This window comes from Bradyrhizobium sp. UFLA06-24, assembly GCF_054967145.1.
Window position 1 is genome coordinate 123,482 of the sequence record NZ_JADFUE010000005.1, and the last position, 57,671, is coordinate 181,152.

Annotated in this window: 49 protein-coding genes and 1 pseudogene (2 of these 50 running past the window's edge); 19 read left to right on the forward strand and 31 right to left on the reverse strand. The window is 63.6% G+C overall.

Translation table 11 applies throughout. The features are described 5' to 3' along the window. Positions 1–1,063, reverse strand: partial view of an MlaE family ABC transporter permease gene (locus tag IF809_RS07050; protein WP_462837190.1) — the 5' portion only. The gene continues 71 nt to the left of window position 1, outside the view; only the first 1,063 of its 1,134 coding nucleotides appear in the window; its start codon is at positions 1,061–1,063; its stop codon lies beyond the left edge, outside the window. A gap of 134 nt (positions 1,064–1,197) precedes the next feature. Between IF809_RS07050 and dgcA the strand changes: the two genes are divergently transcribed. Beyond that, positions 1,198–2,193, forward strand: coding sequence for an N-acetyl-D-Glu racemase DgcA (gene dgcA, locus IF809_RS07055; protein ID WP_453983014.1), 996 nt, complete (start codon positions 1,198–1,200; stop codon positions 2,191–2,193). Here the strand turns inward: dgcA and IF809_RS07060 are convergent. Further along, positions 2,163–3,359 carry an MFS transporter gene (locus IF809_RS07060; RefSeq protein WP_462837191.1) on the reverse strand — a complete coding sequence of 399 codons (1,197 nt, stop codon included), beginning with the start codon at positions 3,357–3,359 and terminating at the stop codon, positions 2,163–2,165. The genes dgcA and IF809_RS07060 overlap by 31 nt on opposite strands. A gap of 75 nt (positions 3,360–3,434) precedes the next feature. On the opposite strand from IF809_RS07060, the gene IF809_RS07065 reads away from it, so the two are divergent. Together IF809_RS07065 and IF809_RS07070 are read left to right on the forward strand one after the other, a co-directional pair. After that, positions 3,435–4,808 carry a hypothetical protein gene (locus IF809_RS07065; protein WP_462837192.1) on the forward strand — a complete coding sequence of 458 codons (1,374 nt, stop codon included), beginning with the start codon at positions 3,435–3,437 and terminating at the stop codon, positions 4,806–4,808. Between the two features lie 294 nt (positions 4,809–5,102). Next, complete coding sequence (locus tag IF809_RS07070; protein WP_462837193.1) at positions 5,103–6,839, forward strand: caspase family protein; 1,737 nt, start codon at positions 5,103–5,105, stop codon at positions 6,837–6,839. A gap of 284 nt (positions 6,840–7,123) precedes the next feature. Here the strand turns inward: IF809_RS07070 and IF809_RS07075 are convergent, their stop codons facing one another. The 4 genes from IF809_RS07075 to thiD all read right to left on the reverse strand — a co-directional run bounded on the left by IF809_RS07075 (position 7,124) and on the right by thiD (position 11,033). Further along, positions 7,124–8,107, reverse strand: coding sequence for a threonine/serine dehydratase (locus IF809_RS07075; protein ID WP_453983010.1), 984 nt, complete (start codon positions 8,105–8,107; stop codon positions 7,124–7,126). Between the two features lie 65 nt (positions 8,108–8,172). Next, positions 8,173–9,216, reverse strand: coding sequence for a glycosyltransferase family 4 protein (locus IF809_RS07080; RefSeq protein ID WP_462837194.1), 1,044 nt, complete (start codon positions 9,214–9,216; stop codon positions 8,173–8,175). Further along, positions 9,216–10,028, reverse strand: coding sequence for a UDP-2,3-diacylglucosamine diphosphatase (locus IF809_RS07085; RefSeq protein ID WP_128965359.1), 813 nt, complete (start codon positions 10,026–10,028; stop codon positions 9,216–9,218). The genes IF809_RS07080 and IF809_RS07085 overlap by 1 nt, the downstream gene beginning before the upstream one ends. 204 nt (positions 10,029–10,232) lie before the next feature. After that, positions 10,233–11,033 (reverse strand): bifunctional hydroxymethylpyrimidine kinase/phosphomethylpyrimidine kinase, encoded by an 801-nt coding sequence (gene thiD / locus IF809_RS07090; protein ID WP_453983008.1) that lies wholly within the window; start codon positions 11,031–11,033, stop codon positions 10,233–10,235. A 312-nt stretch (positions 11,034–11,345) separates the two neighbouring features. On the opposite strand from thiD, the gene IF809_RS07095 reads away from it, so the two are divergent. Both IF809_RS07095 and IF809_RS07100 read left to right on the forward strand, forming a co-directional pair. After that, positions 11,346–13,328: a PAS domain S-box protein gene (locus IF809_RS07095; protein WP_462837195.1), complete on the forward strand. Its 1,983-nt coding sequence runs from the start codon at positions 11,346–11,348 to the stop codon at positions 13,326–13,328. 83 nt (positions 13,329–13,411) lie between these two features. Then, on the forward strand, positions 13,412–13,657 hold the full coding sequence (locus IF809_RS07100; protein WP_018317369.1) for an Lrp/AsnC ligand binding domain-containing protein: 246 nt from the start codon (positions 13,412–13,414) through the stop codon (positions 13,655–13,657). On the opposite strand, the gene IF809_RS07105 is transcribed toward IF809_RS07100, so the two are convergent. Beyond that, positions 13,654–14,580, reverse strand: coding sequence for a c-type cytochrome (locus IF809_RS07105; protein ID WP_462837196.1), 927 nt, complete (start codon positions 14,578–14,580; stop codon positions 13,654–13,656). The two genes, IF809_RS07100 and IF809_RS07105, sit on opposite strands and share 4 nt — an antisense overlap. Positions 14,581–14,735: 155 nt before the next feature. Between IF809_RS07105 and IF809_RS07110 the strand changes: the two genes are divergently transcribed. Then, positions 14,736–15,155: a CHRD domain-containing protein gene (locus IF809_RS07110; protein ID WP_128965356.1), complete on the forward strand. Its 420-nt coding sequence runs from the start codon at positions 14,736–14,738 to the stop codon at positions 15,153–15,155. A gap of 75 nt (positions 15,156–15,230) precedes the next feature. Here IF809_RS07110 and IF809_RS07115 read toward each other — a convergent pair whose 3' ends face one another. The 6 genes from IF809_RS07115 to IF809_RS07140 form a co-directional block, all read right to left on the reverse strand. Beyond that, a complete protein-coding gene (locus tag IF809_RS07115; protein WP_462837197.1) occupies positions 15,231–16,514 on the reverse strand; it encodes a cystathionine gamma-synthase family protein in 1,284 nt (427 codons plus the stop codon). A gap of 242 nt (positions 16,515–16,756) precedes the next feature. Further along, on the reverse strand, positions 16,757–17,206 hold the full coding sequence (locus IF809_RS07120) for a cytochrome c (RefSeq protein ID WP_128965354.1): 450 nt from the start codon (positions 17,204–17,206) through the stop codon (positions 16,757–16,759). A 94-nt stretch (positions 17,207–17,300) separates the two neighbouring features. Continuing rightward, positions 17,301–19,610, reverse strand: a complete 2,310-nt coding sequence (locus IF809_RS07125; protein ID WP_462837198.1) for a xanthine dehydrogenase family protein molybdopterin-binding subunit — start codon at positions 19,608–19,610, stop codon at positions 17,301–17,303. Between the two features lie 313 nt (positions 19,611–19,923). Continuing rightward, positions 19,924–20,307 carry a YjiS-like domain-containing protein gene (locus IF809_RS07130; protein ID WP_462837199.1) on the reverse strand — a complete coding sequence of 128 codons (384 nt, stop codon included), beginning with the start codon at positions 20,305–20,307 and terminating at the stop codon, positions 19,924–19,926. A 310-nt stretch (positions 20,308–20,617) separates the two neighbouring features. Then, on the reverse strand, positions 20,618–21,067 hold the full coding sequence (locus IF809_RS07135) for a c-type cytochrome (RefSeq protein ID WP_128965351.1): 450 nt from the start codon (positions 21,065–21,067) through the stop codon (positions 20,618–20,620). 145 nt (positions 21,068–21,212) lie between these two features. Further along, positions 21,213–22,193 carry an AraC family transcriptional regulator gene (locus IF809_RS07140; protein WP_453996856.1) on the reverse strand — a complete coding sequence of 327 codons (981 nt, stop codon included), beginning with the start codon at positions 22,191–22,193 and terminating at the stop codon, positions 21,213–21,215. A gap of 445 nt (positions 22,194–22,638) precedes the next feature. Between IF809_RS07140 and IF809_RS07145 the strand changes: the two genes are divergently transcribed. Next, a complete protein-coding gene (locus IF809_RS07145) occupies positions 22,639–22,818 on the forward strand; it encodes a hypothetical protein (protein ID WP_462837200.1) in 180 nt (59 codons plus the stop codon). Positions 22,819–23,774: 956 nt separating this feature from the next. On the opposite strand, the gene IF809_RS07150 is transcribed toward IF809_RS07145, so the two are convergent. Further along, entirely contained in the window at positions 23,775–24,230 is a 456-nt protein-coding gene (locus IF809_RS07150) for a DoxX family protein (protein WP_462837201.1), read from the reverse strand. Between the two features lie 368 nt (positions 24,231–24,598). Between IF809_RS07150 and IF809_RS07155 the strand changes: the two genes are divergently transcribed. Continuing rightward, a complete protein-coding gene (locus IF809_RS07155; RefSeq protein ID WP_462837202.1) occupies positions 24,599–25,705 on the forward strand; it encodes an acyltransferase family protein in 1,107 nt (368 codons plus the stop codon). A 9-nt stretch (positions 25,706–25,714) separates the two neighbouring features. Here the strand turns inward: IF809_RS07155 and murJ are convergent, their stop codons facing one another. From murJ to IF809_RS07175, 4 genes are all read right to left on the reverse strand, one after another. After that, positions 25,715–27,241 carry a murein biosynthesis integral membrane protein MurJ gene (murJ, locus tag IF809_RS07160; protein ID WP_462837203.1) on the reverse strand — a complete coding sequence of 509 codons (1,527 nt, stop codon included), beginning with the start codon at positions 27,239–27,241 and terminating at the stop codon, positions 25,715–25,717. A 213-nt stretch (positions 27,242–27,454) separates the two neighbouring features. Then, entirely contained in the window at positions 27,455–28,642 is a 1,188-nt protein-coding gene (locus IF809_RS07165; RefSeq protein ID WP_462837204.1) for a DegT/DnrJ/EryC1/StrS family aminotransferase, read from the reverse strand. An 8-nt stretch (positions 28,643–28,650) separates the two neighbouring features. Beyond that, the gene (locus tag IF809_RS07170) at positions 28,651–29,655 is read right to left on the reverse strand and encodes a Gfo/Idh/MocA family protein (RefSeq protein ID WP_462837205.1); all 1,005 of its coding nucleotides are present in this window, start codon (positions 29,653–29,655) and stop codon (positions 28,651–28,653) included. Between the two features lie 181 nt (positions 29,656–29,836). Next, the gene (locus IF809_RS07175; protein ID WP_462837206.1) at positions 29,837–31,249 is read right to left on the reverse strand and encodes a mannose-1-phosphate guanylyltransferase/mannose-6-phosphate isomerase; all 1,413 of its coding nucleotides are present in this window, start codon (positions 31,247–31,249) and stop codon (positions 29,837–29,839) included. Positions 31,250–31,545: 296 nt separating this feature from the next. On the opposite strand from IF809_RS07175, the gene IF809_RS07180 reads away from it, so the two are divergent. Next, positions 31,546–32,505 (forward strand): lysylphosphatidylglycerol synthase transmembrane domain-containing protein, encoded by a 960-nt coding sequence (locus IF809_RS07180; protein WP_462837207.1) that lies wholly within the window; start codon positions 31,546–31,548, stop codon positions 32,503–32,505. Between the two features lie 23 nt (positions 32,506–32,528). Beyond that, positions 32,529–33,509: an MraY family glycosyltransferase gene (locus tag IF809_RS07185; protein WP_462837228.1), complete on the forward strand. Its 981-nt coding sequence runs from the start codon at positions 32,529–32,531 to the stop codon at positions 33,507–33,509. A 795-nt stretch (positions 33,510–34,304) separates the two neighbouring features. On the opposite strand, the gene IF809_RS07190 is transcribed toward IF809_RS07185, so the two are convergent. The 4 genes from IF809_RS07190 to rfaD all read right to left on the reverse strand — a co-directional run bounded on the left by IF809_RS07190 (position 34,305) and on the right by rfaD (position 40,074). Beyond that, positions 34,305–36,218, reverse strand: coding sequence for an SDR family NAD(P)-dependent oxidoreductase (locus IF809_RS07190; protein WP_453996845.1), 1,914 nt, complete (start codon positions 36,216–36,218; stop codon positions 34,305–34,307). An 84-nt stretch (positions 36,219–36,302) separates the two neighbouring features. Continuing rightward, positions 36,303–37,589 (reverse strand): O-antigen ligase family protein, encoded by a 1,287-nt coding sequence (locus tag IF809_RS07195; RefSeq protein ID WP_462837229.1) that lies wholly within the window; start codon positions 37,587–37,589, stop codon positions 36,303–36,305. A gap of 8 nt (positions 37,590–37,597) precedes the next feature. Further along, positions 37,598–39,082 (reverse strand): D-glycero-beta-D-manno-heptose-7-phosphate kinase, encoded by a 1,485-nt coding sequence (rfaE1, locus tag IF809_RS07200; protein ID WP_462837208.1) that lies wholly within the window; start codon positions 39,080–39,082, stop codon positions 37,598–37,600. Positions 39,083–39,093: 11 nt separating this feature from the next. Further along, complete coding sequence (gene rfaD / locus IF809_RS07205; RefSeq protein WP_462837209.1) at positions 39,094–40,074, reverse strand: ADP-glyceromanno-heptose 6-epimerase; 981 nt, start codon at positions 40,072–40,074, stop codon at positions 39,094–39,096. Between the two features lie 159 nt (positions 40,075–40,233). Between rfaD and waaF the strand changes: the two genes are divergently transcribed. The 4 genes from waaF to IF809_RS07225 all read left to right on the forward strand — a co-directional run bounded on the left by waaF (position 40,234) and on the right by IF809_RS07225 (position 42,407). Continuing rightward, entirely contained in the window at positions 40,234–41,298 is a 1,065-nt protein-coding gene (gene waaF / locus IF809_RS07210; protein WP_462837210.1) for a lipopolysaccharide heptosyltransferase II, read from the forward strand. After that, entirely contained in the window at positions 41,291–41,821 is a 531-nt protein-coding gene (locus tag IF809_RS07215) for a D-glycero-alpha-D-manno-heptose-1,7-bisphosphate 7-phosphatase (protein WP_462837211.1), read from the forward strand. The genes waaF and IF809_RS07215 overlap by 8 nt, the downstream gene beginning before the upstream one ends. A gap of 95 nt (positions 41,822–41,916) precedes the next feature. Further along, positions 41,917–42,096 (forward strand): hypothetical protein, encoded by a 180-nt coding sequence (locus tag IF809_RS07220; protein WP_453996835.1) that lies wholly within the window; start codon positions 41,917–41,919, stop codon positions 42,094–42,096. Positions 42,097–42,161: 65 nt separating this feature from the next. Further along, positions 42,162–42,407, forward strand: a complete 246-nt coding sequence (locus IF809_RS07225; RefSeq protein WP_453996833.1) for a PilZ domain-containing protein — start codon at positions 42,162–42,164, stop codon at positions 42,405–42,407. A 236-nt stretch (positions 42,408–42,643) separates the two neighbouring features. On the opposite strand, the gene IF809_RS07230 is transcribed toward IF809_RS07225, so the two are convergent. After that, positions 42,644–43,681 (reverse strand): glycosyltransferase family 4 protein, encoded by a 1,038-nt coding sequence (locus tag IF809_RS07230; RefSeq protein ID WP_462837212.1) that lies wholly within the window; start codon positions 43,679–43,681, stop codon positions 42,644–42,646. 124 nt (positions 43,682–43,805) lie between these two features. On the opposite strand from IF809_RS07230, the gene galE reads away from it, so the two are divergent. From galE to IF809_RS07245, 3 genes are all read left to right on the forward strand, one after another. Next, the gene (gene galE, locus IF809_RS07235; RefSeq protein ID WP_453996829.1) at positions 43,806–44,819 is read left to right on the forward strand and encodes a UDP-glucose 4-epimerase GalE; all 1,014 of its coding nucleotides are present in this window, start codon (positions 43,806–43,808) and stop codon (positions 44,817–44,819) included. A 119-nt stretch (positions 44,820–44,938) separates the two neighbouring features. After that, positions 44,939–46,741, forward strand: coding sequence for an ABC transporter ATP-binding protein (locus tag IF809_RS07240; protein WP_462837213.1), 1,803 nt, complete (start codon positions 44,939–44,941; stop codon positions 46,739–46,741). Between the two features lie 36 nt (positions 46,742–46,777). Beyond that, on the forward strand, positions 46,778–47,479 hold the full coding sequence (locus tag IF809_RS07245) for a fumarylacetoacetate hydrolase family protein (protein ID WP_453982972.1): 702 nt from the start codon (positions 46,778–46,780) through the stop codon (positions 47,477–47,479). Between the two features lie 65 nt (positions 47,480–47,544). Here IF809_RS07245 and IF809_RS07250 read toward each other — a convergent pair whose 3' ends face one another. The 5 genes from IF809_RS07250 to IF809_RS07270 all read right to left on the reverse strand — a co-directional run bounded on the left by IF809_RS07250 (position 47,545) and on the right by IF809_RS07270 (position 51,816). Then, complete coding sequence (locus IF809_RS07250) at positions 47,545–48,885, reverse strand: MFS transporter (RefSeq protein ID WP_462837214.1); 1,341 nt, start codon at positions 48,883–48,885, stop codon at positions 47,545–47,547. A gap of 150 nt (positions 48,886–49,035) precedes the next feature. Beyond that, entirely contained in the window at positions 49,036–49,494 is a 459-nt protein-coding gene (locus IF809_RS07255; protein WP_462837215.1) for a YybH family protein, read from the reverse strand. Between the two features lie 32 nt (positions 49,495–49,526). Further along, the gene (locus tag IF809_RS07260) at positions 49,527–50,456 is read right to left on the reverse strand and encodes an aspartyl/asparaginyl beta-hydroxylase domain-containing protein (protein WP_453996819.1); all 930 of its coding nucleotides are present in this window, start codon (positions 50,454–50,456) and stop codon (positions 49,527–49,529) included. Between the two features lie 144 nt (positions 50,457–50,600). Further along, positions 50,601–50,756 (reverse strand): hypothetical protein, encoded by a 156-nt coding sequence (locus IF809_RS07265; RefSeq protein WP_164938570.1) that lies wholly within the window; start codon positions 50,754–50,756, stop codon positions 50,601–50,603. 136 nt (positions 50,757–50,892) lie between these two features. Beyond that, entirely contained in the window at positions 50,893–51,816 is a 924-nt protein-coding gene (locus IF809_RS07270) for a LysR family transcriptional regulator (protein ID WP_462837216.1), read from the reverse strand. A 203-nt stretch (positions 51,817–52,019) separates the two neighbouring features. Here IF809_RS07270 and IF809_RS07275 point away from each other — a divergent pair, with 203 nt between their 5' ends. Beyond that, the gene (locus IF809_RS07275) at positions 52,020–52,730 is read left to right on the forward strand and encodes an SDR family NAD(P)-dependent oxidoreductase (protein ID WP_462837217.1); all 711 of its coding nucleotides are present in this window, start codon (positions 52,020–52,022) and stop codon (positions 52,728–52,730) included. 36 nt (positions 52,731–52,766) lie between these two features. Continuing rightward, positions 52,767–53,988: pseudogene (locus IF809_RS07280) on the forward strand (MFS transporter). A gap of 20 nt (positions 53,989–54,008) precedes the next feature. On the opposite strand, the gene IF809_RS07285 reads toward IF809_RS07280, so the two are convergent. The 3 genes in view from IF809_RS07285 to ahcY are tightly spaced (at most 52 nt apart) and all read right to left on the reverse strand, a layout consistent with a single transcriptional unit that may run on beyond the window. Then, positions 54,009–55,481 (reverse strand): flavin-containing monooxygenase, encoded by a 1,473-nt coding sequence (locus tag IF809_RS07285; RefSeq protein WP_462837218.1) that lies wholly within the window; start codon positions 55,479–55,481, stop codon positions 54,009–54,011. A gap of 45 nt (positions 55,482–55,526) precedes the next feature. After that, entirely contained in the window at positions 55,527–56,870 is a 1,344-nt protein-coding gene (locus IF809_RS07290) for a glycosyltransferase family 87 protein (RefSeq protein WP_462837219.1), read from the reverse strand. A 52-nt stretch (positions 56,871–56,922) separates the two neighbouring features. After that, positions 56,923–57,671, reverse strand: partial view of an adenosylhomocysteinase gene (gene ahcY, locus IF809_RS07295; protein WP_453982963.1) — the 3' portion only. The gene runs 673 nt beyond the window's last position; 749 of the gene's 1,422 nt are visible here — the last part of the coding sequence; its start codon lies beyond the right edge, outside the window; it ends in the stop codon at positions 56,923–56,925.

Here is a 57,671-nt window from a genome sequence, read left to right on the forward strand (position 1 = left end):
CCACCGACGCAGTGGTGTGCTGGCCCAGCGATTCCGCGCTGCCCTGCACGGCGAGGCCTTCGACGCAGGCGACGATGCCGATCACCGCGGCCATGACGGGCGCCTTGACGATGCCGACGATGAAATGATCGATCGAGATGGCGTCGCGCAAGCGCAAAAGAAAAGCCTCCGGATCGACGCCGCCATAGAGCCAGGCGACCAGCCCCCCGCCATAGAGCGCCGCCATGGCGCCCAGGAAGGCGAGGATCGGCAGCGCCAGCACCAGCGCCAGCATGCGCGGCAGTACCAGCACCTCGATCGGGTCGAAGCCCATGGTGCGCAGCGCGTCGATCTCCTCGCGCATCTTCATCGAGCCGAGCTCGGCGGTGTAGGCGCTGCCCGAGCGGCCCGCCACCATGATGGCGACTAGCAACACGCCGATCTCGCGCAGCACCAAGACGCCGAGCATGTCGACGACGAAGATGTCGGCACCAAAGCGGCGGAAGTGGAAAATGCCCTGCTGCGCGATGATGCAGCCGATCAGGAAGGTGATCAGCACGATGATCGGCACCGCGCGCCAGCAAACCTGCTCCATGTGATGCACGGTCGAGGTCAGGCGGAACGAGCGTGGATGGATCAGCACCCGGCCGCCCGCGGCGAGCACCGCACCTAACATGTCGACGAGGCCGGCGACCGTACCGGCGAGGCCCGCGACGGTCCGGCCGATCTGCTCCAGCATGCCGGTGATGGTGATCGTCGAGGTCTCGACCACCGGCGTCGCCCTGACACGGCGCACTTCGTCGACGAGGCTCGAATAATTCGCCGACAGCCCGGCGATCTGCGCCTCGACGGACCCTTGCGTCAGGCTGCGTCGCAGCCGTTCGATCAGCCAGGCGCCGAAGGTGTCGAGCTTGGCGACCTCGGACACGTCGATGAAGATGCTCTGGGGACCGCCGGCGAGCTTCTCGGCATCGGCCACCATCCGCTCCAGCGCGGGCGCGAAGCTCGCGGTCCAGGTTCCGGTGGCACAGAGAGCCAGCGCATTGCCCTTGGCAATCCGTTCCAGCTTGGGATCGCCGCTCAAGATGTCCGCTCCCGACCCGGGGCGGAGGAAATCAGATAGTTGCGCACACGCCCTTACCCGGAAAAGGTATCCCCAACTGGTTAATGTTAGTTGCTACAGGTAACCAGCAGGTTCAGATTTCGCCAGAGTTCAAAATGACTTCCAGCAATGTTCCCGTCCTCACGGTGCGAATCGAGCGGTTTCCGATCGCCGGCAGTTTCACAATCAGCCGGGGCGCCAAGACCGAAGCCGTGACCGTTGTGGCCGAGTTAAGCCAAAACAGCCTGACCGGCCGCGGCGAATGCGTGCCCTATCCCCGCTATGGCGAGACGCCCGAGGCGACGCTGGCCGCGATCGAGGCCATGCAGGGGGCTGTCGCGGACGGGCTGACGCGGCAGGCTCTCCAGGCCGCTATGCCGCCTGGCGCTGCCCGCAATGCCCTAGATTGTGCTCTGATCGATCTCGAGGCCAAGGCGACCGGCCGGCGGGCCTGGAGCCTGCTCGACCGCCCCATGCCCGGCGAGCGCACCACCGCCTACACGATCTCGCTGGGCACGGCGGAGGCGATGGCGGCGGCGACCGCCAGGGCGGCGCACCGGCCGCTGCTCAAGATCAAGCTCGGCGGGGACGGCGATCCGGAGCGGATCGCGGCCGTGCGCAGGGCGGCCCCGGAGTCCGAGCTCATCGTGGACGCCAACGAGGCCTGGACCGAGGCCAATCTGGAACAGAACCTCGCCGCCTGCGCCGCCGTCGGCGTCACCCTGGTCGAGCAACCGCTACCATCAGGCAAAGACGAGGCGCTGGCGCGCATCAGGCGGCCGCTCACCGTCTGCGCCGACGAGAGCGTGCATGACCGCAATTCCCTTGCGCCGCTCCGCGACCGCTACGACGCCGTCAACATCAAGCTCGACAAGACCGGCGGCCTCACCGAGGCGCTGGCCATGGCCGATGCCGCCCAAGCGCTCGGCTTCGAGATCATGATTGGCTGCATGGTCGCGACTTCGCTGTCGATGGCGCCTGCAATGCTGGTGACGCCGCAGGCGCGCTTCGTCGATCTAGACGGCCCCTTGCTGCTGGCGCGCGACCGCGATCACGGGCTACGTTATGACGAGAGCCTGGTCTATCCGCCGGAGGCCTCGCTCTGGGGATGAGCCGTGAGCCAGTGCCGGGCTAACCAGATCACCAGCGCGCCGGCCGCGGCCATCGCTGCCATCACGTAATACAGGTTGTCGCCGATGCGGGCGTAGATCGCGCCCGAGGCGATCGAGGTCACCGCGCCCAATAATCCGCTGCATGCGGCGAGATAGCCCTGCCCGCGCGCGATCTGATGCGACGGCACGCGCTGCACCAGCAGATTCATGGTGCCGATGACAGTCATCCCGAACGTGAGGCCGTGACCGAGCTGTGCGATCGCAAGCAGCGCCAGTGGCGGCTCGTTGGCCGTGACGATCCAGCGCAGCACGGCGCTCAAGCCCCCGATCGCCATCAGCGATGACGGATGCAGCGAAAAGCGCGGCGACAGCGCAAAGACGATGATCTCGGCGATCACGCCCAGCGTCCACAGCCCCGCGATCGTCAGCCCACTGATGCCATGGAGCTGCCAATTGATGGCCGAGAACGTGTAATAAGCGACATGGCTGCCCTGGATCAGCGCAGCCGACGCAATCACCGCCCAGAAGCCACCATCGCGCAGCAGCGCCTTGCCGGCATGTGTCTCCGTCGTCTTCCGCCTGACCTCGTCGAGCGGCTGCAGCAGCAGGCCGGCGAGGACTGCAACGACGGCCCAGGCGACGATGATCCAGATCAGCTCGCGCGCTGCGATGATGTCGACGAGATAGCCGCAAGCGAGCGAGCCGGCGGCGAACGCCGCCGAGCCCCATAGCCGCAAGGGCCCATAGTCGAGCCCGTAGCGCGCGACGCCGCGCAGCGCATAGGCATCGGTGAGCGGCGTCGTCGGCGTCCACATGATGCAGGTGAGCGCGTAGATCACAAACAGCGCCAGCGGCCGATGCTGCAGGCCGACAGCCGCAAAGCCGATCGCGGTGGCCAGCACCGAGATCATCATGCCGGCGCGAATCGCATGTTGTCTTTCGGCAAAGGCGGTGATCTGCGGCAGCGTGGTGAAGCGCGTCAGCGCCGGCAGCGCGTTGATGAGGCCGATCCAGGACGCGTCGATGCCGACCGCCTTGAGCCAGACCGGGAAGAACGGCAGATGCGTGCCTGATACCGCGAACACCGCCGAATAGAACAGCGCAAGGCTCACGGCGAATCGCCGCTTGACTGATGCTGGTGTGGAGATTTGTGATTCGGACGGCATCAAACCAATTGCGATTCGGTCGATATCGTGGTGATCGTTACAGTAACGCGCGGTGATTTGCGCGACGAGATTGTCATGGCCAACGAAGCATTCGCCCTTTCGCCCATGTCTGCCCGCGCGGCCGAGCCGAACGAGCAGGATTACGACGCGATCCGCGAAGCCTTCATGGAGACCGCGCGCGGCCGCTGGTTCCTCGGCGAATACGCCAAGCGCAACCGCAATGCCGACACCCGCATGGTGCTCGACGCTGTCGCGAAAATCGAAGAAAGCCTTGCGGCACAGCGACAACCTGTTGTCGAGGACCGCCTGCCCGAAGCGCTGGTCGCGATCCGCCGCGCCGTCGAGGAGGCAGAAAGCGCCGCCGGCAAAGCCTTCGATCCCGCCGCGATCGCGGCGAGCCTTGCGCCTGTTACGCGCGGCGTTCGCATCATCAAGGAGATCTCCTGGCGCTGGCGCGAGATCGGCGCCGACGGACGGATCTGCGACCTCATTGATTCGCAGCTCGCCTCGATCGAAGCTGCCTGCGCCCAGACGTCGACCATCGACCCGCGCGCCGACCTCAAGGCCGCCTTTGATCTGCTCAGGGATCGTCTCGAGCAGACCGAGGCCGGCGGCGGCGCTGCGCCGCAGAGCTCGGCCCGTCCTGCTCCGGTGCCTGCGCAGGAAGCTCCGCCGGTCGCGGAAGCGCCTGAGGCCGAGGCGCCAGCGGCGATCGCCAGCGACACTCCCGTGGCTTTTACGGAGATGCCGGAGATCGCCGCGCCCGAGCCTGAGCCCGAGGCGGCCGTTGAGACGAGCGGCGGCACTGGGGAGGCGATGAACGTTGCGAACGCACCGGAGATCGCCGAAAGCCACACCGCCATCGAAAAGAATGTTGCTGCCGTCGAGGAAGGCCTCGCCGAGCCCGAAGCCGTCGCCGAGATCACCGACGAATTCTCGCTCGATGCCGCCGCGGAAGCCGAGGACGAAGCCATCCTCGAGGCCATCGCGCTGGAGATGGCCGCGCCCGATCCGGAGTTCGACGCGATCGTCGAGCCCGCGGAAATGGAAGCCGCCAGTCCTGCGCCGATGCCGGAAACGATGGCCGCTGACATCGCGGAGCCGGTCGCCATGGAAGCGCCGGTCGTGCCCCATGTCGAAGAGCCTGATGTCGACGAGCCGGTGACTGAGGCCCCGATCGCGATGGAATCGCTCGCGCGCCTGACGGATGCCATCGCGGAAGCAGCCGCCGAAGTGATGGAGCAGCCGGCCGCTGCCATGGCGGCCGCTGCATCACTCGACGCAGTACCCAGCGCAATTCTGCCGACGCCGTCACCCCTGCCCGCGCCCTCGCTCGGCGCCACCATCCTGGCCAGCGGCATCCTGCAACGACCCCGCCCCGCCGCCAACGATGCGCTCGCCCCGATCCGCCGCATGACCCAAGCCGAGAAGATCGCGTTCTTCTCGTAAGGGCGATCTCTTGTGTCCCTGACGCGCTGCAGCATGCAACGCTGCCGCGCAGAGCCGGGAACCCACGCCACACGAATGCTTTCGGAGACATGGGCCCGGCACAGCAGCGCACCGCTAAAGAGCGCTGCGCTGCGTCCGGGGCACGGAGAGCGACATGTGACGCATATCCGCCCCTCGCGTGACCTGGATCACGCACTTCCGCATGGTGACCGGGATCACGGACCCCGGACTCGAACGCGACCTAGGTTCCTTGCAACCAATCTCGCATCGAGATGAGTGCCAAAGGAGCACGCCATGGTCCGCCTGAAATCCGTCCTGATGACAGCTGGTCTGCTGGGAAGCCTGTTCGGCTTCGCCTGCGGCCCGGTTTCCGCGCAAGTCGCCCCTGTCGAACCCGCCCCGACCGCGCTGCAAGGCCCGGAGCAGCGGGTCGCGCTGGTGATCGGCAATTCGAACTACCAGAACGCGCCGCAGCTCGCGAATCCCGACAATGACGCGCAGTCGATGGCGCAATTCCTCAACTCGGCCGGCTTCGAGGTGATCTCGGCGACGGACCTCGGCCAGAACGACATGCTGCGCGTGGTGCAGGATTTCTCGGCCAAGGTGTCCGCGCGCGGCCCGAACACGGTGGCGATGGTCTACTACGCCGGCCACGGCGTACAGCTCGCCGGCGAGAACTATCTCGTTCCCGTCGATGCGAAGGTCTCGAACCAGACCGAGCTCGTCAACGACTCCGTCCGCCTGGTCGATGTGATGTCGACGCTGGAGACGATCCCGAGCCGGATGCGTATCGTCATCCTCGATGCCTGCCGCAACAACCCGTTCCCGAAGGTGAACGACGCCGGTCGGGGCCTTGCCATCGTCGATGCGCCGAACGGCTCGATCGTCGGCTATTCGACCGCGCCGGGCGCCGAGGCGCTCGACGGCACGGGCGGCCACAGCCCCTACACGCAGGCGTTCCTGAACATCGCGCGCGAGCCCAACGTGCCGATCGAGCAGCTGTTCAAGCGCGTGCGTCTCGCCGTGAACCAGAGCACCAGCGGCGCGCAAGTTCCCTGGGAGAGCTCTTCCCTCACCTCAGACTTCACCTTCTTCGGCGACACGGTCGTTGCCGCCAACCGCGCACCGGTGCATGCGCCGGTGGTGCAGATGGCCTCGAACCTGCCGAGCCGTTCGGCGCGCCAAGCCTATGATTACGTACTGTCGGAGGGCCGGCCCGAGTACTATCAGGAGTTCATCGCGATGTACCCGCACGACCCGCTGTGCGATCACATCCGCTGGCTGCTCGCGAACCTGCTGATCTCGCAGGCCTGGCATGAAGCCGTGTTGTTGAACTCGCCGTTCGGCTACAAGGCCTTCTACGACAAGTACAACAGCAGCCCCTATGCGCAAGTCGCACTGAAGCTCGAGGCGCAGCCGAAGCTGATCCCCCTGATGCAGGCGACGAAGTTCCTGGCTCCGCAGAGCATTGCCCCGACCCTGAAGATCGGCAATCTCGGCGCGCCCAAATACATGCCGCTGATGCAGCACGGCAATGGCGGGATGCAGGCGAACGCCAACCTGCCGATCGTGCAGAAGTCGGTCGATGGCAACGTCGTCGGCAAGCTCGGCAATGGCACGCCGTCGCAAATCCCTGGCAAGATCGTCACCCTGCCCGCGCCCAGTAACACGACGAGCACTGGCGGCATCGGCAAGATCACGACGCTGCCGGTGAGCACCACGACGCCGACCACGGGCAAAGCCAACACCGGCACGGCGGGTAAGGTCGTGAGCATGCCCGTGACAACAGGCAAGGGCGGCTCGACCCTCGATGTGAAGCCAGTGAACGTTCAGACGCAGACTAATCCGATCCACATCAACAACGGCGTGAAGCTCAACAACAATCCGGTCAACAAGGTCCAGGTGCAGAACACCCGTCCGCAGTTCAGCACCATCAACCGGATCAACAATGGCGGCGGAAACAATTTCCGCCAGTCGATGAACCAGGCGCCGATGATGGGCGGCGGCAATCACCGCGGGTTCATGCACTGATGTCCTGTAGATAGTGCGCTCCCTCCCCCGATTGCGGGGGAGGATTGGGGAGAGGAGTGTCTCCGCAATGGGACAATCCCCAAGAGGACAGAGCCCCCAACCGACGCTTCGCCGCAGCCGAGGCTTTGCCTCGGTGTTTTAAAGAGAACGGCCGCCGGGGCGGCCGACGCCTCCCCCGCAAGCGGAGAGGTTGCAACGAGCAAGCGGCGAGTTTTTGAACCCACGACACAAAAGGGACAGAGCGGCGGCGCTCTGTCCATTCATCGTGTCAAAAGCTTGAGAACTCAGGCCACCAGCTCGGCGAACAGATCCGCATCGACATTGCCGCCTGACAGCACGATGACGACGTTCTTGCCGGCGACATCGAGACGCCCCGCCAGCAACGCCGCAAGACCCACCGCGCCGCCGGGCTCGACGACGAGCTTCAGCTCGCGATAGGCAAAGGCCACCGCTGCGCCGACTTCCTTGTCCGAGGCCGTGACGCCGCGCGCGAGCAGCTTGCTGTTGATCGCAAAGGTCATCTCGCCCGGGATCAGCGCCATCAAGGCATCGCAGATGGTGCGGCCTGCCGGCGGATGCGGCTCGCGATGGCCGACACTTAGCGACAGGCCGTGATCGTCGAACGCCTCGGGCTCGGCCACCACGATCTGGGCTTGCGGATAACGCGCCTTTACGGCCGTGGCGACGCCCGCGATCAGTCCGCCGCCGGAAGCGGGCGCGACCACGATGTCGGGAGCAAGGCCAAGCGATGCCATGTCCTGTGCGATCTCGCGGCCGGCGGTGCCCTGGCCTGCGATCACGAACGGATCGTCATAGGGCCGGACCAATGTCGCGCCGCGCTTCTCGGCGATGCCACGCGAGATCGCCTCGCGATCGTCCTTGTCACGATCGTACAGCACGACCTCGGCGCCATAGGATTTGGTGCGCTCGCGCTTGGACAGCGGGGCGTCCGCCGGCATCACGATGGTCGCCTGCATGTCCAGGATCTTCGCCGCCGCCGCCACGCCCTGGGCGTGGTTGCCGGAGGAGAACGCGACGACGCCGCCGGCGCGCTTGTCCTGCGGGATCGAGAACACCTTGTTGAAGGCACCACGGAACTTGAACGAGCCGGTGCGCTGGAGCATCTCCGGCTTCAGGAAGACGTTGGCGCCAACGCGCTCGTTGAGCACTGGAAAGGACAACAGCGGGGTGCGGACGGCGAAGGGCGCGAGCACGCGCGCTGCGGCGTCGATATCGGCGGGGCCGACCGGAAGGGGCTGTTCGGACATGGCGCGATGTTATCGCGGCGGGAGCGGACCGGGCAAGACACCTGCGCGCGAGGATTTCTCTCCAATCAGGCCACGAAGCGCGGCTGTTCCGCCCCTTTCCGGCCCGGCAGCACCGCATCAACAGCCAAAATGCTGTCGACAAAGGCCCGCGCCGAAGCCTCCCAGGTGTATTCGGCGGCGAATTCGACGCAGGCCTGCCGCGAGATGTCGAGCGCGGCAAAGCAGGCACTGCGCAGGTCCTCCTCCAGCGCGCCGACCGGCGCATCGCCGATGACGTCGCGCGGCCCCTTCACCGGAAAGGCGGCAACCGGCAGGCCGCTCGCCAGCGCCTCGAGCAGGACCAGGCCGAACGTGTCGGTCCTGCTCGGAAACACGAAGACGTCGGCCGCGGCATAGATATCGGCCAGTTCCTCGCCGTGCTTCTCGCCCAGGAAGATGGCGTCGGGATAGGCCTCTTCCAGCGCGTTGCGCGCCGGGCCATCGCCGACGATCACTTTGGTACCGGGCAGATCAAGGTCGAGGAACGCCTCCAGGTTCTTCTCCACTGCGACGCGGCCGACCGAGAGGAACACCGGGGCCGGCAGGCAGAGGTCGACGGCGCGGGGGTGGAACAGATGGGTGTCGACACCGCGCGGCCACAGCACGACGTTCTCGAACCCTCGCTCGCCGAGCTCGCGGGCCAGCGCCGGCGTTGCCGCCATCACGGCACGGCTCGGGCTGTGGAAACGGCGGAGCGCGCGCCAGATCAGCGAGCCCGGAACCGGCACGCGGGCGCGGACATATTCGGGAAAGCGGGTATGGAAGCTGGTCGTGAACGGCAGCTTGCGCTGCCGGCAATAGCGGCGGACCATCAGGCCGATCGGGCCTTCCGTCGCAATATGAATGCTATCGGGCTGCGCCTCCGCGATCAATTTCGCGATGCGCGCCGGGCGCGGCATCGCGAGCCGCACGTCGCGGTAGCTCGGCATTGCGAAGGTGCGGAACGAATTAGGCGTGAGAAAACAGAACTTCACATCGAGCGCGGTGGCCGCGTCCGCAAGCTTGGTCAGGGTCCGAACGACGCCATTGACTTGCGGATGCCAGGCGTCGGTCGCGACCAGGATGCGCATCAGGCCGCCTTTGCGGCCACTTGCGCGACCGGCGCGGGCTTTTGCAAGTGATCGGCCCAGGTGATGATCTCGAACTGGCCGTCCTCGTGCTCGACGATTGCCGTGCAGCTTTCCACCCAGTCACCGCAGTTCATGTAGCGGATACCGGCCTCGTCACGGATTACGGCGTAGTGGATGTGCCCGCAGATCACGCCGTCGGCCTCATGGCGGCGCGCCTCGGCGGCAAGGGCCTCCTCGAAGGCGCCGATATAGTTGACCGCCTTCTTGACCTTCTGCTTGGCCCATTGCGACAGCGACCAGTAGCGCACGCCGAACATGCGGCGGAAGAAGTTGACCAGCCGGTTCATCCGGATCGCGAAATCGTAGGCCCTGTCGCCGAGATGGGCGAGCCAACGCGCGTTCTGCACCACGAGATCGAAGATATCGCCGTGGATGACGAGATAGCGCTTGCCGTCCGCGCCGGTGTGGACGGTGTTCTCGACGACGTCGATGCCGCCGAAATGCGTGCCGTAATATTTCCGCAGGAACTCGTCGTGATTGCCCGGGATGTAAATGACCTTGGCGCCCTTGCGCGCCTTGCGCAGGAGCTTCTGCACCAGATCGTTGTGCGATTGCGGCCAGTACCAGCCGGATTTCAGCGCCCAGCCGTCAACGATGTCGCCGACGAGATAGATCGTATCGGCGTCGTGGTAGCGCAGGAAGTCTAGCAGAAGGTCGGCTTGCGAGCCGCGGGCTCCGAGATGGACGTCGGAGATGAACAACGTGCGAAAGCGCCGCTCCGGGCTCTCGTCACTCACATCGTAACTTCCCATGCGACAGCCTGTAACAATGTCCCGTGACAGGGGGATGACGATTGAACCTTTGAGGCACCCTCAAATACGAATCAGACCTTGCCTCGCCCTCCCCGCGATTATCAGCCGCATGCGACAATCAGGCGACATCAGGCCGCCCTGGTTCTCCGCAAAATGCCGGAAAACCGTGGCCACGCCGGTGAATGGAGCGCCGCGACGGCGATCTCAGTAGAACTTGTGGAAATGATGGATCGGCCCGTGGCCATGACCGACGCTGAAGCGGTCGGCGGCCGCAATGGCCGCGCTGATCCAGCCCTTGGCGTTGCGTACGGCCGTCTCGAGATCTTCGCCCTTGGCAAGACCCGCGGCGACGGCCGAGGACAGCGAGCAGCCGGTGCCGTGGGTGTTGCGGGTCGCCACGCGCGGCGCGGCGAGTGCGATCAGGCGATCGGTGCTGACGAGATAGTCGATGCTCTCACGGCCCTCGCCGTGCCCGCCCTTGATCAGGACCGCGCGGCAGCCAAGACCGAGTAACCGACGCCCCTGACGTTCGATGTCGGCCTCGCTTCGCGCGAGCGGCTCGTCGAGCAGAGCGGCGGCCTCAGGCAGATTGGGCGTGATCACCGATGCAAGCGGCATCAGCTTCGTGCGCAAGGCTTCGACGGCTTCCGCGGCCAGCAGGCGATCGCCCGATGTTGCCACCATCACCGGATCTAGCACGACGTGGCGAGGCTTCCAGCGCGACAGCGCGGCAACGATCGCCTCGATCGTGCCGGCCTGCGCCACCATGCCGATCTTCACCGCGCCGACGGCCAGATCGGCGAACACTGCATCGATCTGCGCGGTGACGAAATCGGCAGGCACGGCGTGGATCCCGGCGACGCCTTCGGTGTTCTGCGCCGTCAGCGCCGTGATAGCGGACGCGCCGTAGACGCCGAGCGCGGCGAAGGTCTTCAGATCGGCCTGGATGCCGGCGCCGCCGCTCGAATCGGAGCCGGCGATGGTGAGCGCCACGGGCGCCGTCATCGCAGCATACGCTTGCTTGAACAATACTCGGCCATGCTCTGTCCTGACCTGCCTGTCCTAGCGCGCTCGCAAGGCTCCGGCAAGGCACACTGGCAAGGCACACCGGCAAGCCGGACCTGCGGGGGCGCGGCCGAATCAGGCGAAGGGGAAGCGTTGCCGGCTTGTCGTCCCGCAAGCGTGCATAACGGGCGACATCATGACCTCGGTATCACCCGGCCTTGGCACGCAACTCCAGATGGTGAAACGTTGGCCGATTCGCAGGCAACGCGATGTTGCGGGCCGCCCCGGCCTGCAACCCTCTCGGACTGTATCATGTGGGCCTTTTTCCAACGCCTCCTCGACACGTCGATGTTCTCGCCGCATGGCATCTGCCTGCTGTGGGAACCCGAGCTGATCTGGCTTCACGTCGTCTCCGATGCCAGCATCGCGATTGCGTATTTCTCGATCCCGTTTGCGCTCGCGATCCTCGTCACCAAGCGGCGTGACCTCAAATTTGGCTGGGTCTTTTGGGCATTCGCGGCCTTCATCATGGCCTGCGGGCTGACGCATGTGCTGTCGATCTACACGCTCTGGGTGCCGATCTACGGCATCGAGGGCCTTGTCAAGGCGGCGACCGCGATCGCGTCGATCTTCACCGCGGCCGCACTCTGGCCGCTGTTGCCGAAGATCCTGACGATCCCCTCCCCGTTCGAGCTGCAGAAGGTCCAGGCCGCGCTCGAGGAGGAGGAGACCAAGCGCCGCGACGCGACGCAGCTGCTCAAGCAGGTGGAAGAGGCACAGCGCGCAATGCGCGAAAGCGTGGCGCGTCTCACCGCGGTCGTCGAGACCGCGGTCGACGGCGTCATCCTGTTCGATGCGCAGAACCGCATCCTGCTGTTCAACCCGGCCTGCGAGCGGTTGTTCGGCTATCAGGCCAGAGAGGTGATCAACAGGAACGTCAGGGTGCTGATGCCAGGCGGAGCCGGCGCCGGGTCCGACGGCCCGGTCCCCGGCTTCGCGACCGGCGGCGAGACGACCGGCCTGCGCAAGGACGGATCGACTTTTCCGATGGACCTGTCGGTCGGCCAGGCCATGCAGGACGGCGAGCTCATCTTCGTCGGCATCATCCACGATCTGACCGCGCGCAAGCTGACCGAGCAGCAACTCCAGCAGGCGCAGAAGATGGAAACCGTCGGCCAGCTCTCCGGCGGAATCGCGCACGACTTCAACAACCTGCTAACCGTGATCATCGGCAATGCCGAGCATCTCGGCGAGCAGCTCAAGGCCCGGCCGGATCTGCGCCAGTTCGCCGACGATATCTGCCAGTCCGGTGAACGAGGCGCGGAGCTGACGCAGCGGCTGCTCGCCTTCAGCCGCCGGCAGCTGTTGCGGCCGCAGACGATCGATTGCCGCGAGCTCATCTTGTCCATGCTCAAGCTGTTCAAGCGCACCCTGCGCGAGAATATCGAGATCAGCACCGCCTTCGGGCCCGGCACGATCAAGGCTTTTGCCGACCGCTCCCAGCTGGAATCGGCCGTACTAAACCTGGCGCTGAATGCGCAGGACGCGATGCCGTCAGGCGGCCGTCTGACGCTGAGCACCGAGCTCGCCGCGATCGACGAGGACTATCGCGCCCTGCACCCGGAAGTCGCGTCCGGCGCCTACGCGCTGATATCGGTCACGGACGACGGTGACGGCATGACGCCTGAGGTGATCGAGCACGCCTTCGAGCCGTTCTTCACCACCAAAGAGGTCGGCAAGGGTTCTGGGCTCGGGCTCAGCATGGTCTATGGCTTCGCCAAGCAATCCGACGGCCATGTCTCGATCTATAGCGAGCAAGGCCTGGGGACGACCGTCCGGATCTATCTGCCGCGCGCCGGCGGCGGACAGCCGCTAGTCGACGTACTGGAGAGCGAAGAGGCCGCACCGCGCGGCCATGAGACCATCCTGATCGCCGAGGACGATCCGTTCGTGCGCTCATCGGTGATCCTCCGGGTGGAGGCGCTCGGCTACAATGTCCTCGCCGCCGTCAACGGTCAGGAGGCCTTGCAGCGGCTGCGCGCCGACCCCGGCATTGACCTGCTGTTCACCGATATTGTCATGCCCGGCGGGATGAGCGGCTGGGAGCTCGCCGATCAGGCCTGGCGTATCAGGCCCGCCCTGCCGGTCCTGTTCACCTCAGGCTATGCGCTGGAGACCCTGGTCGAGCAAGGTCGCGCACAGCCCCATTCGGTCGTCCTGACCAAGCCCTATCGCAAGGCCGAGCTTGCCCAGCGGCTCAGGGACGCATTTGCCGCGACGTCCGTGACCTCCTAGGACAGGACTGGTATCTGGCGGCTTGCTAAATCAGGCCGGTTTTGGCCTATTAGCCGGCAAGAGATGCCTTCGGAGTGACTGCAATGGTTCCTTTCTTCGTCCAGATCAAATGCAAGCTCGGCCAGTCCTACACGGTGGCCAACGCGCTTGCCGAAGCCGAGATCGCCTCCGAGATCTATTCCACCGCCGGCCAATACGATCTGCTGGTGAAGTTCTATGTCGACAAGGACACCGACATCGGCCACTTCGTCAACGAGAAGGTGCAGGTGCTGCCGGGCATCCAGGACACGCTCACGATCATCACCTTCAAGGCGTTCGGGGCGAGCTAGCTGGGCGGAGTCGCGCGCTTGGGCGGCGTCGGCCCGTCGACCGGCGCCAGCGACTTCAGATAGGCGGCCATCGCAGCACGATCCTCTGGCCTCAGCTGCGCGAGGTTCTTGATGACCGGCCGCATCGCGCCCGATGCGCTGTCGCCCTCGGGCATGTCGCCGGTCTCGAGGAAGTCGGCGATATCTTTCTCGCTCCAGTCACCGATGCCCTTCTGCGTGATGTTGGGGACCCAGCCGTCGCCTTCCGGATTGGGACCGCCGGCGAACCGCTGCGCGGCGATGACGCCGCCGAGAAAATTGCGCGGACTGTGGCACTCGGCGCAATGGCCGAAGCCGTTCACCAGATAGCGACCGCGATTCCATTGCGCCGAACGCTTTGCGTCCGGCACAAACGGCCCGACATCCATGAACAGCAATTTCCAGATGCCGACATTGCGGCGGATGTTGAAGGGAAACGGCAGGTCGTGGTCGCGCACCCGCCCCGACACCGCCGGCAGCGTCTTCAAATAGGCGAAGAGATCGCGGACATCATCGACTTTGGCGATGTGGTAGGAAGTGTAGGGAAACGCCGGGAAATAGTGCGTGCCGTCGGGCGAAATGCCGCGCGTCACTGCATTGATGAACTCGGCCTCGCTCCAGCGGCCGATGCCGTCGGTCGGATCAGGCGAAATGTTCGGGGCATAGAACGTGCCGAACGGCGAGCCGAGCGCGAGGCCTCCCCCGAGCTTCAGGCGATCGGGCTGGTTGGGCACGGCATGGCAGGACGAACAGCCGCCGGCGTTGAACAGCTCCTGCCCGTTGGCAAGGTCCGGTCCGCGCGTCGGTGCCGGCAAGGCCAGCGCGGGCGGCGCGGTCAGCCACCAATAGACGGCAAAGGCTGCGACAGCAGCAATCAAAATGACAAAAATTGTTCGTCGCAGCATTGCGGGATCCCGTTGAACTCAAGCCGTTTTACGGATCATCCCACAGCGGCTCCAGCCACGAATAATTTAGATGGTGTGATTGTAATCCGGGAATAAAGTCGGAGCCGCACTGTTTGCAAGTTTGACTGCAATCAGGCGTCAACAGGGAGAGACTCATGAACAAAGCGCTTTTTGCCACGCTGGCCCTCGGGGCTGCCGTCGCATTCGCAAGCCCGGCCAGCGCGGAGAAGCTGAAGGCGACGCTGGACGGCAAGTCCGAAGTCCCCGCCACCACCAGCAGCGGCACCGGCAAGGCCGATCTCGACTATGATGCTGCCACCAAGAAGCTCTCCTGGAAGCTGACCTATTCCGGCCTCTCCGGCCCCGCGACCGCGGCCCATTTCCACGGCCCCGCCGAGGCCGGCAAGAACGCAGGCGTCGCGATCCCGATTCCCGGCGCGGCCAACAGCCCGGTCGAAGGCTCGGCGACGCTGACCGACGCGCAGGCCTCTGATCTCCTCGCCGGCAAGCTCTACGTCAACATTCACACCGCGGCCAACCCGGGGGGCGAAATCCGCGGCCAGGTGACGAAGTAAGTTCACGGCGGCCTCTTATACGACGGCCGGGCGCAGCAATGCGTCCGGCCTTTTCGATTCCGGATTGAAGCGCGTTCACGCCGCGCTCAACGCCTGCTCGAGATCGGCGATCAGATCCGACGGATTCTCGATGCCGATCGACAGGCGGATGGTGCAATCGAGCACGCCGATCTTGCGGCGGATATCGGCGGGGACGCCGGAATGGGTCATCGTGGCGGGCAGGCTGGCCAGCGACTCCGTTCCGCCAAGGCTGACCGCGAGCTTGAAGATCTGCAACGCATTGAGGAATTTCTCCGCCGCGGCCTGGCCGCCGACGATGTCGAAGGAGAACGTCGATCCAGCGCCGAGGCATTGCCGCGCGAACACGCGCCCCGAGGGCGAGGTTTCCTCGTGATGGCCGAGATAGTGCACCTTCGCCACCTTGGCATGATCGCGCAGGAAATTCGCAACCAATTGCGCGTTGCTGTTGGCCTTCTCCATGCGCAGGCTCAAGGTCTCGAGCGAGCGGTTGATCATCCAGCAGGAATGTGGATCGAGCTGGGTGCCGATGGCGCCGCGCAGCGCCTTGATGCCCTTCATGACCGCCCTCGTGCCGAGCGCTGCGCCCGCGATCAGGTCGGAATGACCGCCGACATATTTGGTCAGCGAGTACAGCGAGATGTCGGCGCCGTGCTCGATCGGCCGCTGAAACACCGGGCCGAGCAGCGTGTTGTCGCAGGCGATGATCGGCGTGTGGCCCTGCGTCTTGCCGATGCCGTCGGCGACGCGGCGCATCAGCGCGATGTCGACGAGGCCATTGGTCGGGTTGGCCGGGGTCTCGACCAGGATCATCGAGACCCGGCCCTTGCGCATCGCCTCCTCGGCGGCCTGGTTGACCGTGGCTTCGTCGACGCCGTCGGCAAAGCCGACCGCGCCGATCGAGAAGCGCGAGAGCGTGTTCGTCAGCAGCGTCTCCGTGCCGCCATAGAGCGGCTGGGAGTGCAGGATGACGTCGCCGGGACGGACGAAGGCGAGAATGGTCGTCGAGATCGCCGCCATGCCGGAAGAGAACAGCGCGCAGCTCTCGGTGCGCTCGTAGATCGCAAGCCTGTCCTCGACGATCTCGCTGTTGGGATGGTTGAAGCGCGAATAAACCAGCCCGGCTCCCATGCCTTCCGGCGGCTCGCGCCGGCCGGCGACGTAATCGAAGAAGTCTTGCCCGTCCTCGGCCGTTTTGAACACGAAGGTCGAGGTCAGGAACACCGGCGGCTTGATGGCGCCTTCCGACAGCTGCGGGTCGTAGCCATATGTCAGCATCAGCGTTTCCGGATGCAGCATATGGTTGCCGATATGGGTCTTCGACGGGAACGGTTTTGCCATGGCCTGTCTCGCTGTTGCCTGAGATCGCCGCCGCGCGTCGGAACTCCTGACAGCGTGAGACATCAACGCCGCGGCGCAAGCAAACATAGTCCTTCTGACGGCGATGCGTCAGGGCGTGCGAGGAGAAATTGACGACGCGCTACCTAGGCCGGATGGAGCGTAGCGCAATCCTAGACAACTGCATCGGCCTCGACAGCTCACCCGGATTGCGCTGCGCTCCATCCGGGCTACGAATTCGACCGCTACTTCAACTTCAGCCGGTACGTCTCGTGGCAATCGTTGCAGCGGTCGTTGATCGCCGTGTAGGCGGTCTTCAGGCTCGCAACATCGTGGATCTTGCCCTTGACGTCGGCGAGCGCCTTCTGCACGGGCGGAATCTTGGAATCGAAATCGGCCTTCTGCTGCCAGACCTTCGGCGACGAGCCATAGGTCGCGTTGACCACGTCCTGCTTGGGATTGACCTCGAACGTCTTCGCAATCTTGGCGACGTCCTTCTCCAGATTGGCGATGGCCTCGTCGACGGCTTTCTGGTCGTAGGGAATGTCGCCCTTGGTCATCTTCAGGATGACCGTGTACAGGCTCTTGGCCTGCGAGCGCATCAGATTGTCCTGCTGAACGGCAACCTCCTGTTGCGCCATCACGGCACCCGCACCCAGCACAAGCGTGCCCGCGACAATCAACATACGTTTCATCGGCCTGTATCTCCGGCTCGCAAGACAGTTGGGGAAGATCGTTCTTGGATAGAACCCGGCGGCGGGCGATTATTCCCGCCGCAGGCGCCACGCCTTACAGGCTGTGACGGCGATGGTGCTCGCTGATCGCGATCCACACCCGCTCCGGCGTTGCCGGCATGTCGATGTGGTCGATCTTGTATTCGCGCCAGAGCGCATCGACGATGGCATTGACGACGGCCGGACAGGAGCCGATCGCGCCGGCCTCGCCCGCGCCCTTCACGCCCATCGGATTGGTCGTGCAGGGGATGTTGTGGGTCTCGAACGTGAAGGACGGACCATCAGCTGCGCGCGGCAGCGCGTAGTCCATGTAGGTGGCAGTGATGAGCTGGCCGTCGGTCGCGCCATAGACCACCTGCTCCATCAAGGCCTGGCCGATGCCCTGCATGGCGCCGCCATGCACCTGGCCTTCCAGCAGCAGCGGATTGAGGGTCTTGCCGAAATCGTCGACGATCACGTAGTTGACGATTTTGATGATGCCGGTGGCCGGATCGATCTCGACTTCCGCCACATGCGTGCCGTTCGGGTAGGTGCCGTCGGCGCTGGCAAAAGTCGCGCTGCCGTTGAGCTTCGATGAGTCGACGCCAGGCCGCTTGGCGAGATCGGCGAACGAGATCGAACGGTCGGTGCCGGCGATGCGGATCACGCCGTCCGAAATCTCGAGGTCGCCGGCGCTCGCTTCCAGCGCCTGCGCCGCGATCTCCTTGAGCTTCTGACCGAGTTCGCGGGTGGCGCGCTCGACGCTGACGCCTCCTGAGGGGATCGAGGCCGAGCCGCCGGTGCCGAGGCCCGTGGCGATCTCCGCGGTGTCGCCCTGGCGGACGTGCACCCGCTCGGGCGCAACACCGAACTGCTCCGCGACGATTTGCGCATAGGCGGTCTGGTGGCCCTGCCCGCTCGATTGCGTGCCGATCAGGACCGTGACGTCGCCGTTGGGGTCGAGCCGCACATTGGCGGTCTCCTCGCCCATCACGCCGCAGACCTCGACATAGCTCGCAAGCCCAACGCCGCGGATCAGCCCCTGCTTCTTGGCCGCCTTGGCGCGCTTTGGAAATTCCTTCCAAGCGGCGATCTCCATCGCGCGCTTCAGATGCGCGGCGAAGTCGCCGGAATCGTAGACCTTGCCGGTCGCGGTCTTGTAAGGCAGCGCCTTCGGCGGAATGAAGTTCTTGCGGCGGATCGCGTCCGGCGTCATGTCGAGTTTTCGCGCGCAGGCATCGACGAGGCGCTCGATGACATAGGCCGCCTCGGGCCGGCCCGCGCCCCGATAGGCATCGACGGGCACGCTGTGCGTGAAGATGGTGCGCACCCGGCAGTGGAAGGCCTGGATGTCATAAAGGCCCGGGAGCATGCCGGCGCCGCCATGCGGGATGTAGGGCCCGAAGGTCGACAGATACGCGCCCATATCGCCCATCAGGTCGCAATCCATCGCGAGGAACTTGCCGTCCTCGGCGAGCGCCATCTTCGCTGATGTGACGTTGTCGCGGCCCTGCGCATCGCCCATGAAATGCTCGGAGCGATCGGCCGCCCACTTCACGGCCTTCCTCAGCTTGCGCGCCGCGACCGCCATCAGGGCGTATTCCCGATAGGGAAACAGCTTTGTGCCGAAACCGCCGCCGACATCGGGGCAGATCACCCGCATCTTGTCGGTGGGGATGTTGAGCACGTTCTGACAGAGGATGTCGCGCAGGCGATGGCTGCCCTGGCTGCCGACGGTCAGTGTCAGATGGTCGTTCCTGGCGTCGTATTCGCAGACCGCCGCGCGCGTTTCCATGAAGCTCGCGACCACGCGCGGATTAACGATGGAGATTTCGGCGACCGCATGCGCTTTGGCAAACGCCGCTTCGGTGGTTTTCTTGTCGCCGATCGAGACGTCGAACAGCACGTTGCCTGACTTATCCGGCCAGACCTGCGGCGCGCCCTTCTTCACGGCGTTGACGACCCCCGTCACTGATGGCAGCGGGCTCCATTTGACGTCGATCGCCTCGATCGCATCGCGCGCCTGGTCGATGGTCTCGGCGACCACGAAGGCGACGGCATCGCCGACATGCCGCACCTCGTCCTTGGCGAGGATCGGATAAGGCGGGCCGGTGAACGGATCGGTCTCGAGGTTGAACAGGCACGGCAGATTGCCGAGATCCTTGACGTCGTCGGCCGTCAGGATCAGTGCCACACCAGGCAGGGCGCGGGCGCGGCTGGCGTCGATCGTGTATTTGGCATGCGCATGCGGCGAGCGCAGCATCAGGCAGCGCAGCGCGGCCTGCGGCGCGTAATCGTCGGTATAGCGGCCCTTGCCGCGGATCAGCGCGTCGTCCTCTTTGCGCAGCACGCTTTGACCAACGCCGAACTTGATGGGAGCCGCCATTCTGTCTTCCCGTTTCTCATGGTTGTTTTGACGGCATATTGCCGTGGAAAAACTGGCAAGGCAAACGGCTTTAGAGCGGCACGGCCCGCGAAAAATTGCCTCGTGCCTCGCTTATCACAGCGGGGTCGGACGAAACGGCCGCAGTTCGGTCATATCCCTGTGAACTCCGCCACGACGCCTCGACGCGCTCGGTCCCGGCCAGCGGACCGATACAAGCTGCCAAATCAGCGCCGCGGCGCGCGCCTGAGAACAAGCGAGCGCACGGGGCGCCGCTTGTTCTCAGAGCGCATGCCCATGTTTTACGGTTGATCATTTACATCCCGCCACGGTTCCAGAGATACCGCGTTCTGTCTCGCAGATTATCGATGGCGCGCTGAGGCGAGAGGTAGTCGACCTCGCCGCGCGTCAGGCCGATATCCAGCAGCTCCCTGTCGCTCAGGTCGTGCACGGTGAGCCGCGGGTTCTGGCGCCGCGCCAGAAAAGCAAGCCAGGCTTGCTTGAGCAGACCGAGGACGCTCCGCCTCGATGCTGCATTTGTCCCGGCAGCATCCTTGTCCAGCGCCGTGGCGGAAGCCTTGAGGCGCGCGGCCAACGCCTGATCGATTGCGTCCTTTGCCTGCGCGATGGAGAGATTGAGGCCGCGCCTTGCGGCATCGGCCCCGATCCCGGGTGAAATGTTCGTCTGTTGCGGTGGCATCGCATGCTCCTGCTGTTGTGCCGGCAGGGAGCGTGGCCAAACAAAAGGCCCCGTCCGACGCCGGCGGGGCCTGGTGGAAAAGATGTCGTCGTCGAATTGCTAGCGCACGACTCCTTCCACGGCCCAGCCGAAGCGGGTCATGTGGTTGAAGTTGACTTTGCGCGTGCATTTAATCATGCGGACGCCAATACCACGGCGGCCGCGCGTAATCAAGAGCTGTGCAAAGATCGACTACATCTTTTAGGCGAGCCTTGGCTAAGGCGCGATGGGCAAATCACGCGATGGGCAAACCATCCCCCCTTATCAGCGATTATTTTTGCTGAATTCGACTGAGATAATCGACAACAGAGAGGATGCGTTTTCGCACGACAAGGTCCGGGTCTTGCTCCGCCCCGGCGAGCTTCCAATAAGACGGATCAACATAGTGAGGCAACTTGACGATGGGGTTGAATCGCTCCCCCCAAATCGGCATTTCGCGCGTGCCGTGAGCTGGAATTGTCTTCGATCCATCTATGGTTTCATAAATGGCATTCGTGGGAAACACGCCGTTGTTGTTCTTGGCCAGCATCGTCAAATCGGGAGGCGATGTCTTGAGTTGGTCGCTAACCGGTCCTTTGCCCCTGGCGTCCGTGCCATGGCAACTCGCGCACGACGACTGAAATTCTGATTTGCCGATATCGAGATCTTCAGCCTGGGCCGCGGCGCCGAAACCAGCGGCAAGACCGGCAATGAGCAAAGATTTCACACCAGATTTCACCATGTCCCGCTCCGACGCTGGCTCGTAAGGTTTTAGTCCTAACCGCTTCGTCCCCCGACAGTTTGACCCACATCAAGACTGGCTTGCGTCTTTGCTTGCGAGTGCTCCGAGACTGCGCCGAGGCCTAGTGCGGGCCAGTTGCTCTATTTCAACTCCGCGCTCGCGCGAAAACTTCCGAAGGAAGCTCTCCGAACATTTGTCGGAAGTCACTGGCGAAATGGCCTAAATTGCCGAAGCCGCATTTGAAGGCGATTTGAGACACGGAAGTTCTCGGATTTCCTTCCAGGAGCATTCTTCTGGCGTGTCGGAGCCGAACGGACTTTGCAAATTGCATCGGCGAATATCCTCGATACTTTTTGAACGCCGCATAAAGGCTGCGAATACTTGTGTTCGTCTGGGATGCCAACTCCTCGATGACAACCGCGCGAGCCCAATTTGCTTCGATGTACTCTTCGGCCAACCGGACTACGAGTGGCGCTGGCTCCGTGGCGCGGCCATCCAAAATGTCGGTGTAGTTGTGCCTCTGAGCCGACAGGAACGTCATGATCAGCGCTTGCTCGAGTTCGATTAGCGTCGGTTTAGGTAACTGCGCTGCCGTTGAATTTAGCTGATCGGCCAAGAACATGGTGAGCTGGCGCAACAGATGAGCCGCAGGCTGCTTAGGTGCCGCGGTGGGGTCAAGTAAGAGCGCCCCACGAGGCGATGCCCCCAAGAGCGCCGTTAACGCCTTCTCCAGTGCGCTCGTTTTTATGCGAAGGATTAGCTGCTCGAACCCAGCTTCGAATATGATGGTAGCCGGCTGCCCCGCCGGGGTTATGCCGGAGTGCTGCTCGTCCACCGGCAGCGTCGTCGAGTTGCCTAGAACGACGCCCGCTTTGCCCTTAAGGCCGACTTGCAATCTTGCAAAATCGCCCTCGGGAAATTCGACCTCTGTTTTGGCAGCATATCCACAAAAGCCGAGCCCGATGTGAGGTAAAACTAGGTAATTTGCCACCGCTTCGAAATCGGTTGAATTCGCGACCGCAAATCCAGTCGCCCCATACACCGTCTTCAGCGCATTCCTCATCTCTTCCGGGTCGCGAGTGCGGACAACCGGAGAGCGGCTAAGGGGATAGTCCATCTCATCCATTGGGAATCACGAAACGGGGGCAATCAATAATACTGGGTCGGGAAACGCATCTTGAGTTGATATGGATCAAGAGAGCTTCGATGCAGGCGTTGAGCAATGTTTGCAGAATCCGGCGATGCGGAATCGTTGTGCCAGCGCATCACCGCGGTAGATAAATGTAAAGATAACTAAAGCCGACCAGCTTTGAATAACCTAGTTATACGATTGTCTTTTCGTCGCTGTGGCAGCCGCCCCATCGTTTCGCCACACGCAACGGAAAAAAACTGACCGTCGAACTTCTCGTTCGGCGGTCATTTTCTTTCTCGCTCAGCTGGGAATTGCTCAATAAAGCCCTGCGAAAATCGAGCACACTTTGCAGAATCCGATCTTGGACGGCAGTTCGCCGACGACGCAAAGTAGCATATCGTCTTAGTGATCAAAACGGAGAGACGACGTGAGTTCTGCGATGGACAATACCGCCCCGGCCATTCAAAAAGTCATCCACTTCAGAGAACTGCTGAGTAAGGAAAGGCACCCGGAAAGACGCGGCGAGCTGATCGACCTGCTTGCAGCTGAGCTGGCCAAACTTCCCGAATCCGCGCAGCGGAGCGAGTTGTTCAAGGCGGCCAGATATTTGGCAACCTGACAGGGACCCGGCCTAGCCATGCACAATGTCGTGGAATTTCCAGGTACACGCCGCCGACCCGGTTTGGAAGAAGCCGTTCGGCGCGCCATACTCCTTCTCGACATTTCCATTCTTCAGACGGCCACCCTGATCGCGAACTGTCCTACGGGTAGCCGGAGGCTCGAATTGCATAAGGAGCTTGGGGACCTGCGAGTGAAGCTTGAAGATCTGCGCGGCCTAGCTCGAAACATTTTTGCCGAAGCTCCGCATTGAGCGTGACGACTTCCCGTCGGCAATGCTCCGGCTCGCTAACCTAAGGCCCGAAGCGGCGGTGTCTAGCGGACGCGAGCTCCTTGCGTCGAGCTCGTAGCCTGGGTTCAACTCTCGCCAACAGGCAGCTTGAGGCAAAGAGCCGATACCAACCAAATCGTTGGCGCAATCCGATCAAGAGAACGATTCTTGGTGGCTATCGCGAACGCTCGAGCCATCCGAGCCTTGGCGAATGTCATGGCGAGGTGGCGGTTTTCCGTGCATTTCGGCCCGTTGCCACTTCTTGGAGGACTTGTCACACGGGTTTCATTCGGCAAGACTGCTCACATTTCAAGTACATATTTGAAAGAGTATTGCCATGCCCGAAACACTGGAAAGCGCATTGTGGTGTGCCGCATTGGCGACGTGGCTAATGCTTCTTTTCGGGATCGCCGCGCAGCGCCTGAAGCCCCTCTCGAAACTCCTCAGCCATCTGCTCGAGGTTACATTCAGGCTTAGGGCGAAGTGACGCAATAATTACCGCACGGCGCGCCTGCTGCCAAACTGGCATGACTGCGCGCGCCGTGATGGTGCAAGAAGACGAACGACCACGCGTGCACGTGGTACGCTCAGCGCTCTCTTCGGCTCTGTGAGGCAGCGACGATGCTTGAGCCTCGGCTCCTGATCATCCAGGAATTGGTCGACGAGAGCGGCTGGATGAACAGCTGCTAGCCTCCCAGCCTCCGATCGAGAGAGAACCGGCCTCCTCCGGTAATCAGGATCAGCAGAGCGCCTCCCAGTATCGAGATGTTCTTCAAGAAGTTATTGTACTGCCCGATCTGTTGCGGACCGGCGGGATATTCCCAGTACCGATGTGCTATTGCAGTCGCTGAAATTACAAAGAGAAAAACCAGGATTGCGCAGTAGCGCGTACCGAGGCCGAGTATCAAACCAATCGACATCAGTATTTCCAGAGTGACGGTAATAATCGTGAACAGCTGCGGCGCTGGAACGTTCAGCGAGCGGAAATAGCCGACTGAGCCACTGAAGTTGGTGAGGGCTCCGTAGGCGCTTCCAACGAAGACCCATGCAAGCAGGATGCGGCCGATCAGGATCAGCAGATCGGCATTGCCGGTGACAAATTCGTCAATCCGAGATTTGGATGTGGAAAGGCCGAATGCCATGGTCACTGCCTCATCGCATCTGTTGCCCGAGGACTGCACCTGAACACTGCTATCATACCGCGATCGGCGGACGGGATGAAGGCCCCGGTAGGGCATGACGCGCTTTAAACAGAGACGGAGACGGCTGACATTCGGGCAAGTTGCAGGTTCTAATTTAACCCGCGCTACATACCTTCGGATCTAATGTGGACCCTTGGGACTCGGGGACCTCGCATGACCGGACACCTTTCCAGCTCTGAGGCTGCAAAGCCGGGTGTCAGCCATCTTCAACGGCTTCGGGCCACGGGATGGCACTTGGCAACCTATTTCGCCACTGCCCGTCGTGAGCCGCAGACGCTCACATCCGGGGCCGCGCTTCCGCGATGACCGTGCCGCCGCTCACAGGGGTGGACGCGCCCGCCAACTCGCCATTCGACCCTCGGCTGGAATCGCTGCGTGGCCTCGCCTGCCTGACGGTCTGCATATTTCACGCAACGCACGTTTTTCCGGGCAACCCGCAACACATGTTCTTCAACACGGTGCTGCTGGCCGCCAATCCGGCTGCGGCTGTGATGTTCTTCTTCGTCCTGAGCGGCTACGTGCTCGGGGCCTCGCTCGAACGCAACCTCAGCCTCGGGCCTTACCTGGTGCGGCGGTTGTTCCGGCTGCTGCCACCATTTGCAGCGGCGGTGCTGTTCGCCTTCGCCTGCGAGCGCCTCTTGCGCCTTGATCCGGCGCCGGTCGGCCTCACACCCGGCTTCCAGCACCTGTTCTGGCCGCAACCGACCTGGCAGGATCTGTGGGATAATCTGCTGCTCAGCTCCAACCGGGTGAATGGCCCGACCTGGACGCTCTTTCCGGAGCTCTTGGGATCCCTGGTGTTGCCATTCGCAGTCGCGGCGCACGGCAGGATCGAACCGCGATGGCGGTGGGCCTTGTTCGCCGTGATCACGATCTTACTCGCGAGCAGCCTTTACCGAACGCTGCTCTGGTTCTATTTCGGCTGCTTCCTCGTCAAGGAGTTTGCCGCGCTGCTCGCCGGCCGAAAGCAGCTTGCTACGATGGCCTTCATCTCAGGCCTGGTTGGCCTGGAGATCGCCGGCTCCTACGATGAGTTCTATTCGGTGCACATTGTTCTGGTCTCCGCCACCGCGGCCGCGCTGATGGTGGGTGCGGTCGTGTCGTCAAGCAACATGCTGAAATGGACCACGACCGCACCGCTCCGCTTCCTCGGGCGTATTTCCTTCAGCCTCTACCTTGTGCATTGGCCGATTTTCTATGTCTGCGCCCTCGTCGCGGTCGATTCTGACTCGATCGTGCCAATGCAGACCTGGGGCAACTTGTTCGTGATGGCGACGTCACTTGTCGTAGCGATCGGCATCGCAGCACTGGCATATCGGTTCATCGAAGCTCCTTCGATACGAGCCGGCGCGTTCGTCGCACGCCTCCTGACGGAGATGTGGAGGAAGCGGGCCGTCGTGCAGAGCGTCAGCTGATTGCCTGCTCTAGCCACGCACCAGCGAGACCAGCCAGCTGCGGCCGAACAGGATCAGTATCGCCAGCGCATAGACGATGGTGCCGCCGACGGCCAATAGCACCAGCGTCACCTCGTCATGGAAATGCATCGTGCGCAGCGCAGAGCTGCCAAAGCGCGCGATTAGCCAGAAGGCCGCGGCGAGGACGATCCCGGTCAGCAGGAATTTGGCGAGCGATAACAGCCAAGCGCGATCGAGCACGAGAAAGCCGCGCCGCACCGCGAAGAACAGCACCAGCAGCAGATTGGTCCAGACCCCGACGGCGGTTGCGAGCGCCAACCCGATCTGGGCCAACGATCCCATCAGAGCGACCTTGAGGGCGACGTTGACGGCGATGCCAGTCAACGAGGCGCGGACCGGCGTCGCGGTATCCTTGCGCGCATAGAAGGTTGCGACGGCGCTGCGGATCAGCACGAACGGGATCAGACCGATGGCATAGGCCGCGAGCGTGCCGCCGGCGGCGACCGCGTCGGCCTTGGAGAACGCGCCGCGGGCGAACAGCGCGCGCATGATCTCGTCGGGCACAGTCAGGAAGGCCGCCACGAACGGGATCGAGAACAGCAGCGTGAAATCGAAGGCACGGCGCTGCGCCTTCATCGCGCCGTCATGGTCGTTGGCCGTGATCCGTTTCGACATCTCCGGCAGCAGCACCGTACCGATGGCGATGCCGATGACGCCGATCGGCAATTGGTTGAGGCGGTCGGCGTAATAGAGCGCCGACAGCGCACCGGCGGGCAGGAAGGTCGCGATGATGGTGTCGGCGAACAGCGCCACCTGCGTGCCCATCGAGCCCAGCGTCGCGGGGCCCAGCGCCTTGAAGAAGCCGCGGACGTCCTCGTCGAGCTTGGGTGGCGCAAAGCGCGGCAGGCCGCCATGGCGCGCCAGATCGCCGGCGAGCAGGAAATATTGCATGAACCCGGAGATCAGCACGCCCCAGGCCGCGGCGTGGCCCGCGGTCGGAAACCAGGCGGCGAGCGCCAGCGTCATCATCATCGCGACATTGAGGAAGATCGACGCGGCCGCGGCGCTCGCAAAGCGCTGCATCACGTTCAGCATGCCGCCATAGAGCGTCACCAGCGTGATCAGCAACAGATAGGGAAAGGTGATCCGGGTCAGTTCGATCGCGAGCCTGCGCTGCTCGGCATCGTCGGAAAAGCCGGGTGCAAGCAAGCTCATCGCCTGCGGCATGAACAGCCAGGCGACGATCAGCAAGACAACCTGCGAGGCCAGGAGCAGCGTGAAGATGCGGTCGGCGAACAGATGCGCGGCCCCCTCCCCCTTCTCGCCATGGACATGGGAATAGGCAGGCACCCAGGCCGCGTTGAAGGCGCCTTCGGCAAAGATCGCGCGGAAATGATTAGGCAGCCGCAGCGCCACGAAAAAAGCGTCCGCCACGGGGCCGGCGCCGAGGATCGCCGCGAGCATGATGTCGCGGGCAAATCCCGTCAGCCGCGACAGCAGCGTGTAACCACCAACCGTGAAGATGCGTCCGAGCATGCGCCTGTTTTAGAGACTTATCGGATGGAGGTCGATCGCATCTTGCGATGCGCATTACTATGCCTCTCCCCTTGTGGCAGAGGGCAGCACCGCAAGTGGACGCAAACTCAATCAGGTGAGGGGTTTCTCTCCGCACCTTCCGTGGGGAGAAAGACACCCGTCTCGCCGCTAGCGCGGCGAGACAACCTCTCCCACAAGGGGAGAGGTAGAAAATCAGCCCGAGATCGCGCCGCGGACGGCAGCGATGATTCGCTCCTGGTCGGCTTCGGTCAGATAGGCGTGCATCGGCAGGCTGATGACATCCTGCGACAGGCGCTCGCAAGCAGGCAGGCCGCCGTCTGCGACCGGGTACTGCTTGTAGGCGGACTGCTGGTGCATCGACTTTCCGTAATAGACCGCGGTCGGCACGCCCTGGGCTTTCAGCGCGGCAGCGAAGCCGTCGCGATCGGTGCCTTCGGGAAGGCGGATGGTGTACTGCGCCCAGACCGAAGTGTTGCCGGGGCTAAGCCGCGGCACCGTCACCACATTGGACAGGCCGCGCGCGTAGCGCTCGGCCACCCTGTTGCGGGCGGCGATTTCGTCGTCGAAAATCTTCAGCTTCTCGATCAGGACGGCGGCCTGCATGGTGTCGAGCCGGCCGGTCAGGCCGAGGCGGATATTGTCGTATTTGTCGACGCCCTGCCCGTGCACGCGGATGCTGCGCAGCGTCGCAGCAAGGTCGTCATCGTCGGTGAAGATCGCGCCGCCGTCGCCGAAGCAGCCGAGCGGTTTTGCAGGGAAGAAGCTGGTCGTGGTGGCGAGGCCGAAAGTGCCGAGCTTGCGGCCCTTGTAGCTTGCGCCGAAACCTTGCGCAGCGTCGTCGATCACGAACAGGCCTTCAGCCCTGGCGATCTCGGCAATGGCATCGTGATCGGCGGGTTGCCCAAACAGATCAACTGGAATCACCGCGACTGGTTTCAGCCCGGCCTTGCGCGCGCTCGCAATGCCGCGCTTGAGCGATTCCGGGCTCATGTTGAAGGTCGTCTCGTCCACGTCGACATAAACAGGCGTTGCGCCCATCCGCGCCGCCGGCGAGGCGGTTGCGATGAAGGTGAACGACGGACACAGCACGGCATCGCCGGGACCGACATTCTTTGCCATCAACACCATCAGAAGCGCATCGGTGCCACTGGCACAGGCGATGACGTGCTTGGCGCCGCAATAGGCCGCGAGCTGCTTTTCGAGCTCGAAAACCTCGGGGCCGTTGACGAACTGGCAATGATCCATCACGCGCTTGACGGCGGCATCGAGCGAGGCGCCGAGCCGGACGCGCTGCGAGGCGACGTCGATGAACGGAATAGGTTCGGACCGCAGATGCTGGTTCATGGCCTGGCTCTTGGCACCTTCTCGAATGGTCGACATGGAAAGGTTCAGCCGGCGACGCGGCGCGGCCCCTTGAGGGCGGGCGATTTGGCCGCGGGGCGCGACGGCGTCTCGAGGCACTGCGTTGCGATCTCTAGGCTGGCGACGCCTTCATCGCCGGTGACCGCCGGCGTCTCGCCATTGCGTACCGCCTTGAGAAAGGCGATCAGCTCGGCACGAAGCGGCTCGTCATGGCCAACAGGCAGATGCCGCATCGAATAGCTGCCGTCGGGCTTGAAGCCGAAGCATTCGGTGACCTGGCGCGTGAGCAAATCACCCATCACGTATTTGCCGCGCGTCGCGACCGTTACGCTGCGTGCCTTGAACGGCGTCAGCCAGTTGGTGTTGATATGCGCGAGCACGCCGCTGGCGGTGCGGAATTGAAGCAGCGCGATGTCCTCGCGCTCGGCGACTGCGCTCGACAGTTGCGGCTGCACCTCGACTATGTCGGATTCGGTAAACCAGCGGATCAGGTCGATATCGTGCACGGCGAGGTCGATGACGACGCCGACATTGGACATGCGCGGCGGGAACGGGCCGACTCGCGTGATCGCGATGGAGAGGATGTCCTCGCCAGCGATCGCCTGCTTGACGGCGGCGACCGCCGGATTGAAGCGCTCGACATGACCGATCATCAGCGTGACGCCGGCCTCTTGCGCGGCGGCGACGATCTCACGGCCCTCCTCCACCGTCGAGGCGATCGGCTTCTCGACCAGCACGTGGATGTTCTTGGCGATGCAGGCGAGCGCGACCTCGTGATGCAGATGGGTCGGCGCCGCCACGGTGACGGCATCGACCCCCGCGGCGAAGAGCTGGTCCAGCGTCTCGAAGCTGTTGCAGCCGGCGAGCTCGGTGGCGCGCGTCCGGTGTGCCGGCGACGGATCGACCACTCCGACCAGGCTGACACCGGGCAGGCCCGCGAGCACGCGCGCGTGGTTGCTGCCCATCACGCCGGCGCCGATGACGCCGACGCGCAAGCCGGCCTTGGCCGGTTGTGATCCCTTGGAACTCATCTGATCGAACCCCGATTCACCGCAAATCCCCGGGCCGCTTCTAGCACGGTCGCCACAGATGTGGCGAATACCGGCCTGATTGACCGGACACGATTTGATTCAAAAAATTACACGTTCCCCGAGCCTTAGCACCAAAACGGAGTGCTTTTGGGCCCAGATCGCGTGATTCGGAATTCGCTGGTTACGACCTTTGATAGTCGTCTTCAATCCGGATGATGTCGTCTTCCCCGAGATAGGAGCCGGTCTGGACCTCGATCAGTTCCAGCATGATTTTACCGGGGTTCTCCATCCGGTGCACCGCGCCCATCGGGATGTAGATCGACTCGTTTTCGTGCACTGTCTTCACGGTGTCGTTGACGGTGACGCGGGCGGCGCCACGGACCACGATCCAGTGCTCGGCGCGATGGTGATGCTTCTGCAGCGACAATCGCCCGCCCGGCTTCACGACGATGCGCTTGACCTGATGACGCTCGCCATTGTCGACCGACTGATAGCTGCCCCAGGGACGATGCACCTTGAGATGCTCCTCGGTGACCTTCGGCGCGACCGCCTTCAGTTTCGTGACGAGACGCTTGAGGCCGTTGGCATCCTGCTGGCGCGAGACCAGCACGGCATCCGCGGTCGCGACCACGACGAGATCGTCGACGCCTTCCAGCGCGACCAGCGCGGCATCGGTGGTGACGTTGCAGTTGCGGGAGTCCTCGAACACGGCAGGGCCGTGCGCCGCGTTGCCTTGCGCGTCCTTCTCCGACAATTCCCATACCGCATGCCAGGAGCCGACGTCGGACCAGCCGCAGGACACCGGCACCACGGCCGCGCGCGAGGTCTTTTCCATCACCGCATAGTCGATCGAGATCGCCTTGGCGGCGCCGAACGCCTCGGGCTCCAGCGTGACGAAGCCGAGATCGCGGCCGGCATGGGCAACCGCCGAGGACACGGCGTCGACGCTTGCCGCATCGACCTTGCGGTATTCGTCGAGCAGCAGGCTTGCGGGGAACATAAAGTTGCCGCTGTTCCAGAGATAGCCCGAATTGACGTAGTCGGCGGCCTTCGCCGCGTCAGGCTTCTCGACGAAGCGCGCGACCGCGCGCACCTCACCTGAGATCACCTCGCCCGGGTTGATATAGCCATATTCGGTCGCCGGCCGCTCCGGCTTGACGCCGAAGGTGACGATGCGCCCCAGGCTCGCGGCGGCGAGGCCCTCGCGGCAGGCCGCGACGAAGGCGGCGTTGTCCTGCACGACGTGGTCGGCGGCGAGCGCCAGCACGATCGCTTCACTGGTGCGGTTTTGCGCAAATGCCGCGCCGGCCGCGATTGCGGGGCCGGAATCGCGTCGCATCGGCTCGAGGATCACGTCGGCCTCGATGCCGATCTCGGCGAGCTGCTCGAGCACCATGAAGCGGTAGGCCGCGTTGGTGATCACGATCGGTCGGTCGAACAGCGCCGCGTCGGAGACGCGCAGCAGCGTGTCCTGGAAGGTCGAGCGCGCGCCGAACAGGGGCAGGAACTGTTTCGGCCGTACCTCGCGCGAGGCCGGCCACAGCCGCGTGCCGGCGCCGCCGCACATGATCAGGGGGATGATACGTTTGTCCATCGTCATCTCGAACCTTGGAAGTCGTCCCGATACCAGGCGGCAAACTGTGGGCCCCGTGCGATCGGCTTGGATGCTACACGGGCCGCGGCGTCAAGACAGGTGAAGCGCGGCGCCTAAAGGCCTGCCGCGCGCCTTTTAGCCGATATCGAGAGGCTAGTCCTCAGCTTTCGTGGCCGCTTCTGCTAACCGCTTCTGATAACCGCTATTGCAAGATCGGCGCCAAAACCATACCAAAGCGGCCGAATTCGGCGCCTAGCGTCGGGTCGCCTCCAATCCTTGCAAACCCCGCGGGCGAGATGCGCCGAATCCTGCTGTCGACGGCCAAAATCCTGATCTCAGCGGCGCTGCTCTATCTGGCGCTGCGCAAGGTCGACCTCACCGAGCTGTTGTCGCGCTTCACTGCGACCAGCCTGGTCTGGATCGGGGTCGCGATCGCGGTCACGTTTCTGCAGATCTTCGTCGGCGTGCTGCGCTGGCGCGAGATCAGCGCCGAATGCGGTGCGCCGCTCGAGCTTGGCCGCGCCATGCGTTACAACGTGATCGGCTCCTTCTTCAACCAGACGCTGCCGTCGGCGATTGGCGGCGACGCGGTCCGGCTCTGGCTGGTGGCGCGCGCCGGTGCCGGATGGCGTGCGGCGACCTATTCGATCTTCGTGGACCGCGCCATCGGTCTCGTCGCGCTCGCGATCCTCATCGTCGCAAGCCTGCCCTGGAGCTATCAGCTGATCACCGATCCGAGCGGCCGCTCGGCGCTGCTGCTGGTCGACTTCGCAGCCCTTGCCGGCGGCATCGGCTTCTTGATCTTCGGCGCGCTGAAATGGTCGTGGCTGAAGACCTGGTGGGCCACCCACCACATCCATGCCTGCGCCGTGATCGCCAACCGCGTCATCTTCAGCCGCACGCGCGGACCTGCCATCGCGGTCCTGTCGCTGTTGGTTCACGTGCTTGCCGTCGTCATCGCCTGGTGCGTGGTGCAGTCGATCGCAGCCCCCGTCACCTTCGCCCAGGTCTTCCTGCTGGTCCCGCCGGTGATGCTGATCACTTTGATGCCGATCTCGATTGCCGGCTGGGGCGTGCGCGAGGCGAGCATGGGGCTGGCCTTCGGCTTCGCCGGGCTCGCCGCCAATGAAGGCGTCAACATCTCGCTGCTGTTCGGCGCGGTCTTCTTCGTCGTCGGCGCGTTCGGCGGCCTGGTCTGGATCCTGAGCGCGGAAAAGGCCGCGCAGGGCTCGGCGCAGCTCGGGGTGCCGGAGTGACTGCGCCCACGATCGTGCCCACGATGGTTGCCCTTGTGATCGCCGCGCTGATGTCGGCACTCATCACCTGGATCAGCCGGCCCCTGCTCCAGCGCTACGCGCTGGCGCGGCCGAATGCCCGCTCTTCGCATCGCATCCCGACCCCGCAAGGCGCTGGCATCGCCGTGATATCGGCGACAATCATCGTGGCATCGGCCTGGGCAATCTCGGCGAACGTGGCGATCCCGTTGATGCTGGTCGTTGCGACGATCGTGATCGCGCTGGTCGGATTCGCCGACGATATCGTCTCGCTGCCGGTGCTGCTACGGCTCGTGTTGCAAGCCGCCTGCGTCGGCGCCATCGTGTTCACCGCGCCCGACGATGCGCGCATCATACTGACACTGCCGCTCGTGCTGGAGCGCGTCCTGATCGTGCTCGCCGGCATCTGGTTCGTGAACCTCGTCAACTTCATGGACGGGCTCGACCTGATGACGGTAGCGGAGGTAGTGCCAATCGCCGCCGCTTTGCTGCTGCTCGGGCTGCTGGACGAATTGCCGTGGCCGGCGGTGTTGATCGCAACCGCGCTGTGCGGCGCGATGCTCGGGTTTGCACCGTTCAACAGGCCGGTCGCCAAGGTGTTTCTAGGCGATGTCGGCAGCCTGCCGATCGGGCTTCTGCTCGGCTGGTGCCTGCTCGAGCTTGCCTGGCGCGGACAGGCTGCTGCGGCACTGCTGCTGCCGGCCTATTATCTTGCGGATGCCACGATTACCCTGTTCCGCCGCATCGCCCGGCGCGAGCAGTTCTGGTCGGCTCACCGCTCGCATTTCTATCAGCGCGCCACCGACAACGGCTTTCTGGTTTCGCGGGTCATCGGTGAGGTATTTGCGCTCAACGTCGTGCTGGCGGCGCTTGCGATCGTCACAGTTCTCGCCGACCGGCCGGCGGCCACGTTGATGGCGCTCTTGGTGGGCGCGATTGCGATTACGGTCACGCTGCGGCGGTTCTCCCGCCGAAAAGCGTGCTGAGCCGCCAGCGCCAGTCGCAGCCCTTCATCACAACCGGATCGCTCAAGCTCAGCGCTTCTTCGCCCGTTTCGGGCTGACCAGCAATTCATCAATGAGGGCGGCATAAGCATTCAATGCGGTGACGCGGTCGAAGCTTGCGGCCACTTTCACCGCATACTCTGCGATCTCGCCACCACTCGAGCCGGACGCCGCACGGATGGCCGCAGCGAGCTAATCGGCGCGGCCGGGTGTCACCACCCAGCCGAGGCCCGTTCTCCACCACCGTCACCGCGGCCTCGGGCTCGGAGACCAGCGCGACCGGTTAGCCGACCGCCACCAGATTATAGAACCGGCTCGGCACCGACACCCCAGCAACGTCCTTGCGATACGGGACGATCCGGAGGTCGGCCGCGGCGAGGAACGCCTCGAGCTCGCAATCGTCGACCCGCCCCACGAACGAGACATTTGAGCGGTTCGCATCGGCCTGCAGCTGTTTCAGCCGCTCGAAGCCGATACCCCAGCCGAGAGCAGGGATTAAATCTCCTCCTCATTCTCGAGCAGCGTGGTGTCTCAAATACGATCTCAGGATCATGGGTGAAACCGACATTACCCGACAGCCAAGGCTGAAGCGCCCCGCGAGCCGTTTGCGGAACGGATTCTCCGCCGTCACCGCTGGCACACCCGGCGAACCCGACAGCACCTATACCTCACGCTCGGTGGCGAAGCGGCAGGCGATCTCGGCCCTGATCCCCGCGGTCGTGCTCGGATCCGGCGGAGCACGCGATACGATCCTGCCGAGATCTTGCGGCTGCATGATCAGGCCGCGGTCGACCCGAATTCGGGAACCGCATCCTTCAGGATGGTCCTGATGGTCGCGCGATCGTCGCGCGCGATCGCTTGGTCGAGCGCGGCGATCCATTTGCGTAGGGTCTGCATCGGCGGCTCGTTCGGCTGCGCCGCCATGATGCCGGCAACGCCGATCTCGCGGGTCGGCTCTTCGGAAGCGAACAGGATCTCATGCAGGCGCTCGCCCGGCCGCATCCCCGTGAACACGATCTCGATGTCGTAGCCGGGCTGCAGGCCAGAGAGACGGATCATGCGCTCGGCGAGATCGACGATCTTCACCGGTTGGCCCATATTGAGCACATAGACCGAAACGTCAGGACGCTCCGTGCCGAGCGCGTGCGTGGCCGCCGTGATCACGAGGTCGCAGGCCTCGCGGATGGTCATGAAGTAACGAACCATCTCGGGATGCGTCACCGTCACCGGGCCGCCGGCTTCGATCTGGGCCTTGAACTTCGGCACCACAGAGCCGTTCGAGGCCAGCACATTGCCGAATCGAACCGAGATCAGCCGCGTCGGCGGCTTTGCACTGCTGCCGACCGCCGCGAGTTCATGATCGAGCGCCTGGCAGTACATCTCGGCGAAACGCTTGGTCAGGCCCAGCATCGACACCGGCTCGATCGCCTTGTCGGTCGAGATCATCACCATGGCTTCGGCTCCTGCGGCGAGCGCGGCGTCGGCCACGTTGATCGAGCCGAAGATATTGGTCTTGACGCCCTCGCTCCAGTCGCGCTCGAGGATTGGCACGTGCTTGAGAGCGGCCGCGTGGAACACAATGTCAGGCTTGAACTCGGCCATCAGCCGCAGCACGCGCTCGCGGTCGCGGATGTCGGCAATCCGTCCCTCGATCGCAGCCCCCTTGCCGTGCGCGGCGAGCGTCTCGGTGACCGCGTAGAGCGCCGGCTCGGAATTCTCCAGGATCAGGAGCCGCGCGGCGCCCAAGGCGACGACACGCTCACAGATCTCCGAGCCGATCGAGCCGCCGCCGCCGGTGACGATCACCGCTTTCCCATTGATCAGGGCCTCGAGCCGCGCATAGTCAATCTTTTCGCTCGGCCGCAGTAGCAGATCCTCAACAGCGACCGCGGTGAGTCGCGGCGTGTCGCCGCTCTCGAGCGAGGGCATACGGTTGACGATCACACCCAACTTGCGCGCCCGCATCAGGATCGATTCCGGATGGGCCTCCGGCTCGAACGCCGAGGGCGTCATGACCACGCGCGTGATCGCCTTGCCACGCTTGGTGAAGTCGCCGACAACGTCCTCGATATCGTCGATGCCGCCCAGCACCGGCAGGTTCCGGATCAACTGCCCGCGATCCGAGCTCGATGGCGACAACACGCCGACCGGCCAGATCCGCTTGATCGCCCCGCTCTCGATCCCGCGCAGAAGCACCTCCGCATCCGCGGCTCGGCCGATCAGCAGCGTCGGCGCGGCATCCTCAATCCGGGCATTGCGCCGCACCCGCGTGTAGCGGAAATAGCGATAGGCCATCCGCAAAGCGCTGAGGGAGGAGATCTCTAGGAACCAGTAGAGGACGATCGTCGCTTTGCCGAGGAAGAAAGTGCCGCGAACATTGGGTGCAACGAAGATGTAGTCGAGCACAAGCAGCGCCAGCGTCAGAACGGTCGCGACCCGGATAATGTTCATGGCATCCGGCAGCGAGATGAAGCGCCATTTCGCCGTAGTCAGGTTAAAGGCGAAAAACACCACCACGCTGAACGCGAGAAAATAGGGCAGAATCTGGTACAATAGCGGCAAACGGTCGAAGAAGCCCGCGCCACCCTCGAATCGAAGGTAGAAGGCCGCGAAGAGCGCCGCCGTTGTTGCCAGCAGGTCATGGAGCGCGATCAGAAAATTGCGCAAAGAGAGATGCGAAAGACGCGTCATCCGGCGACCGGCAAATATCCCGTGAAATACAACCTCACCGCGCTGATAGCCCATATCGACCGGACTTGCCAGCAGCGCAGTCGTTCAGGAACCGGCTTCCCCCGCCTTCGCCGCCGACCGTTGCGTCTGGATCACCATGCCGCCGGCAACGCCGACCCCGATGACGTACATCCAGCCCTCGTGGAAGTCGAACAAATGGGAGTTGAACAGGGACGTAAAGATGTTCTGCACCACGACCAGGAAGCCGATCCAGGACGCCACCCCGTAACCACGAAGTAGCAGGAGATGCAGGATCCAGATCGCATAAAGAACAGCGACGCCGATGACGCCCCATTGCACAGCGACGTTGAGCGTCTGGTTGTGCGGATTGCCGATCACCTCAGCCGAGGCTTGGTAGTCAGTTCCCGTTTTCGCCCGCTCGAACAATCCGCGCGTGGAACCGGTACCATGCCCCTTGATAGGGGCCTCGGCAAAGAATCCCAGTGACTTCCGCCAGAATTCGAGCCGAAGGCCAAGCGAGGTCGCCTCGCCCTTTTCCTTGTAGCGAATATAGTCGCTGACGAAGGTATCGGCAGTCTTGCGCAATTGCGGCGAGGCCTGCCAGGCGATAGCGGCACAAGCGACCAGCGTCGCGGCGATAATCGCGACGCTGCGCCAGCTCAAATGACGCAACGCAAACACGGCGAGCATGATGGGTACGGTGACCAGCGCGGTGCGCGACACCACCACAAAGACCATGTTGATCAGGAAGCTCAGCGCTAGCGCGGCCAGCAGGCCAGCGATCCAGTAGCGCTTCTCGCGCAACAGAACCAGTATAGGGTAAGCGAGTGCTACCGCACACAGCGTGAATTCTTGGCTCTGATCGATGTAGTTCTTGACGAAGATGCCGCGCTCGAGCGAGTCGTATGGTTTCAGCGACAGGCCGGGATAGAAGGCGACCAGCCAGGACATCACCGACAGGAGCGCGCATGACACCAGGAAGGCGATGAATATCCACTTCCCGCGCGGCGAGCGCTGGAAATGGTAGAGCAGCATGGGCAGCACGAGCAGCTTGACCGTCGGGCCAACGGCATAGAGGCGCACGCCCCAGGCTGCATCCGACCACAACGTTCCCACCAGCGCGAGCAGGAACAGTGCGATCGGTGCTGCGCAGATCGGACGCGTCAGCGATTGCAGGAAGGCCCTGACGTCGAGGAACGGCACCATGCAGAGCAGGAACGCGGCGTTGAAGATCGCCGCGAGCGAAGTCGACCATGGCAGCGAGGCGACGGTGAGAATCGCGAACAGGTCGGCCGTCTCGCTCCACGCCGCAGGGCTGCGCAAACGCCGCCACAGCATGTGGGCGGTCGTTTGCCGCTCCAGCGCCGTCAGCTGGTCCGTCACTTGCCCCCTCCCCGCGCGCGATGGACCAGCGCCGTCGTGCTGAAACCTTGCAAAATGTCGACCAGCACGACCACCCCGCCCGCGGCTTCGACGACGTCGTAGCCGACCACCTGCTCGCGGGAGTAGTCGCCGCCCTTCACCAGCACGCTCGGCGTGATCCGCGTGATCAGGTCGATCGGCGTGTCCTGCTCGAAGATGACGACGAGATCGACGGCTTCGAGCGCGGCCAGCACTTCGGCGCGCGCGCGCTCGTCCTGGACCGGACGATCCGCGCCCTTCAATCGGCGCACCGAGGCATCGCTGTTCAAACCGACGATCAGGCGATCGCAGGCAGCGCGCGCCGCGGTCAGCACCTTGACGTGGCCGGGATGCAGGATGTCGAAACAGCCATTGGTGAAGCCGACGCGCAAACCCTCCCGCTTCCACTCGGCAAGCTTTTCCTCTAGCGCACCGGGCGCGCCCACGACCTTCTCCTCGGCCGCGAGCGTGGCATGCGGCAGGATCTTGCGCCGCAGCTCGGCCGCGCTCACGCTCGCGGTGCCCTGCTTGCCGACGGCGACAGCGGCCGCCGCACTCGCCACGCGCAGCGCCGTATCCCAATCCGCACCGGCGGCGAGCGAGACCGACAGCGCCGCCGCGACGGTGTCACCGGCCCCGGAGACGTCGCGCACCTTCACCGGAAACGCAGGCACATGAACGGCCTCGCCCTTGCGCGGGACCAGCGTCATGCCGTGCTCGCCCTGCGTCACCAGGATCGCCTCGCAATCGGCGAGCCGCATCACGTCCTCGCTGGCATCGACAATACTTTGCGGTGTGTCGGCGCGGCTGCGGGTGGCTTCCGCGAATTCCTTGCGGTTGGGCGTGAGCAGCGTGGCGCCGCGATAGATCGCCCAGTTCAGGCTCTTGGGATCGACAATCACAGGCTTGCCCGCCTGTCGCGCCGCATCGATGGTGTGGCGGATCACGCGCGCGGTCAGCACGCCTTTGGCGTAATCGGACAGCAGCACGATATCGGCCCGCGCGATCTGCGGCAGGATCGCCTCGATCAACTTGGCCTCGACCTCTTCGGACGCGGGCTGTGCCTGCTCCCAATCGGCCCGCAGCATGTGCGTGGAGAAGTGCTCGGAGACGAAGCGAGCCTTTCGCGTGGTGGGACGCGAGGGATCGCACACCAGCACGCTCTCGATGCCGGCATGATCCTCCAACGCGGCCTTGAGCCGCGCACCCGCATCGTCCTCGCCGACGAGACCGACGAAGATGCAGCGCGCGCCGAGCGAGGCGACATTGCGCGCGACGTTGCCGGCACCTCCGATGTGGAGCTCGCTGCGCTGTGCCGCGATGACCGGCGTCGGCGCTTCCGGCGAAATCCGCGACACCTCGCCATAGACGAACTCGTCCAGCATGATGTCGCCGATGCACAGCACCGTGCGGCCGGAGATCGTTTGCGCAAGGGCGTCGAAATCGAGAATGGGCGTCGGCATGATTAAAGGCCTCAGCGGAAGCGGTCGGGCCGGTCGAGGTAATCCCCGACATAGGCCTTCACCGCGTCCTCGAGCGTCGTGAAGCCGCCGTTATAGCCGGCGCGGTGGAGACGATCGACCTTGCTCTGGGTGAAATACTGATAGGCGCCGCGGATCTGCTCGGGCATGTCGATATATTCGATGTTGGGCCTGGTGCCGAGCGCTGCGTAAGCGGCGAGCATCAGGTCCTTGAAGCTACACGCCGTCCCGGTGCCGACATTGAACAGCCCAGACACCGCGGGCGTGGCCAGCAGCCACATAATCACGCGCACGACGTCATCGACATAGATGAAGTCGCGGCGCTGATCGCCGTCGGCGATGCCCTCGCGATGCGACTTGAACAACTGCACGACGCGGCCCGCCTTGACGTCGTCAAAGCGGCGCGCCAGCACGCTCATCATCGAGCCCTTGTGGTATTCGTTGGGCCCGAACACGTTGAAGAATTTCAAGCCCACGTGTTGCGGCGGCAGCGGATCGCCGTTCGCGACACGCCCGGCGACCGCGAGATCGAACATGTGCTTGCTCCAGCCGTAGAGATTCATCGGCCGCAGCTTCTTCAATGCGACGACCGAAGCGTCGTCGTCAAAACCTGCCTCACCGTCGCCATAGGTCGCCGCGGAGGAGGCGTAAATGAACGGCACCGCGCCCGCCGTGCACCAATCGAGCAGTCGCATGGACGTGCGAAAATTGGTTTCGAACACGAGGTCACCGTCGGTCGCGGTGGTCGCGGAAATCGCCCCGAGATGGATCATTGCATCCAGCTTGCGGTCCTTCAGCCAATCGAGCAGCTCGGCTGGCGGGACGATATCGACAAGCTGGCGCTTGGCGAGGTTCCGCCACTTGCCGTCGTTGCCAAGCAAATCACTGACCACCACGTCGCTGCGACCGGCATCGTTCAACGCGGCCACGACATTCGACCCGATAAAACCGGCTCCCCCGGTCACCAGCAACATTCCGAAATTCCCTGCCCGATATTTGCGGCCCGGTCCTGCCGTAGCGCATGATCCGCCAAAGTGTAAGCAGTTTCGGGATGGGCCCTTGGTCCGCTTTACCTGCCGCTCCGGAGCGGCTAACCCGACGCCACCATCAGCACGCCTTCGGCCCGTTAACGAATGAATCTTGATTCGCAACTTAGCGAGAATGCAGACCGGGGCGACACCCGCCCGATCCTAATCGTTCCATACATGTGGATCGGCGATTTCGTCCGAAATCACACCGTCGTGCGGGTCCTGAAGGAGCGCTGGCCGAATCGGCCGGTCGACCTCCTGACCACATCGCTCTGCGCCCCGCTGGTCGATTACATGCCCGGCGTGCGGAAGGGCGTTGTCTGGGACCTGCCCCGCGGCCGTCTCGCCGTCGCCCGCCAACTCGGCTTGGCGAAGCTTTTACGGAAACGGAACTACGGCACCGCCCTGGTGCTGCCGCGGACCTGGAAGGCGGCCATCGCGCCTGCGCTGGCCGGCATCCCTGAAAGGATCGGCTTCGTGGGCGAGTTCCGGTTTGGCCTGCTCAATCGCTGGCGTTGGGGGGAGAAAAAGCTGCCCCGCTTCATCGACAAGAACGCCGCCCTCGCCCAGCCCGACGGCGCCCCCCTGCCGGGGGAATGGCCGGTGCCGCAATTGCGCGTTCCCACTGAGGAGATCGCTCATTGGCGCAAGGCCAATGGCCTCAGCGCCCGTCCCGCCGTCGCCCTCGCGCCAGGATCGGTCGGCGTCTCCAAGCGCTGGACCTATTATCCCGAGGCCGCTCGCCTGCTGGTCGAACGCGGCCTCGACGTCTGGGTGGTCGGGGGTCCCGCAGAAAAGGGGCTTGCCCAGGAGATCGTCGCGGCCGGCGGCTCTGAGGTCCGCGACCTCACCGGTAACGACCTGCGCAACGGCGTGCTGGCCATGGCCGCGGCGGGCGTTGCCATCTCCAACGATTCAGGCCTGATGCACATCGCAGCCGCGCTCGGCACGCCTACCATGGGCATCTTCGGCCCGACCAGCCCATACCTGTGGGCGCCCCTCAACGGCCTCGCCGCAACCGTGGTGCAGACCAAGAGCGTACTGGCATGCCAGCCGTGCCAGAACACGACCTGCAGGATGAACGACCATCGCTGCATGCGGGATATCGCCGCGAGCGAGGTGGTAGCGATTGCAAGGGATGTGCTGACCAGGACGCAGGCAAATGTCTAACAGCGGCCCCGCCAAACCTGCCGCCTTCCTCGATCGCGACGGCGTCATCAACCATGACGACGCCTATATCGGCACGCGAGACCGCATCCGCTGGATGCCCAACGTCGCCAAGGCCATTCGCCGTCTCAACGAGGCTGGCTATTTTGTGTTCGTCTTCACCAACCAGTCTGGCGTCGCGCGCGGCCTCTTCACCGAGGACGACGTGAACAACCTGCACGGCTGGATGCGCGAGGAACTCGCCCGCGACGGCGCGCGGATCGACGACCTCCGCTTCTGTCCGTATCATCCGCAAGGAACAGTCGCCGGCTACATCGGGGAGCACGATTGGCGAAAGCCCGCGCCCGGCATGCTGCGCGATCTCCTCCAGCACTGGCCGGTAGAGCTCGACGGCAGCTTCGTCATAGGGGATCAGGCCCGCGACATCGAAGCTGGCAAAGCGCTCGGACTGCCGGGCTTTCTGTTTCCAGGCGGCGATCTCGATGAGTTCGTGACGGAGGTGCTCGCGCAGGTCAGGCGGCCGTAGACGGCTCGCGACCGCCCAAGTTTCCTCAACCTAACATATGTTGCTTACACCCTCGGGAAGACTTGGCATTCTCTCAAGTTCTCCAGGGGAGAGCCATGGACGAAGATTTCATTAAAGGCCGCGCCGAGCATATCCGCGAGCTCGCCACCAAGGCGGATCCGTTCACCAAAAAGCGTCTGATCGAGCTTGCCGACAGCTATGAGCGCCGGCTTCGCTCGCCCCCCTACGCCCCGGAAAGACCAACTCCGCGTCTTCAGCCGCAGACGTACCGCTAGACGTGCCGAATGAGAAGGAACGCAAGAGCCAGCGAGTCGTCTTCGAGCGGCCGCTGCCGGCGCAGATGATGGCGATCGACGGCACCTGGCGCCGGCCCTGTTTTGTCAAGGACGTCTCCGAAAACGACGCCACGCTCCGCGTCGAGAGCTCAATCGAGGGGCTCACACTGACGGAATTCTTTCTGCTGCTTTCCTCGACCGGACTTGCCTATCGGAGATGCCAGCTTGATCGCGTCAATGGCGACGAACTCGAAGTCAGCTTTCTGAGGCAGAAAGCCAAGAAAAAGCCGAACCGAGAGACACTGGCGTGATCGAGCCGTGCAGGTTCGCTCGCGGCTGAGTCGGGGCACCGGACCGCGACCCGGTCGTCATCGAATTTTCGAGATAAGATCGGTCCAACTCTGTTTTGCCCGCCGACAAGTCAAACGAATTTCGCAAAATCCGCATCGTTGTCGGACCGCTTTGTGAGCCATCATTTTGTCTAGCCTCCAACTGTGCTTGGGGTTGTTTTCGAGATTCTGGCCGGCGGCGCCGAAACGTCGGCTGTTCAGAGCAGCGGCCGATAGACTTCGCCGATCCGCGCCGCTTCGGCATCGAGACTGAATCTGTCCAGAACCCGCGCCCTTCCCCGCTCGCCCATCGCAGTTGCCGCAGCGACGTCGCGCATCAGCGCTTCGAGTGCTGTCGCCAAAGCATCGGCATCACCCGTCGGGATCAGTAACCCGCTCACGCCATCCTCGACCACGAGCTCGGCAGCGCCAGCACGTGTCGCGACGAGCGCGCTGCCGGCGGCCATAGCCTCGATCAGCGTGAGGCCAAAACCTTCGTTGCGCGAGGTGAAGGCGTAGATCGTCAGCCGCTGATACCAGCGCTGTACCTGCTCGATCGGCAGCTCGCCGGTGATGACGATGCGCGATTGCAGACCCGCAGCTTCGATGCGTTTCTTCAGGTCATTGGCAAAGGGCGTTTGTTCGGCCGTGACCTGGCCGACGATCACAGCGGTAAAGTCAGGATAGCGCGGCAGCAATCGGCACATCGCTTCGACGAACAAATCGGTGCCCTTCTGCGCCCGCACGCGGCCGAAACAGCCGATCGCATAACGCCCCGGCAGACCGCTTTCGGCGAAAGCTGCCGCGCGATTGATCGGCGGTGCATAGGCGCCGGTGTCGATGCCGTGCGGGATCACCGTCGCTTTCACTTTCAGGAATGAGGCCGATATATTTGACGTGGCAATGATCGCGTCCATGCGCCGGATCAGCCAGCGCGTGATCCAGCTGTGATGCCGCTGCGCCGCCGAGGTGAACACCAATTTCAGCGGCCAGCCGAGTGCGCGCAGCACGACGCCTGCGATCATCTCGTTGTTGCGGCGGGCATGCCAAATCAGCGGCTTCTTGCGGCCCCAAAGTTTCAGGACGTCGGTGACGCCAAGCCGCGCAATCCCCTCCGGCGCATCGGAACCGAACCAAACTGCGCGGTACAGCTTTGCCAGTCGCGGCGCCACCATCCGGTTGGTCGCGGTGACCCCGGAATAGCGCCTGTGCAGATTTGGCACGATCACTTCCAGATCGCCGGGGGAATTCGCCACGTCACGCTCCATTTAGTGTCCCCCTATACGCAACATTAAGCATAGTGGCCAGTTCACGGCTGCCGATACCCCCTCTTCACCACGCAGACGCTAGCATCCGCGTTGATCGAAGACGGGTGAGATCATGACTGTGCTAGTCACCGGCGGCGCCGGCTATATCGGAAGTCACACGGTCCTGGCGCTGGCGGAAGCCGGCGAGGATGTCGTCGTGATTGACGATCTCTCGACCGGCTTCTCAGCCTATCTGCCCGAGGGCGTGCCGCTGTTCATTGGCGATGCGGGCGACGAGAATTTACTCGAGGGCGTGATCGCCCAGCACGACATCGAGAGCATCATCCATTTCGCGGGCTCCGTCGTGGTGCCGGATTCGATGCGCGATCCGCTCGGCTACTACCGCAACAATTTCATGACCGCGCGCAACCTGCTCAACGTCGCGGTCAAGCGCGGCATCAGCCGCTTCATCTTTTCCTCGACCGCCGCCGTCTACGGCAATCCGGACCAGGTGCCGGTGCCCGAGCACGCGCCGACCCGGCCGCTCTCTCCTTACGGCTCGTCCAAGCTGATGACCGAGATCATGCTGCACGACGTCGCCGCCGCCTACGGCATGAAGTATGTGAGCTTGCGCTATTTTAACGTCGCGGGTGCGGATCCGCAGGCGCGCATCGGGCTTGCCACGGTTGGTGCCACCCATCTGCTCAAGATCGCGGTCGAGGCTGCGACCGGCCAGCGCGCCAAGATCGACGTGTTCGGCACCGACTATCCGACCCCGGACGGAAGCTGCATTCGGGACTTCATCCACGTCACCGACCTCTCGCAGGCGCATCGCTCGGCGCTGGCCTACCTGCGCAACGGCGGCGCCTCGACCACGCTGAATTGCGGGTATGGCCGCGGCTATTCGGTGCTTGAAACCATCGACGCGGTGCGCCGGGTGTCCGGCCGCAGCTTCGCCGTGCAATATGCCCCGCGCCGGCCCGGCGACATCATGACCATGGTCGCCGACACCAGCCGCATCCGCGGCCTGCTCGACTGGAAGCCGCAATACGACGACCTCGAGACCATCGCGGCGCACGCACTGGCTTGGGAGGACAAGCTGTTCCGCGAGCGCCACGGCGAGCTCCGCCACGCCGTCTCGGCTTAAAATCGCTTCCGGCGCAAGCCCTTAATTGGGCTTGAAAAGCGGAGCTTTAGCGGGCACAGAGGCCATTCGATCCCTGACGCGCGGGCAGGCTTTTCGCCTTGGCCGTCAATGGACACCGGATGGCCCAGTTTCCAAAGAAAATCACCGACGATCCCTATGCGGCAGCGGTCCTGATTCGCCGCCTGGTCATGGAACAGGGGGTCGTCTATTGGCGGCGTTACCTTGTTGCCTTTGCGCTGATGGCGGCTGCCGCGGGCGCCACCGCCGGCGCGACCTACGTACTCGGCCAGGTCATTAACCAGGCCTATGTCGACAAGAACATCCCGGGCATTGCGATGTTCTCAGGCGTCACGGTGGTGCTGCTCTTCATCAAGGGCGTAGCAACCTACGGCCACATGGTGATCCTGACCAAGATCAGTAACGCTATCCTTGCCACGAACCAGCGCCAGCTGTTCGCCAAGCTGATGCGCGAGAGCGTCGGCTTCTTCTCAGAGCGGCATTCATCAGAATTCCTGGCGCGGCTCACGGCCGGTGCCAAATCGATCACCGATGTGCTCAACATGCTGGTGAACGCTATCGGGCGCGACCTCCTGATGCTGCTCGCCATGATCGGCGTGATGGTGTGGCAGGACCCGTTGATGTCGTTCATCGGCCTTGTCGCTGTGCCGCCGGCGATGCTGGTGCTGCGCAAGCTGGTCAAGCGCATCAAGGGGCTCGCCTACAACCAGTTCACCGGCACTGCCGACATCATGGAGACGATGCAGGAGTCACTGCAAGGCATCCGCACGGTCAAGGCGTTCACGCTTGAAGACACCATGCAGAAGCGCATCGACGAGAACATCGCGATCGTCGAGCGCAACGCCAACAAGATGGCCCGCGTCGCCAACCGCTCCAATCCGCTGATGGAAATGCTGGGCGGTTTCGCGGTCGCCGGCTGTCTGATGTACGGCGGCTACGCGGTGGTCGCACTCAACGCCACGCCCGGCGCGTTCTTCTCCTTCATGACCGCGTTCCTGATGGCGACCGAACCGGCCAAGCGGCTGGCGCGGCTCAACATCGATCTCAACAGCCAGCTGGTCGGCGCCCGCATGCTGCTCGAAATCATCGACAGCCCGGCGAGCGAGCAGTCCGATGACGACAAGCCGGCGCTGAAGCTCTCCGACGCACAGATCGAACTGCGTGGTGTGAGCTTCTCCTATCGTTCGGGCGAGACTGTGCTCAACCGCATGAGCTTCACAGCCGAGCCCGGCAAGGTCACCGCGCTGGTCGGCCCCTCCGGCGGCGGCAAGTCGACTGTACTGGCGCTGCTGCTGCGGTTCTACGAGGTCACGCAAGGCGACATCGTGATCGACGGCCAGTCGATCGGCGCGGTCTCCCGCAAGTCGCTGCGCGCGCAAACCGCCTATGTCGGCCAGGACGTCTATCTGTTCCGCGACACCATCCGGAGCAACATCGCCTTCGGCAGGCCGGGCGCGAGCGAGGACGAGATCATCGACGCCGCGAAGGCGGCCTGCGCGCATGATTTCATCATGGGCTTCCCACTCGGCTACGATACGCCGGTCGGCGAGCACGGCACACAGCTTTCGGGCGGCCAACGCCAGCGCATCGCGGTAGCGCGCGCGCTGATCAAGAACGCACCGATCATCCTGTTGGACGAAGCCACCGCGGCGCTTGATTCCGAATCCGAGCGGCAGGTGCAGGAGGCGATCGAGCATCTGTGCCAGAACCGCACCACCATCGTGATCGCGCATCGCCTGCACACCATCATGCATGCCGACAGCATCCTGGTGGTCGAGGGCGGCGAGATCGTCGAACGGGGCCGGCACGAGGAATTGCTACGTCGCGGCGGCCGCTACGCCTCATTCTTCCGCCTGCAACATCACGACGCCGGCGCTCTGGCGCCGATCAGCGCTACCGCATAGAGTTCTCTCATCCACCCAGAGCAGCGAGATCGCTCCATGAACGCCGCCTCCTACGTCATCCCGCTTCCGCCCCAGGCTTCGCTTCCCGTCGTTGGAGAAAGCGGCCGCTATCCCGTGCGCCGCATCTGGTGCGTCGGCCGCAACTATCTCGAGCACATCCGCGAGATGGGCAACGACGAGCGCGCCCCGCCGTTCTTCTTCGCCAAGCATGCCGACATGCTGGTGCCCGATGGGGCCACCATTCCCTATCCGCCGCTGACCAAGGATCTGCATCACGAGGTCGAACTCATCGTTGCGATGAAGAGCGGCGGGCTCAACATCCCCGCCGACAAGGCGCTCGACCACGTCTACGGCTACGCCGTCGGCATCGACCTCACCCGTCGCGATCTTCAGATCGCCTCGCGCAAGAAGGAGCGCCCATGGGAGATCGGCAAGTCGTTCGACGGCTCTGCCCCCTGCTCCGCAATTCAGCCGGCCTCGAAGATCGGCCACCCCTCAAAGGGCAAGATCTGGCTCACGGTGAACGGCAAGGAAGCCCAGAAGGGTGACCTTACCGAGCTGATCTGGAACGTGCCGGAGATCATCTGGCAGCTCTCGCAGCAGGTGAAGCTCGCCGCCGGCGACATCATCATGACCGGCACGCCGGCCGGTGTGTCGCAGCTCCAACCCGGCGACAAGCTCGAATGCGGCGTCGATGGCGTCGGCACGTTAAAGGTGAGCATCGGCCAGCCGGAGTAAAGCTGAGCTCCAGTCACAGAAAAGCAAAAAGCCCCGGATGTCGCGTCCGGGGCTTTTTTGCGGTCTCAAGCTCGCCGCTCGTGCGCGCCCACCGCGTTGATGTCCTTGCCGGTGTAATCGGTCATCATCGCGGTGGCGGCCAGCGTCAGGACCGCGCAAATCGCGATGTAGACTGCAATGGCGGTTGCAGAGTGGAATGTGCCGAACAGCCAAGTGGCGATCAGCGGCGCCGGACCGCCGGCAATCACGGATGCGAGCTGATATCCGAGCGAGGAGCCGCTGTAGCGCAAGCGTCCGGTGAAGCTCTCGGCGATCAAGGCGGCTTGCGGCCCATACTGCATGTCGTGCGGAATTAGCGACAGGATGATCGCCACGAAGATGATAGTCAGCGATCCCGTGTTGAGCATCGCGAAATAGATGAAGCCGAAGATGCCCGTCGCCGCCGCGCCGAGCATGTACATGTTCTTGCGGCCGATCTGGTCGGAGATGTGGCCGCACAGCGGGATGGAGATGAACGACAGCACCGAAGCCGACAGCACCGAGGTGAGCAGGAAGTCGCGCGAGACGTGCAGGGTGCCGATGCCATAGGAGAAGACGAAGGCCGTGAAGATGTAGAACGGTGCCTGCTCCGACATGCGCGCGAAGGCGGACAGCAGGATCTCCTTCGGATAGTCACGGATCACCGTCAGCATCGGCGTGCGGTCGACCTGACGCTCAGCCACAAGCTTCGAGAACACCGGCGTTTCAAGAATGCCAAGCCGGATGTAAAGGCCGACAGCGACCAGAATGATGCTGAGCGCGAACGGAATGCGCCAGCCCCAGGCCAGGAACTGATCGCCCGCCATCTGGCTGAACGCCAGCACGGCGAGGTTGGCGAGGAACAGGCCGCAGGGCACGCCGAATTGCGGCCACGATGCGATCAGTCCTCGGGATTGGTCGTTGCGAGCCCATTCCATCGACATCAGCACCGAGCCGCCCCACTCGCCGCCGACGCCGACGCCCTGAACGAACCGTAGCACAGTGAGAATCACGGCGCCCCAGATGCCGATGCTCGCATAGCTCGGCACCACAGCCACCGCGGCGGTCGCCAGCCCCATCAAGAGCAGCGTCGCGATCAGTGTGGATTTACGTCCGATGCGGTCGCCATAATGGCCGAAGATCGCCGCGCCAATCGGGCGCGCGACGAAGCCGACCGCGTAGATCGCAAACGCCTCCAGCGTGCCAACCCAGGGATCGGAGTTCGGAAAGAACAGCTTCGCGAACACCAGACCCGTGACGGTGCTATAGAGAAAGAAGTCATACCATTCGATCGCTGTCCCGATCGTGGAGGCGATCACGGCGCGTCGAAGCTGCCGCTGGTGCTCGTATACAGTGAGTTGAGTGGAGTCGAGGCCAAGTGTTGCCATGGGAATGCTCCCTCGGACAGGCCCCCGCTCGCGGGTTTCATCGGTTGTTCGTTGCGGAATAAACGATGTTGGGTTCCAAGGGTTCCAGCTGAGACCGGAACGCGAAGCTAAAACTTTAGTCGGCCGATGGAGGGGGCCGTGACTGCATGGTTACCAGGCCTTCACCTGACGATTGGCATGGCTTGCCTGCGGAACACCGCGGTTGAGCGACATGTGCGAATGCACGCAGAGCCAGCCATCGGCGCTCCTGGCAAACACCATGGTCGCGCGGCCCGGCCGTGAGAACGCGCTGCCATCGGGATGATAGCCCGTGCTCGTCCAGGGCGCGATCACTGTCGCCATCGTGCCGTCGGACGAGGCCAGGATCGAAGCCTGATCGAGGACGAAGCGGAAGTCGGTCGTCTTCGGCCAGACGTTGTCCCATTGCGTCGAGACCCATTGGTCGAGGCCGGGAATGACGTCGTTGTGCGTGCCGAAGGCGAGCACGTCAGGATGAAAGAGCGGCCTCGCCGAGGCATAGTCAACCTCGCGGACGTAGCCCGCGAAGGTCTCAAGCCACTGACGGAAGAACTGATCTGTCTCGCTGTCAGCGGTCGGCAACGAGGTCATTCCTCTGCTCCAGACACGTCCAACTTCGCCGATCACTTCAGCGCTGAAAAAACAATCAGGCCGAGAACCAGCGCCGTTAGCGAGTATTTCAGCGTGTAGTAGACGTTGCGGTTCCACTCCTTGACCTTGCGGCTGCCGAGATGGATCTCGTAGAGCTTGCCGAACACCTTGTTGAGCACGCCGACATTCTCGCCCTCGACGTTCTGGGTCGCCGACGCCTTAACGATGTGATGGCTGACCCAGCGGTTGATCGCGGTCATGAAGCCGAACTTCATCGGGCGCTCGACATCACAGAACAGGATGATGCGGTTGACGTCGGTCGCGTTCTCCGCGCTGTGAATGAACGTCTCGTCGAACATGAAAGCCTCGCCGTCACGCCAGACGCATTCGACGCCGTCAACGAGGATGCGGCACTTGTTCGAGTTGGGCGTGACCAGGCCGAGGTGATAGCGTAGCGAGCCGGCGAAGGGATCGCGGTGGGCACCGAGCTTGCCGCCGGGCGGCAGCATTGCGAACATCGCGCCATGCACGCTCGGGATCGATTTGAGCAGCTCTACCGTCTTCGGGCACAACGTGTTCGCCGACGGCAGGAAGTCGTCGTACCACTTGAGGTAAAACCGCTTCCAGCCGCTCTTGAAGAACGAATAGAAACCCCAGTCGTTGTTCTTGGCAGCCGCGCGGATGAAACCTTCATCGAACAGGCGGATGGCCTCGTCGCGGATCGTCTCCCAGTTCTCGCTGAGTGGCTTCAACTCCGGAAACTGCTCGACGGCGATCACCGGCTTGTTCGGCACGGCCGAGCCCGCATACATCAGCACATTGTAGGGAGCGAGATATGTCGAGTGGTCCCCGAGCTGGCGCGCGAAGCGCAACCGCTGCTTGCCCCGGAAATGAACGTAGATGGTCGATGCCGCAAGTACATACAAAATGACGAGTTGCGGCGCAAAAAGCTGTTTCAGCATTTTCCCCAATCCCAAGTGACCCAGCCGGGTGTCGTGTAACCTGACCCAGCCCAAGCGGCAAGGTATTCACCGGTGGGTTGCAATCACGCCGGGGAGAGCCAAGCCGGCCTGGAACTCGGGCAAAGCCGGCAAAAAGGGGCCAAATTAGGCTCGCGACAGCGCCTGAAGACCCTTGAAAGTCAGGCGCTTGGGGTCGGTGACGCCAGCGAGATAGAGCTGGCGGATAAAGGCAACCACAGCCTTGCGGTCGCAATCGGTCAGCGCGACGACGGCGTCGACCGCGATCTTCTGGGCTTCCATTGGGCTCACCTCGGCTTTTGCGAGTAACCCCGGCGGAGAGAGGCTAAGCCTCATCCGTTAATCCGGCGTTAACCGTTCGGAACCGTCGCCAATGCAGCCCAACGGCGCATGGGCATTCGCGGCGTCGCCGGAATGTCTAGCGCGACTTGAGGCTGTTCTTGAGTTGGGCAAAATGCTTCTTCAGCCGCGGCACGGCAAAGTCGGTGAAGGCTCGCACCTTGGGCACCGAGAGCCGGCCCTGCGGAGCGATCAAATGTGCCGGCATCTCCGGATCCTCGTCGCCAGCGAGCACGAGCGCAAGCTCACCGCGAGCGACCTGCTCGGCGACCTGGTACGAATACATCCGCGCGATGCCGCGTCCGGCAACCGCCGAGGCCACCGCCGCATAGGTGCTGTTGACGACAAGGCGCGGAGTAAACTGGACCGTCCGCGGCGCTGACGAGCCGGCTTGCGCCGTAAAGGTCCACGAATTCGGAAGGTGGGCCATTGCCACGATCTGGTGCTTGGCGAGATCGCCAGGCTCGGTGATGCGCGGATGCTGCTTCAGATAGTGCGGCGCGGCCACCACGACGCGGCTGGTCTCGCCGACCCGCATGGCCACCATCGCCGAATCGGCGAGAGGACCAATGCGCAGTGCGACATCGACGCCCTCCTCGATCAGATTGACCGCCCGATCGAACAGCAGCAGCTTGGCCGACACTGTCGGATAGGCATCTAGAAACGCATCGAGGATCGGTCGCAGCACCATCTCTCCGGACACCACAGGCGCCGTGATCGTGAGCAGGCCTCGCGGTACCGTGCGCGGTCCGGCCGCGATGTCATCGGCCTCATCCAACTCGGTGAGCACGCGGCGGCACACCGCGACGTAGCGCTCGCCCTCCTCGCTCAACTTGATCGAGCGCGTGGTCCGGTGCAGCAGCTCGGTGCCCATCCGCGCTTCCAGGAAGGCGATGGCGCGGCTGACCGCCGCCGGCGACCGGCCGAGCTTGCGGCCTGCCGCCGCGAGACTGCCTTCGTCCACCGCAAGGACAAACACCTTCATCGCATCCAGACGATCCATGCCCTTCCGTCCCTCCGTGAATCCGTGGGCAGGCTAGGCGTTCGCTCTCATCACGACAACTGGCGCCCGGCGCCAATCCCGTATTCGTACGCGCCGCGAAAGAGTGTCTGCCGGACAGCGCGTATTCGCAGCCAGCCGATCCCGGCGTACCTCAATGGTCAAGTCGGCCCAATGCCGGCACGGACCAACAACAGGAGCCCGTCATGGGTATCGAGCAGAAGGTCGCCATCATCACTGGAGCATCGCAGGGCATCGGCGCCGCTCTGGTTCAGGGTTTTCGCGATCGCAATTATCGTGTCGTCGCAACCTCGCGCTCCATCAAGCCATCGGCTGACGACGATGTCCTCGCCATTCCCGGCGACATCGCTGACCGGAAGACGGCCGAGCGCGTGGTCGCACAAGCCACCGCCCGCTTCGGCCGCATCGACACGCTGGTCAACAATGCAGGTATCTTCGTCGCCAAGCCGTTCACGCACTACACGGCCGAGGATTACGCGGCGGTGATGGGCACCAACGTCGCCGGCTTCTTCAACATCACGCAGCTCGCCATTGCCGAGATGGAGAAGCAGGGATCTGGCCATATTGTCCAGATCACGACCACTCTGGTCGATCACGCCAATTCAAACGTACCCTCGGTGCTGGCGTCGCTCAGCAAGGGCGGGCTGAACGCCGCGACCAAGTCGCTCGCGATCGAATACGCCCCACGCGGCATTCGCGTGAACGCGGTTGCGCCAGGGATCATCAAGTCGCCAATGCACCCGGTCGCGACGCACGCCCAGCTCGGCGCGATGCACCCGGTCGGCCACATGGGCGAGATGTCCGACATCGTTGAAGCCGTGCTCTATCTCGAAGGTGCATCCTTCGTCACCGGCGAGATCCTGCATGTCGATGGCGGCCAGAGCGCCGGCCATTGAGATCCAGCGGGGCCAACAGATGCGCAGGAGGCCGATGTGACCGAATTGAATGCCGACACCAAACCTCTGGTCCATACCCGGCCGCATGCGCGGCCGGGTGCAGGCTGGCGATATGCGATCGCGGGACTCGCCGCATCCCTGGTCGGACTTGGCCTTGCCCGCTTCTCCTATACTCCGCTGATTCCGGCTCTGATCGCGGCAAAGTGGTTCAGCGCCTCCGACGTCGTCTATCTCGGCGCTGCAAACCTCGCCGGCTATCTCGCCGGCGCGCTCGCGGCGCGATCTGTTGCCGCCCGCCTCGGCGCCGTTCGCGCACTGCGGGGGATGATGCTGCTGGCCACCCTCTCCTTCTTTGCCAGCTCAGCACCCGTGTCCTTCACCTGGTTCTTCATCTGCCGTTTCCTCTCCGGCCTCACCGGTGGCATCATTATGGTGCTGGCGGCCTCCGTCATCCTTCCGCACACCTCGCCTGTCCGGCGAGGCATCGTGGGCGGCGTGATCTTTGCGGGCGTTGGCCTCGGCGTCGCCGCATCGGGCACGCTGGTGCCGCTGTTGCTCCAACAGGGCTTGCGGCAGAGCTGGTATGGTCTTGGCACGCTCTCGGCTATTCTGACGCTCGCGAGCTGGTGGAATTGGCCTGCGGAAGCTACGACTGATACCGCGCCTTCGCGCAGTGCGAAGCAGCATCACACCTCCTCCGCCGCTCGTGCGCTGCTCATCCAGTACGGGCTCAATGCCGTGGCGTTGGTACCGCACATGGTCTTCATCGTCGATTTCGTCGCGCGCGGTCTACCAAGGCATTGCGGCGGGATCGCGCTATTGGGTTCTGTATGGGCTCGGCGCGATCATCGGCCCACTGGTCACCGGCCATCTCGGCGACCGCTCCGGCTTCGGCCCAGCTCTGCGCGCGGCCTTTTTGGTCGAGGCGGTCGCCGTGTTGCTCCCAACCGTCAGCACCGCACCGATTTCGTTGATCGTGTCCAGCATCGTGGTTGGCGGCTTCACGCCGGGCATCGTGCCGCTGGTGCTCGGACGAATCCATGAGCTCATCCCGCATGCGACGGAGCAGCAACGGGCGACATGGAGCCATGCCACCACCAGCTTTGCCCTGTTCCAGGCTGCCGCCGCTTATGGCTTCTCCTGGATCTATGCTCAGACAGGAGGCGACTATCCGGTCCTGTTCGCGCTCGGCGGCGGCGCCGTGGTCCTGGCGCTGGCGATCGATCTTTGCCTCGCACTCATCACGCGCAAAGCCTAGAACCGACCATAGCGGCGTGATCAGGAATATCGCATCACGCCGTCATCAATTCGGCCGAAGCGCAAGGAGACGATGTCGAGCGCATAGTTCTGATAGAGCCGCCAAGGCCGCTTCGAGCCTTGTTTCGGCATTTTTGCGACCGAGCGCTGCACATAGCCCGAGGTGAAATCAAGCGAGGGCTGTGCGGTGATCTCAGGGTCGTCGTTGTGCGGCATGCACTGGCGGAAATTATGCCGGTCCATGTAGTTGATGAGCCGGCAGACGTATTCGCAGGTCAGGTCGCATTTGAGCGTCCAGGATGCGTTGGTGTAACCGAAGGCCGACGCCATGTTCGGCACGTCGGCATACATCATACCCTTGTAGGTCAGGGTGTGCGCGAAATCGACGGCGCGGCCATCGACGCTGACCTCCAGGCCACCGACGACCTGAAGCACCAGGCCCGTCGCCGTCACGATGATGTCGGCGGCAAGCTCGCTGCCGTCCTTCAAACGGATGCCATCGTGGGTAAAAGTGTCGATCTCGTTCGTAACGACGGCGGCCCGCTTTTCGCGGATCGCCCTGAACAGATCGCCATCCGGCACGAGACAGAGCCGCTGATCCCAGGGGTTGTAGCGTGGCGTGAAATGGGTTGCGATATCGTAGTCCGGTCCGAGCGCCATACGCACGCCGCCAAGGATGAGGTTCTTCACCTTATCGGGTCGCCGCCGGCTCAGCTGGAAGAAGAACATCCCCCACATCACATTGCGCCAGCGGATCAAATGATAGGCGAGCCGCGCAGGCAGGTTGCGGCGGAGTTTGTTTGCAACGGGATCCTGCGCCGGACGCGACACCACATAAGTCGGCGAGCGTTGCAACATGGTGACCTGCGCCGCTTTCTTCGCAAGCTCCGGCACCAGCGTCACCGCGGTCGCACCCGAGCCGATCACGACCACGCGCTTGCCCGCATAGTCGATATCGTCGGTCCATTTCTGCGGATGCACGATCCGGCCGGCGAAATCCGCGACGCCCTTGAACTCCGGCGTGTAGCCCGCCTCGTACTTGTAGTAGCCCGAGCACATGAACAGGAAATTGCAGCTGAAGCGCAAGAGTTCCGTCATGCCCTCGCCAGTCGTGCGCTCGACCTCGACGGTCCAGCGCGCCTCAGGCGTCGACCACCCGGCGCGTTTGACCCGGTGGCGGAAGCGGATGTGCTTATCGATGCCATTCTCGGCTGCCGTCTCGCGCACATAGTTCAGGATCTGCGGCCCATCCGCGATCGCCTTCGGATCGGTCCACGGCTTAAAGGAATAGCCAAGCGTGAACATGTCGCTGTCGGAGCGGATGCCCGGATAACGAAACAGGTCCCAGGTGCCGCCGATACAGTCGCGCCCCTCCAGGATGACATAGCTCTTGCCTGGGCACTTTTTCTGAAGATGATAGCCCGCGCCGATGCCCGATAGCCCGGCACCGACGATGAGCACGTCGAAATATTCCTCTTGAAGAGCGCTCGTCATCGGATCTCCTCCCGGGGAGGATTGTCCGATCCTTGCGGCGGCCAGTCAACGGGCCAGGATGGTGGAATATGCTCGACGGTGCTCCATCGACAGCGCGCCGAGCAAGATGAACGGCGGGATGAAGAACAGTGGCCCGAAGGCGAGCCCGCTCAATTTGGCAAGCGAGGCGGCCATGAGGGGCAGCAACAGCAGCATTGCCGCGCCGGCATCGAACCAGTGGGCGGAGATTTGCGAGTGCTGCTGAGCGTTCTTGAGCCACACCACGGCAAATGCGCCAATCACGAGGTCGTAGTCCTGAAGATAGGGCGTGGCGAGGCAGGTACCGACAACGACGAGTGCATTGCGAATGGGCGCCGGATCGTCGCGCAACCAGCTCCAGCCAACGACCAATGCTGCCGCGAGCGCGAACACCCCCTGTACTGCGTAGGACAATTCAACGGTCCCCCCAAGGCGCCGGACCGACACGAAGACCGAGATCATTCGATGCCAGACCCCGGAGCCATCCTCGAGGATCACCGTGCGCAGCACCGAAACATGGTGCTGGTACTCGGCCCAGACGGCGGGGCCAAAGACTATCGTGCTGGCGCAGATGAGCAGGAGCGCGGTGACTGCGGCCGCAATGACCACGCGCCATCGCCGACCCGCGATCATCGCAACAGGAAGCATCAATGCCAGGTGCGGCTTGTAGACCAGGAGCCCGAACAAGACCCCTGCAAGGGTTGGCCGGCGATCCACCAGCAGCAGGCCCCCACCCAATACGCCGGCCGTCAATGCGCCGTTTTGTCCGCCGATCGCATTGATGAACATGGCAGGCGCCGCGAGCGAGAGCAGCAGCGCATTGTCGCCGGCGGCGAGCTTCAGCGCGCGATAGAAGCCATACCAGGTCGACGCCAGCCAGACGAAGAGGGCCGGGACATAGGGAACGAGCGCGAGCGGTGCGGTCAGCAGCAGAAGAACCGGCGGGTAGGAATAGTGATACAGATCGATATGCGGCCCGACCACCGAGGTCTCGAAGTCGTGGAAGGTGGCGAAGTCGTAGACCTCGGCTGCGCGGCCATGCAGAGCCAGATAGGCTCCCGACCAATAATTGATGAAATCATCGCCAAACGGGCTGCGAATGCCGTCCGTGAGACCGACGCGGGTTCGCCCCAGGAGATCGACCACATAGCCGATCGCCGCAACCGCGATCCAGCAACGCGCAACAACACGCAGACGGTCCGGATTGAACAGCTCCGTGCCGGGTGCCTGCGGCTGGGGGGCCCGAAATCTCTCTGACTGATCTGCAGACGTCATGGGGGCGCTGGCCGTTGGGAATGGAGGCCAACCATGCAACAGGGCCGTTAGGGCCTCGTTAACAGCCGGCGACGCTTGAAAGAACGACGACAGCAAAGTCCATATGGTTCGAAAAAAGGCCCCTGATCGCTCAGGGGCCTTTCCGATCTCAGTAGCGATAATGATCGCTCTTGTACGGGCCTTCCTGCTTCACGCCGATATAATCGGCCTGATCCTTGCGCAGCTCGGTGAGCTTGACGCCGATCTTGGCGAGATGCAGGCGCGCAACCTTCTCGTCGAGCGTCTTCGGCAGCACGTAGACTTCCTTCTTGTACTTGCCGTCCTTGTTGTTGGCGAACAGCTCGATCTGCGCCAGCGTCTGGTTGGTGAAGGATGCCGACATCACGAAGGAAGGATGGCCCATGGCGTTGCCGAGGTTCACGAGACGCCCTTCCGACAGCAGGATGATGCGGTGCTTGTCGGGGAATTCGATCTCGTCGACCTGCGGCTTGATGTTGGTCCACTTCAGATTGCGCAGACCCGCGATCTGGATCTCGTTGTCGAAGTGGCCGATGTTGCAGACGATGGCGCGATCCTTCATCGCGCGCATGTGCTCGATGGTGATGATGTCCTTGTTGCCGGTCGCCGTGACGAAGATGTCGGCGCGGGGCGCGGCATCTTCCATCGTCGTGACCTCGTATCCTTCCATCGCGGCCTGGAGCGCGCAGATCGGATCGACTTCCGACACCATCACGCGGCAGCCGGCCTGGCGCAGCGAGGCCGCCGAGCCTTTACCCACGTCGCCGAAGCCCGCGACCATGGCGGTCTTGCCCGACATCATCACGTCGGTGCCGCGGCGGATGCCGTCGACCAGCGATTCACGGCAGCCATAGAGGTTGTCGAACTTCGACTTGGTGA

Coding starts and splice junctions, on each gene's coding strand:
- dgcA (WP_453983014.1), top strand. CDS start 1,198: ATGACTTCCAGCAATGTTCCCGTCCTCACGGTGCGAATCGAGCGGTTT.
- IF809_RS07060 (WP_462837191.1), bottom strand. CDS start 3,359: ATGCCGTCCGAATCACAAATCTCCACACCAGCATCAGTCAAGCGGCGA.
- IF809_RS07065 (WP_462837192.1), top strand. CDS start 3,435: ATGGCCAACGAAGCATTCGCCCTTTCGCCCATGTCTGCCCGCGCGGCC.
- IF809_RS07070 (WP_462837193.1), top strand. CDS start 5,103: ATGGTCCGCCTGAAATCCGTCCTGATGACAGCTGGTCTGCTGGGAAGC.
- IF809_RS07075 (WP_453983010.1), bottom strand. CDS start 8,107: ATGTCCGAACAGCCCCTTCCGGTCGGCCCCGCCGATATCGACGCCGCA.
- IF809_RS07080 (WP_462837194.1), bottom strand. CDS start 9,216: ATGCGCATCCTGGTCGCGACCGACGCCTGGCATCCGCAAGTCAATGGC.
- IF809_RS07085 (WP_128965359.1), bottom strand. CDS start 10,028: ATGGGAAGTTACGATGTGAGTGACGAGAGCCCGGAGCGGCGCTTTCGC.
- thiD (WP_453983008.1), bottom strand. CDS start 11,033: ATGACGGCGCCCGTGGCGCTCACCATCGCCGGCTCCGATTCGAGCGGC.
- IF809_RS07095 (WP_462837195.1), top strand. CDS start 11,346: ATGTGGGCCTTTTTCCAACGCCTCCTCGACACGTCGATGTTCTCGCCG.
- IF809_RS07100 (WP_018317369.1), top strand. CDS start 13,412: ATGGTTCCTTTCTTCGTCCAGATCAAATGCAAGCTCGGCCAGTCCTAC.
- IF809_RS07105 (WP_462837196.1), bottom strand. CDS start 14,580: ATGCTGCGACGAACAATTTTTGTCATTTTGATTGCTGCTGTCGCAGCC.
- IF809_RS07110 (WP_128965356.1), top strand. CDS start 14,736: ATGAACAAAGCGCTTTTTGCCACGCTGGCCCTCGGGGCTGCCGTCGCA.
- IF809_RS07115 (WP_462837197.1), bottom strand. CDS start 16,514: ATGGCAAAACCGTTCCCGTCGAAGACCCATATCGGCAACCATATGCTG.
- IF809_RS07120 (WP_128965354.1), bottom strand. CDS start 17,206: ATGAAACGTATGTTGATTGTCGCGGGCACGCTTGTGCTGGGTGCGGGT.
- IF809_RS07125 (WP_462837198.1), bottom strand. CDS start 19,610: ATGGCGGCTCCCATCAAGTTCGGCGTTGGTCAAAGCGTGCTGCGCAAA.
- IF809_RS07130 (WP_462837199.1), bottom strand. CDS start 20,307: ATGCCACCGCAACAGACGAACATTTCACCCGGGATCGGGGCCGATGCC.
- IF809_RS07135 (WP_128965351.1), bottom strand. CDS start 21,067: ATGGTGAAATCTGGTGTGAAATCTTTGCTCATTGCCGGTCTTGCCGCT.
- IF809_RS07140 (WP_453996856.1), bottom strand. CDS start 22,193: ATGGATGAGATGGACTATCCCCTTAGCCGCTCTCCGGTTGTCCGCACT.
- IF809_RS07145 (WP_462837200.1), top strand. CDS start 22,639: ATGGACAATACCGCCCCGGCCATTCAAAAAGTCATCCACTTCAGAGAA.
- IF809_RS07150 (WP_462837201.1), bottom strand. CDS start 24,230: ATGGCATTCGGCCTTTCCACATCCAAATCTCGGATTGACGAATTTGTC.
- murJ (WP_462837203.1), bottom strand. CDS start 27,241: ATGCTCGGACGCATCTTCACGGTTGGTGGTTACACGCTGCTGTCGCGG.
- IF809_RS07165 (WP_462837204.1), bottom strand. CDS start 28,642: ATGTCGACCATTCGAGAAGGTGCCAAGAGCCAGGCCATGAACCAGCAT.
- IF809_RS07170 (WP_462837205.1), bottom strand. CDS start 29,655: ATGAGTTCCAAGGGATCACAACCGGCCAAGGCCGGCTTGCGCGTCGGC.
- IF809_RS07175 (WP_462837206.1), bottom strand. CDS start 31,249: ATGGACAAACGTATCATCCCCCTGATCATGTGCGGCGGCGCCGGCACG.
- IF809_RS07180 (WP_462837207.1), top strand. CDS start 31,546: ATGCGCCGAATCCTGCTGTCGACGGCCAAAATCCTGATCTCAGCGGCG.
- IF809_RS07185 (WP_462837228.1), top strand. CDS start 32,529: ATGGTTGCCCTTGTGATCGCCGCGCTGATGTCGGCACTCATCACCTGG.
- IF809_RS07190 (WP_453996845.1), bottom strand. CDS start 36,218: ATGACGCGTCTTTCGCATCTCTCTTTGCGCAATTTTCTGATCGCGCTC.
- rfaE1 (WP_462837208.1), bottom strand. CDS start 39,082: ATGCCGACGCCCATTCTCGATTTCGACGCCCTTGCGCAAACGATCTCC.
- rfaD (WP_462837209.1), bottom strand. CDS start 40,074: ATGTTGCTGGTGACCGGGGGAGCCGGTTTTATCGGGTCGAATGTCGTG.
- waaF (WP_462837210.1), top strand. CDS start 40,234: ATGAATCTTGATTCGCAACTTAGCGAGAATGCAGACCGGGGCGACACC.
- IF809_RS07215 (WP_462837211.1), top strand. CDS start 41,291: ATGTCTAACAGCGGCCCCGCCAAACCTGCCGCCTTCCTCGATCGCGAC.
- IF809_RS07220 (WP_453996835.1), top strand. CDS start 41,917: ATGGACGAAGATTTCATTAAAGGCCGCGCCGAGCATATCCGCGAGCTC.
- IF809_RS07225 (WP_453996833.1), top strand. CDS start 42,162: ATGATGGCGATCGACGGCACCTGGCGCCGGCCCTGTTTTGTCAAGGAC.
- galE (WP_453996829.1), top strand. CDS start 43,806: ATGACTGTGCTAGTCACCGGCGGCGCCGGCTATATCGGAAGTCACACG.
- IF809_RS07240 (WP_462837213.1), top strand. CDS start 44,939: ATGGCCCAGTTTCCAAAGAAAATCACCGACGATCCCTATGCGGCAGCG.
- IF809_RS07245 (WP_453982972.1), top strand. CDS start 46,778: ATGAACGCCGCCTCCTACGTCATCCCGCTTCCGCCCCAGGCTTCGCTT.
- IF809_RS07250 (WP_462837214.1), bottom strand. CDS start 48,885: ATGGCAACACTTGGCCTCGACTCCACTCAACTCACTGTATACGAGCAC.
- IF809_RS07255 (WP_462837215.1), bottom strand. CDS start 49,494: ATGACCTCGTTGCCGACCGCTGACAGCGAGACAGATCAGTTCTTCCGT.
- IF809_RS07260 (WP_453996819.1), bottom strand. CDS start 50,456: ATGCTGAAACAGCTTTTTGCGCCGCAACTCGTCATTTTGTATGTACTT.
- IF809_RS07265 (WP_164938570.1), bottom strand. CDS start 50,756: ATGGAAGCCCAGAAGATCGCGGTCGACGCCGTCGTCGCGCTGACCGAT.
- IF809_RS07270 (WP_462837216.1), bottom strand. CDS start 51,816: ATGGATCGTCTGGATGCGATGAAGGTGTTTGTCCTTGCGGTGGACGAA.
- IF809_RS07275 (WP_462837217.1), top strand. CDS start 52,020: ATGGGTATCGAGCAGAAGGTCGCCATCATCACTGGAGCATCGCAGGGC.
- IF809_RS07285 (WP_462837218.1), bottom strand. CDS start 55,481: ATGACGAGCGCTCTTCAAGAGGAATATTTCGACGTGCTCATCGTCGGT.